General features: G+C 73.1%; 64 protein-coding genes (1 of these 64 cut by a window edge). 30 read left to right on the top strand and 34 right to left on the bottom strand.

Annotated elements, in window-relative coordinates; genetic code table 11:
• The 5 genes from GCL84_RS04410 to GCL84_RS04390 form a co-directional block, all read right to left on the bottom strand.
• Positions 1-689: the start of an aldehyde dehydrogenase family protein gene (locus GCL84_RS04410; protein ID WP_156754042.1), read on the bottom strand. 745 nt of this gene lie to the left of the window's left edge; only the first 689 of its 1,434 coding nucleotides appear in the window; its start codon is at positions 687-689; its stop codon lies beyond the left edge, outside the window.
• Between the two features lies 1 nt (position 690).
• A complete protein-coding gene (deoC, locus tag GCL84_RS04405) occupies positions 691-1,668 on the bottom strand; it encodes a deoxyribose-phosphate aldolase (RefSeq protein ID WP_156754041.1) in 978 nt (325 codons plus the stop codon).
• 155 nt (positions 1,669-1,823) lie between these two features.
• Positions 1,824-2,837 carry an alpha/beta fold hydrolase gene (locus tag GCL84_RS04400; protein ID WP_156754040.1) on the bottom strand — a complete coding sequence of 338 codons (1,014 nt, stop codon included), beginning with the start codon at positions 2,835-2,837 and terminating at the stop codon, positions 1,824-1,826.
• A gap of 81 nt (positions 2,838-2,918) precedes the next feature.
• The gene (locus tag GCL84_RS04395; protein WP_156754039.1) at positions 2,919-3,713 is read right to left on the bottom strand and encodes a hypothetical protein; all 795 of its coding nucleotides are present in this window, start codon (positions 3,711-3,713) and stop codon (positions 2,919-2,921) included.
• A gap of 95 nt (positions 3,714-3,808) precedes the next feature.
• Positions 3,809-4,483 carry a DUF1707 SHOCT-like domain-containing protein gene (locus GCL84_RS04390; RefSeq protein ID WP_156754038.1) on the bottom strand — a complete coding sequence of 225 codons (675 nt, stop codon included), beginning with the start codon at positions 4,481-4,483 and terminating at the stop codon, positions 3,809-3,811.
• A gap of 73 nt (positions 4,484-4,556) precedes the next feature.
• Between GCL84_RS04390 and upp the strand changes: the two genes are divergently transcribed.
• Positions 4,557-5,180 (top strand): uracil phosphoribosyltransferase, encoded by a 624-nt coding sequence (gene upp, locus GCL84_RS04385; RefSeq protein ID WP_156754037.1) that lies wholly within the window; start codon positions 4,557-4,559, stop codon positions 5,178-5,180.
• Here the strand turns inward: upp and GCL84_RS04380 are convergent.
• Complete coding sequence (locus tag GCL84_RS04380) at positions 5,177-5,923, bottom strand: arginase family protein (RefSeq protein ID WP_197523014.1); 747 nt, start codon at positions 5,921-5,923, stop codon at positions 5,177-5,179. The genes upp and GCL84_RS04380 overlap by 4 nt on opposite strands.
• 1 nt (position 5,924) lies before the next feature.
• Positions 5,925-6,521 carry a TetR/AcrR family transcriptional regulator gene (locus GCL84_RS04375; RefSeq protein WP_156754036.1) on the bottom strand — a complete coding sequence of 199 codons (597 nt, stop codon included), beginning with the start codon at positions 6,519-6,521 and terminating at the stop codon, positions 5,925-5,927.
• Between the two features lie 69 nt (positions 6,522-6,590).
• On the opposite strand from GCL84_RS04375, the gene GCL84_RS04370 reads away from it, so the two are divergent.
• From GCL84_RS04370 to GCL84_RS04355, 4 genes are all read left to right on the top strand, one after another.
• Positions 6,591-6,797: a ribbon-helix-helix protein, CopG family gene (locus tag GCL84_RS04370; RefSeq protein WP_156754035.1), complete on the top strand. Its 207-nt coding sequence runs from the start codon at positions 6,591-6,593 to the stop codon at positions 6,795-6,797.
• Positions 6,798-6,819: 22 nt separating this feature from the next.
• Positions 6,820-7,203 (top strand): type II toxin-antitoxin system death-on-curing family toxin, encoded by a 384-nt coding sequence (locus GCL84_RS04365; protein WP_156754034.1) that lies wholly within the window; start codon positions 6,820-6,822, stop codon positions 7,201-7,203.
• A gap of 107 nt (positions 7,204-7,310) precedes the next feature.
• Complete coding sequence (locus GCL84_RS30555; protein ID WP_156754033.1) at positions 7,311-7,991, top strand: DddA-like double-stranded DNA deaminase toxin; 681 nt, start codon at positions 7,311-7,313, stop codon at positions 7,989-7,991.
• Positions 7,988-8,482 (top strand): Imm1 family immunity protein, encoded by a 495-nt coding sequence (locus GCL84_RS04355; RefSeq protein ID WP_156754032.1) that lies wholly within the window; start codon positions 7,988-7,990, stop codon positions 8,480-8,482. Before GCL84_RS30555 ends, GCL84_RS04355 begins: the two co-directional genes overlap by 4 nt.
• Here the strand turns inward: GCL84_RS04355 and GCL84_RS04350 are convergent.
• Complete coding sequence (locus tag GCL84_RS04350) at positions 8,479-8,649, bottom strand: DUF397 domain-containing protein (protein ID WP_156754031.1); 171 nt, start codon at positions 8,647-8,649, stop codon at positions 8,479-8,481. The two genes, GCL84_RS04355 and GCL84_RS04350, sit on opposite strands and share 4 nt — an antisense overlap.
• Positions 8,646-9,530 (bottom strand): helix-turn-helix domain-containing protein, encoded by an 885-nt coding sequence (locus GCL84_RS04345; RefSeq protein ID WP_197523013.1) that lies wholly within the window; start codon positions 9,528-9,530, stop codon positions 8,646-8,648. The genes GCL84_RS04350 and GCL84_RS04345 overlap by 4 nt, the downstream gene beginning before the upstream one ends.
• A gap of 199 nt (positions 9,531-9,729) precedes the next feature.
• Here GCL84_RS04345 and GCL84_RS04340 point away from each other — a divergent pair, with 199 nt between their 5' ends.
• From GCL84_RS04340 to GCL84_RS04325, 4 genes are all read left to right on the top strand, one after another.
• Positions 9,730-9,936: a hypothetical protein gene (locus GCL84_RS04340; protein WP_156754030.1), complete on the top strand. Its 207-nt coding sequence runs from the start codon at positions 9,730-9,732 to the stop codon at positions 9,934-9,936.
• 34 nt (positions 9,937-9,970) lie between these two features.
• The gene (locus tag GCL84_RS04335; protein WP_156754029.1) at positions 9,971-10,360 is read left to right on the top strand and encodes a MerR family transcriptional regulator; all 390 of its coding nucleotides are present in this window, start codon (positions 9,971-9,973) and stop codon (positions 10,358-10,360) included.
• Positions 10,357-11,343, top strand: coding sequence for an aldo/keto reductase (locus tag GCL84_RS04330; protein ID WP_156754028.1), 987 nt, complete (start codon positions 10,357-10,359; stop codon positions 11,341-11,343). Before GCL84_RS04335 ends, GCL84_RS04330 begins: the two co-directional genes overlap by 4 nt.
• Before the next feature lie 85 nt (positions 11,344-11,428).
• Positions 11,429-12,352: an aldo/keto reductase gene (locus GCL84_RS04325; protein WP_156754090.1), complete on the top strand. Its 924-nt coding sequence runs from the start codon at positions 11,429-11,431 to the stop codon at positions 12,350-12,352.
• Between the two features lie 42 nt (positions 12,353-12,394).
• Here the strand turns inward: GCL84_RS04325 and GCL84_RS04320 are convergent, their stop codons facing one another.
• From GCL84_RS04320 to GCL84_RS04310, 3 genes are all read right to left on the bottom strand, one after another.
• Positions 12,395-12,964 carry a DUF3558 domain-containing protein gene (locus GCL84_RS04320; RefSeq protein ID WP_235925993.1) on the bottom strand — a complete coding sequence of 190 codons (570 nt, stop codon included), beginning with the start codon at positions 12,962-12,964 and terminating at the stop codon, positions 12,395-12,397.
• Between the two features lie 2 nt (positions 12,965-12,966).
• Positions 12,967-13,350 carry a hypothetical protein gene (locus tag GCL84_RS04315; RefSeq protein WP_156754026.1) on the bottom strand — a complete coding sequence of 128 codons (384 nt, stop codon included), beginning with the start codon at positions 13,348-13,350 and terminating at the stop codon, positions 12,967-12,969.
• 100 nt (positions 13,351-13,450) lie between these two features.
• Positions 13,451-15,196 (bottom strand): glycerol-3-phosphate dehydrogenase/oxidase, encoded by a 1,746-nt coding sequence (locus tag GCL84_RS04310; RefSeq protein WP_156754025.1) that lies wholly within the window; start codon positions 15,194-15,196, stop codon positions 13,451-13,453.
• Positions 15,197-15,365: 169 nt separating this feature from the next.
• Here GCL84_RS04310 and GCL84_RS04305 point away from each other — a divergent pair, with 169 nt between their 5' ends.
• Both GCL84_RS04305 and glpK read left to right on the top strand, forming a co-directional pair.
• Entirely contained in the window at positions 15,366-16,103 is a 738-nt protein-coding gene (locus GCL84_RS04305; RefSeq protein ID WP_268891323.1) for an MIP/aquaporin family protein, read from the top strand.
• A 17-nt stretch (positions 16,104-16,120) separates the two neighbouring features.
• The gene (glpK, locus tag GCL84_RS04300) at positions 16,121-17,635 is read left to right on the top strand and encodes a glycerol kinase GlpK (RefSeq protein ID WP_156754023.1); all 1,515 of its coding nucleotides are present in this window, start codon (positions 16,121-16,123) and stop codon (positions 17,633-17,635) included.
• 72 nt (positions 17,636-17,707) lie between these two features.
• On the opposite strand, the gene GCL84_RS30550 is transcribed toward glpK, so the two are convergent.
• The 3 genes from GCL84_RS30550 to GCL84_RS04295 form a co-directional block, all read right to left on the bottom strand.
• A complete protein-coding gene (locus GCL84_RS30550; RefSeq protein WP_268891322.1) occupies positions 17,708-17,830 on the bottom strand; it encodes a hypothetical protein in 123 nt (40 codons plus the stop codon).
• A 530-nt stretch (positions 17,831-18,360) separates the two neighbouring features.
• Positions 18,361-18,495, bottom strand: a complete 135-nt coding sequence (locus GCL84_RS30545; protein WP_268891321.1) for a hypothetical protein — start codon at positions 18,493-18,495, stop codon at positions 18,361-18,363.
• A 247-nt stretch (positions 18,496-18,742) separates the two neighbouring features.
• Positions 18,743-20,143: an NAD(P)H-quinone dehydrogenase gene (locus GCL84_RS04295; protein WP_156754022.1), complete on the bottom strand. Its 1,401-nt coding sequence runs from the start codon at positions 20,141-20,143 to the stop codon at positions 18,743-18,745.
• Positions 20,144-20,310: 167 nt separating this feature from the next.
• Between GCL84_RS04295 and GCL84_RS04290 the strand changes: the two genes are divergently transcribed.
• A complete protein-coding gene (locus GCL84_RS04290) occupies positions 20,311-20,772 on the top strand; it encodes a gamma-glutamylcyclotransferase family protein (protein ID WP_156754021.1) in 462 nt (153 codons plus the stop codon).
• Positions 20,773-20,817: 45 nt separating this feature from the next.
• Positions 20,818-21,348, top strand: coding sequence for an AMIN-like domain-containing (lipo)protein (locus GCL84_RS04285; RefSeq protein ID WP_156754020.1), 531 nt, complete (start codon positions 20,818-20,820; stop codon positions 21,346-21,348).
• On the opposite strand, the gene GCL84_RS04280 is transcribed toward GCL84_RS04285, so the two are convergent.
• From GCL84_RS04280 to GCL84_RS04260, 5 genes are all read right to left on the bottom strand, one after another.
• The gene (locus GCL84_RS04280; RefSeq protein WP_156754019.1) at positions 21,349-22,656 is read right to left on the bottom strand and encodes an amidohydrolase; all 1,308 of its coding nucleotides are present in this window, start codon (positions 22,654-22,656) and stop codon (positions 21,349-21,351) included.
• A 224-nt stretch (positions 22,657-22,880) separates the two neighbouring features.
• Positions 22,881-23,147, bottom strand: coding sequence for a hypothetical protein (locus GCL84_RS04275; RefSeq protein WP_156754018.1), 267 nt, complete (start codon positions 23,145-23,147; stop codon positions 22,881-22,883).
• 45 nt (positions 23,148-23,192) lie between these two features.
• Positions 23,193-24,191, bottom strand: coding sequence for a methylmalonyl Co-A mutase-associated GTPase MeaB (gene meaB, locus GCL84_RS04270; protein ID WP_156754017.1), 999 nt, complete (start codon positions 24,189-24,191; stop codon positions 23,193-23,195).
• Entirely contained in the window at positions 24,184-26,367 is a 2,184-nt protein-coding gene (scpA, locus tag GCL84_RS04265; protein ID WP_156754016.1) for a methylmalonyl-CoA mutase, read from the bottom strand. Before scpA ends, meaB begins: the two co-directional genes overlap by 8 nt.
• Positions 26,364-28,247 carry a methylmalonyl-CoA mutase family protein gene (locus GCL84_RS04260; protein WP_156754015.1) on the bottom strand — a complete coding sequence of 628 codons (1,884 nt, stop codon included), beginning with the start codon at positions 28,245-28,247 and terminating at the stop codon, positions 26,364-26,366. Before GCL84_RS04260 ends, scpA begins: the two co-directional genes overlap by 4 nt.
• A 239-nt stretch (positions 28,248-28,486) precedes the next feature.
• Here GCL84_RS04260 and GCL84_RS04255 point away from each other — a divergent pair, with 239 nt between their 5' ends.
• A complete protein-coding gene (locus tag GCL84_RS04255) occupies positions 28,487-30,049 on the top strand; it encodes a serine/threonine-protein kinase (RefSeq protein WP_156754089.1) in 1,563 nt (520 codons plus the stop codon).
• A gap of 1 nt (position 30,050) precedes the next feature.
• Here GCL84_RS04255 and GCL84_RS04250 read toward each other — a convergent pair whose 3' ends face one another.
• Positions 30,051-30,698, bottom strand: a complete 648-nt coding sequence (locus GCL84_RS04250) for a MerR family transcriptional regulator (protein WP_156754014.1) — start codon at positions 30,696-30,698, stop codon at positions 30,051-30,053.
• An 84-nt stretch (positions 30,699-30,782) separates the two neighbouring features.
• Between GCL84_RS04250 and GCL84_RS04245 the strand changes: the two genes are divergently transcribed.
• The 8 genes from GCL84_RS04245 (at position 30,783) to GCL84_RS04210 (ending at position 35,694) form a co-directional block, all read left to right on the top strand.
• On the top strand, positions 30,783-31,673 hold the full coding sequence (locus GCL84_RS04245; RefSeq protein WP_235925987.1) for a hypothetical protein: 891 nt from the start codon (positions 30,783-30,785) through the stop codon (positions 31,671-31,673).
• Entirely contained in the window at positions 31,670-31,807 is a 138-nt protein-coding gene (locus tag GCL84_RS04240; RefSeq protein ID WP_156754013.1) for a hypothetical protein, read from the top strand. The genes GCL84_RS04245 and GCL84_RS04240 overlap by 4 nt, the downstream gene beginning before the upstream one ends.
• 85 nt (positions 31,808-31,892) lie before the next feature.
• Complete coding sequence (locus tag GCL84_RS04235) at positions 31,893-32,048, top strand: hypothetical protein (RefSeq protein ID WP_156754012.1); 156 nt, start codon at positions 31,893-31,895, stop codon at positions 32,046-32,048.
• Positions 32,045-32,470 carry an ABA4-like family protein gene (locus tag GCL84_RS04230; RefSeq protein ID WP_156754011.1) on the top strand — a complete coding sequence of 142 codons (426 nt, stop codon included), beginning with the start codon at positions 32,045-32,047 and terminating at the stop codon, positions 32,468-32,470. Before GCL84_RS04235 ends, GCL84_RS04230 begins: the two co-directional genes overlap by 4 nt.
• 11 nt (positions 32,471-32,481) lie before the next feature.
• The gene (locus GCL84_RS04225; protein WP_156754010.1) at positions 32,482-33,288 is read left to right on the top strand and encodes a purine-nucleoside phosphorylase; all 807 of its coding nucleotides are present in this window, start codon (positions 32,482-32,484) and stop codon (positions 33,286-33,288) included.
• On the top strand, positions 33,285-34,934 hold the full coding sequence (locus GCL84_RS04220; RefSeq protein WP_197523011.1) for a phospho-sugar mutase: 1,650 nt from the start codon (positions 33,285-33,287) through the stop codon (positions 34,932-34,934). The genes GCL84_RS04225 and GCL84_RS04220 overlap by 4 nt, the downstream gene beginning before the upstream one ends.
• Positions 34,935-35,000: 66 nt before the next feature.
• Entirely contained in the window at positions 35,001-35,153 is a 153-nt protein-coding gene (locus GCL84_RS04215) for a hypothetical protein (protein WP_156754009.1), read from the top strand.
• A gap of 88 nt (positions 35,154-35,241) precedes the next feature.
• Positions 35,242-35,694: a flavodoxin family protein gene (locus tag GCL84_RS04210; RefSeq protein ID WP_156754008.1), complete on the top strand. Its 453-nt coding sequence runs from the start codon at positions 35,242-35,244 to the stop codon at positions 35,692-35,694.
• A gap of 205 nt (positions 35,695-35,899) precedes the next feature.
• Here GCL84_RS04210 and GCL84_RS04205 read toward each other — a convergent pair whose 3' ends face one another.
• From GCL84_RS04205 to GCL84_RS04175, 7 genes are all read right to left on the bottom strand, one after another.
• A complete protein-coding gene (locus GCL84_RS04205) occupies positions 35,900-36,610 on the bottom strand; it encodes an ESX secretion-associated protein EspG (protein ID WP_235925986.1) in 711 nt (236 codons plus the stop codon).
• Between the two features lie 65 nt (positions 36,611-36,675).
• Positions 36,676-38,028, bottom strand: a complete 1,353-nt coding sequence (locus tag GCL84_RS04200) for a PPE domain-containing protein (protein WP_156754007.1) — start codon at positions 38,026-38,028, stop codon at positions 36,676-36,678.
• A 52-nt stretch (positions 38,029-38,080) separates the two neighbouring features.
• Positions 38,081-38,455: a transcriptional regulator gene (locus GCL84_RS04195; RefSeq protein ID WP_156754006.1), complete on the bottom strand. Its 375-nt coding sequence runs from the start codon at positions 38,453-38,455 to the stop codon at positions 38,081-38,083.
• A 166-nt stretch (positions 38,456-38,621) separates the two neighbouring features.
• Positions 38,622-39,137: a GNAT family N-acetyltransferase gene (locus tag GCL84_RS04190; protein ID WP_156754005.1), complete on the bottom strand. Its 516-nt coding sequence runs from the start codon at positions 39,135-39,137 to the stop codon at positions 38,622-38,624.
• A 10-nt stretch (positions 39,138-39,147) separates the two neighbouring features.
• A complete protein-coding gene (locus tag GCL84_RS04185; protein WP_328618756.1) occupies positions 39,148-39,522 on the bottom strand; it encodes a DUF1707 SHOCT-like domain-containing protein in 375 nt (124 codons plus the stop codon).
• Positions 39,523-39,538: 16 nt separating this feature from the next.
• Positions 39,539-40,003, bottom strand: a complete 465-nt coding sequence (locus tag GCL84_RS04180) for a DUF1707 SHOCT-like domain-containing protein (protein WP_156754004.1) — start codon at positions 40,001-40,003, stop codon at positions 39,539-39,541.
• Positions 40,004-40,025: 22 nt separating this feature from the next.
• The gene (locus tag GCL84_RS04175; protein WP_156754003.1) at positions 40,026-41,801 is read right to left on the bottom strand and encodes an acetyl/propionyl/methylcrotonyl-CoA carboxylase subunit alpha; all 1,776 of its coding nucleotides are present in this window, start codon (positions 41,799-41,801) and stop codon (positions 40,026-40,028) included.
• Between the two features lie 127 nt (positions 41,802-41,928).
• On the opposite strand from GCL84_RS04175, the gene GCL84_RS04170 reads away from it, so the two are divergent.
• Positions 41,929-42,627 (top strand): hypothetical protein, encoded by a 699-nt coding sequence (locus tag GCL84_RS04170; protein ID WP_156754002.1) that lies wholly within the window; start codon positions 41,929-41,931, stop codon positions 42,625-42,627.
• On the opposite strand, the gene GCL84_RS04165 is transcribed toward GCL84_RS04170, so the two are convergent.
• From GCL84_RS04165 to GCL84_RS04140, 6 genes are all read right to left on the bottom strand, one after another.
• Positions 42,624-42,899: a hypothetical protein gene (locus GCL84_RS04165; RefSeq protein WP_156754001.1), complete on the bottom strand. Its 276-nt coding sequence runs from the start codon at positions 42,897-42,899 to the stop codon at positions 42,624-42,626. The genes GCL84_RS04170 and GCL84_RS04165 overlap by 4 nt on opposite strands.
• Before the next feature lie 49 nt (positions 42,900-42,948).
• Positions 42,949-43,575, bottom strand: coding sequence for a Maf family protein (locus GCL84_RS04160; RefSeq protein WP_156754000.1), 627 nt, complete (start codon positions 43,573-43,575; stop codon positions 42,949-42,951).
• Positions 43,576-43,597: 22 nt separating this feature from the next.
• Entirely contained in the window at positions 43,598-45,406 is a 1,809-nt protein-coding gene (locus GCL84_RS04155; RefSeq protein WP_156753999.1) for a Xaa-Pro dipeptidyl-peptidase, read from the bottom strand.
• A 10-nt stretch (positions 45,407-45,416) separates the two neighbouring features.
• A complete protein-coding gene (locus GCL84_RS04150) occupies positions 45,417-47,024 on the bottom strand; it encodes an MFS transporter (RefSeq protein WP_156753998.1) in 1,608 nt (535 codons plus the stop codon).
• Positions 47,025-47,157: 133 nt separating this feature from the next.
• On the bottom strand, positions 47,158-47,394 hold the full coding sequence (locus tag GCL84_RS04145) for an acyl-CoA carboxylase subunit epsilon (protein ID WP_156753997.1): 237 nt from the start codon (positions 47,392-47,394) through the stop codon (positions 47,158-47,160).
• Between the two features lie 10 nt (positions 47,395-47,404).
• Complete coding sequence (locus tag GCL84_RS04140) at positions 47,405-49,042, bottom strand: acyl-CoA carboxylase subunit beta (RefSeq protein WP_156753996.1); 1,638 nt, start codon at positions 49,040-49,042, stop codon at positions 47,405-47,407.
• 193 nt (positions 49,043-49,235) lie between these two features.
• Between GCL84_RS04140 and GCL84_RS04135 the strand changes: the two genes are divergently transcribed.
• The 7 genes from GCL84_RS04135 to GCL84_RS04105 all read left to right on the top strand — a co-directional run.
• A complete protein-coding gene (locus GCL84_RS04135; protein WP_156753995.1) occupies positions 49,236-50,042 on the top strand; it encodes a biotin--[acetyl-CoA-carboxylase] ligase in 807 nt (268 codons plus the stop codon).
• Between the two features lie 73 nt (positions 50,043-50,115).
• A complete protein-coding gene (locus GCL84_RS04130) occupies positions 50,116-50,685 on the top strand; it encodes a PH domain-containing protein (RefSeq protein ID WP_235925985.1) in 570 nt (189 codons plus the stop codon).
• A gap of 3 nt (positions 50,686-50,688) precedes the next feature.
• Entirely contained in the window at positions 50,689-51,630 is a 942-nt protein-coding gene (locus GCL84_RS04125; protein ID WP_156753993.1) for a hydroxymethylglutaryl-CoA lyase, read from the top strand.
• Complete coding sequence (locus GCL84_RS04120; protein ID WP_156753992.1) at positions 51,630-52,247, top strand: adenosylcobinamide amidohydrolase; 618 nt, start codon at positions 51,630-51,632, stop codon at positions 52,245-52,247. The genes GCL84_RS04125 and GCL84_RS04120 overlap by 1 nt, the downstream gene beginning before the upstream one ends.
• A 121-nt stretch (positions 52,248-52,368) precedes the next feature.
• Positions 52,369-52,812, top strand: a complete 444-nt coding sequence (locus GCL84_RS04115; RefSeq protein ID WP_156753991.1) for a YbaB/EbfC family nucleoid-associated protein — start codon at positions 52,369-52,371, stop codon at positions 52,810-52,812.
• Positions 52,812-53,138, top strand: coding sequence for a WXG100 family type VII secretion target (locus GCL84_RS04110; protein WP_156753990.1), 327 nt, complete (start codon positions 52,812-52,814; stop codon positions 53,136-53,138). Before GCL84_RS04115 ends, GCL84_RS04110 begins: the two co-directional genes overlap by 1 nt.
• 12 nt (positions 53,139-53,150) lie before the next feature.
• Positions 53,151-54,493 (top strand): WXG100-like domain-containing protein (locus tag GCL84_RS04105; RefSeq protein ID WP_456236891.1); only part of this gene is annotated, 1,343 nt, incomplete at its 3' end.

Here is a 54,493-nt window from a genome sequence, read left to right as displayed (position 1 = left end):
TTGCGCACGCCGGGGTGCCCGACCACGGCCGCGCCCACCTCGCCCGCGCCGGGCAGGATGTTGACCACACCTGGCGGCAGCTCGGCCTGCTGGATGATCTCGGCCAGCACCAGCGCGGTCAGCGGGGTCGTCTCGGCGGGCTTGAGCACGACGGTGTTGCCGCAGGCCAGCGCGGGGGCGATCTTCCACGCGGCCATCAGCAGCGGGAAGTTCCACGGGATGACCTGCCCCGCCACGCCCAGCGGCCGGGGGTCGGGCCCGTAGCCCGCGTGGTCGAGCTTGTCGGCCCAGCCCGCGTGGTAGAAGAAGTGCGCCGAGGCAGTCGGGACGTCGACGTCGCGCGATTCCCTGATCGGCTTGCCGTTGTCCAGCGACTCCAGCACGGCCAGCTCGCGGGCGCGCTCGGCGATCAGCCGCGCGACGCGGAAGATGTACTTGGCCCGCTCGGCGCCGGGCATCCGGCCCCAGACCTTGTCCTGCGCCCGCTGCGCGGCCTTCACGGCCTTGTCGACGTCGGCGGAGCCGGCCGTGGAGACCTCCGCGAGCACCTCCTCGGTGGCCGGGTTGATCGACTTGAGCGGCTCGCCGCCGCCCTCGACGAACTCGCCGTCGAGGAACATGCGGTAGTTGGGCTTGAGGTTGGCGATGGCCCGCGATTCCGGCGCGGGCGCGTACTCCCAGGAGGGCATCTCAATCCACCGTCACGTAGTCGGGGCCGCTGTAGTGGCCCTGGAGCTGGGTCCGCCGCTGCATGAGCAGGTCGTTGAGCAGGCTGGACGCGCCGAAGCGGAACAGGCGCGGGTCGAGCCACCGCTCGCCCGCGACCTCGCGCACGGCCACCAGGTACCGGATGGCGTCCTTGGTCGTGCGGATGCCGCCCGCGGGCTTGACCCCGCGCAGCTCGCCGGTGGTGGCGTGCCAGTCGTGCACCGCCTGCAGCATCACGTGGGTCACCGGCAGCGTCGCGGCGGGGGACACCTTGCCGGTGGAGGTCTTGATGAAGTCGCCGCCCGCGAGCAGCCCCAGCCAGGACGCGCGGCGCACGTTGTCGTAGGTGGCCAGCTCGCCGGTCTCCAGGATGACCTTGAGGTGCGCGTCGCCGCAGGCCGCCTTCACCTGCTGGATCTCGTCGAAGACCTGCCCGTAGCGGCCGGAGAGGAACGCGCCCCGGTCGATCACCATGTCGATCTCGGTCGCCCCCGCCTCGACGGCGTAGGCGGTGTCGGCCAGCTTGACCGCCAGGCTCGAGCGCCCGGAGGGGAACGCCGTGGCCACGCTGGCCACGCCGACCCCGGTGCCCGCCAGCTCGGCCACCGCGGTGGCCGCCATGTCCGGGTACACGCAGATCGCCGCGACCCTGGGCACCTCGGGCGCGTCCGGGTCGGGCCTGCGGCCCTTGGCGCACAGCGACCGCACCTTGCCCGCGGTGTCGGCGCCCTCGAGGGTTGTCAGGTCGACCATCGAGATAGCCATGTCGATGGCCCACAGCTTGCTGGCCTTCTTGATGCTGCGGGTCGCCAGACCGGCGGCGCGCTGCTCCACCCCGACCGCGTCCACCCCGGGCAGGCCGTGCAGGAACCGGCGCAGGGAGGTCTCGTCCCGCACCGCGTCGGCGAACGCGGGCGGTGGCCCGGTGTCCGCCGCTGGCGACGTCTTCGTCTCTGGCATGGGCCTGAGTTTAGGGCCAGGGGCCGACTTCGCGGCCCGGTCGCGCCCCGCCTGTGGACAACTCAGGGGACCAGGACGACTCGACGAGCCAGTGGGCCGCCCCGGCCTGCCAGCTCCCGTGCCCGCCGGACCCCAACCCGCGGGCTCCTCAGCCGCTAAGAGCCGGACGACACCGTGGCGCGGTCGATGCGGGCGACGGTGACCGGGTCGGCGGCGCGCTCGGGTTCACGGCCGCCGCGCAGGATCGCCCGCCACACCTGGGGGTCGTACTCGGCGGGGGCGGTCTCGCGGATGAACGAGGTCAGCACCGAGATGAACTTGGCGGGCTCGCTCTGGTGCGGGAAGTGCCCGGAGCGGTCGAAGACCTCCAGGACGCTGCCGGGCATCGCCTCGTGGGCGAGCCGCGCGTGCGCGGAGGGGACGATGCGGTCCCGCGTGCCCCACATGAGCATCGTGGGGATGCCCCTGGTCAGGTAGCAGCGGTCGAGCATGGTGACCACCTGGCCGCGCAGATCGACCACGGAGCGCAGGGTGCGCAGGAACGCGGTCCTGGCCCGCGGGTCGCGCAGCGCCGCGTAGCGCTCCAGCGCGTAGGTCAGGTCCGGGCCGAAGTCGAGGCCGGTGCGCCGCAGCAGCGGCATCATCCCGGCGACGAGCGCGCGGACCGGCGCGGCGGCGATGAACGGCATGGCCAGCTCCGCCCCGGGCATCGCCGCGACGCGCAGCGCCGGGTGCACCTCGCGGCCCACGCCACCGCTGCTGACCAGCACGAGCCGTTCGCAGCGCTCGGGGAACTGGTAGGCGAACTGCATCGCGACCCCGCCGCCGAGGGAGTGGCCGACGACGGTCACGCGGTCCACGTCCAGCACGCTGAGCAGGTCGCGCATCCCGCACGCGTACGCCCCCGCGGCGTAGTCGGCGCGCGGCTTGTCGGACTTGCCGTGCCCGAGCAGGTCCGGGGCGATGACGGTGTGGTCGCGCGCGAGCGTGGACAGCACGCGCAGCCACGTGCCGGAGTTGTCGCTGATCCCGTGCACGAGCAGGACCGCGGGACCGCTGCCCGCCATCCGGAACGCGCGCTTGTAGCCGTGGATCGTGCGGAACCGCAGACCGACGTGGTCGAGTTCGTGGGAGCTGGACCGGGGGACCACGCTCAGGCCTTCGCTCATCCGCCCATTGGGCGCTCCCGGTGTTGTGCCGCCGTCACCACCGCGTTGCGGCTGGGTTGCCGGTTCTATTCCACTGTGGACCTAGTCGGTGACCTGGGGGAGCTTCAGCTCGATCCGGACGCCGTCGTGGGTGCGCCTGGTCACCGCGCAGCAGGCCACCTCGACGCCGGTGGCCAGCAGCGCCCGCACCGGCTGCTCGTAGCGCAGGCTCATGGCGTAGGTCAACTGACCGACCCGCTGCCCGCCGATCCGCACCTCGATGGCGCTCTCGCCCTGGTAGCGGCCGCTGGTGATGCCGCAGAAGCCCAGGGTCACCAGCACGTCCCTGCTGCTCTGCCCCGCGACGGGCGCGTGTGCGGCGAGCGTGTCCTGGTGCTCTTCCTCGCGGGTGGCCGAGCAGGTCCGCTCATCCCAGAGCTGCACGCGAGAGCTCGTCGCGTAGGCGACCATCGGGTCCCGCTCGCCGGTGAACACCTCGAGGTCACGCGGGGGCGACAGCAGCAGGTAGACCCCGTACGGGGCGTCGCCGCCGCCGGTGATGCGGGCCGGGCAGGTGCCGACCTGGCCGCGCTCGCCGATCCTGGTCAGCACCGGCTGGTACTCGCGGCCGATCTCGCCGGGCAGCGTGCCCGCGGTGACGTTGCGCCCGTCGATCAGCACGTCCACCCGGACCGCGCCCCGGTTGTCGGGCACCAGCGCCGCCGTGGCGTGCAGGTGATCGCCCGCGGCCTGGCCGACCGCGGCGGCCAACAACCCGTTCTGGTGCGCGCCCGCGGCGAGCACCGGGACCCGCCCGTGGTCGGGCAGCGAGACCCGGTCACCCGGGATGGGCGCGCAGGGGCGCGCCGACGAGCGCTTGCGGTGGAACGGCCACATAGCGGGGCACCTCCGGCGGGGACGGACGCGTCGCCCCCCTATCGGTGTGATGGGTGGCGCTGTAACACCGCGCGTCGGACAAGAGATGCGGCTCACTACTCGATCTGGTCGCGTTCGCGCTTGCGCTTGCGCTTCTTGGGTGGGCGCACCTCGACCCCGCCCATGATGGCGAAGCCGGTGATCCGCACGACCGGCGCCCCGGGCGGCCCGATCTGGTTGGAGACCTTGCGGCCCTCGAAGCCGCCCATGAGCCCGGACCCGGTCACGTACACGGTGATGTCCGGCGGGACGGTGATCTCCACGCCGCCCATCAGGGCGAACGCCTGGATCACGGTCTCCTCCTCCTCGAACCGCGCCTGCGTCAGGTCGAGTTCCACCCCGCCCATCACCGCGACTGCGTTGAACGTCGGCGGCACCGTCCACACCCCGGAGCGCTCGGCGCCGGACATGACCGCGAACGCGCCGTTGCTGGTGCCCCGGCCCCCGATCATCGACGTGGACTGGTGCGGTGCGGGCGTCGTGCCGGGCAGGTGCGGCACGGGCGGGTTCTGCGGGACCTGCACGAGCTCCTGGCCGGGCAGGTCGCGCAGCACCGGCTGCAACTCGCCGAAGGTCTTGGCGGCGTAGACGACGTCCAGCCGCTCTTCCATCTCGGTGACAGTCAATCGGCCATCGGCCATCGCGTCGTGCAAGACCTTGGCATAGCGCTCACGGTCGGTGTTGGAGGCGCGCATCTCCTCCGGACCCGGGCTGCTGGGCTGCTCGCTCACACGTGCGAGGGTAGCGGTTCCCGTGCTCAGTAGTAGAGGGGTTCTGCCCGGTCAACCGCTACGGTGTCGCCCCATGGACGTCCTGACCGTGGACCACCCCCTGGCCAAAGCCCGCCTCACCGTCATGCGGGACGCGCGAACCGACTCGGCCACCTTCCGCGCGGCGCTGCAAGAGCTCACCGTCATGCTCACCTACGAGGCCATGCGCGGCGCCGAGGTCCGCACCGAGCGCATCCACACGCCGGTCGCCCGCACCGACGGGCACTGGCTGGCCAACCCGCCGCTGCTCGTGCCGGTCCTGCGGGCGGGCCTGGGCATGGCCGACCAGGCGCACAAGCTCATCCCGGACGCCCAGATGGGCTTCGTCGGCCTGGCCCGCGACGAGGAGACCCTGCAGCCCACGCCGTACATGGAGTCGCTGCCGGAGTCCCTGGCCGGTCGCCCGGTGTTCGTGCTGGACCCGATGCTGGCCACGGGCGGCTCGATGGTCTACACGATCAAGCTGCTGGTGGAGCGCGGCGCCTCCGACGTGACCGCCATCTGCGTGCTGGCCGCCCCGGAGGGCATCGAGGCGCTGTCCAAGGCAGGCCTGCCGGTGCGCTTGGTGACGTCGAGCGTCGACGAGCGCCTGAACGACTCGGGCTTCATCGTCCCCGGCCTCGGCGACGCGGGCGACCGCCAGTACGGGGCTGTCTAGCCGGTCAGGGCGAGGAGGTCGCCGAGCAGGCGGGCCCGGCGGTCTCGCTCCTGCTCGTCGCGGGCCGGGCGCCAGGGGCAGGCGATGTCCACGGCGACCACCCGGCCGGTGGTCAGCACCCGCCGCGCCGCGTCGAGCACGTCGCGCTGGGCGGGGCCGTTCGGAGCGGGGAAGCGCATGCCCGGCTGCTCGTCGGCGTCGATCACGTCCACGTCGACGTGCAGCACCAGCGGGCCCTCGGGCAGCAGTTCGGCGCTGAGCGCGGTGACGGGGTGGCGCCGCAGGTCGCTGGTGGACAGGTAGCGCACCTCGGCGGGGTCGAGGTCCCGCGCGTCGACCAGCACCGCCTGGCGCTCGGTCAGCGGGCGGAGCCCGAGCGGGGTGGCGAACCGCTCCGCGTGCGCGCCCATCGCCAGCCGCAGCGCCATGCCGCCGAGGTAGCCCGAGGTCGAGGTCTCGAGGGTGTGCACGTCGCCATGCGCGTCGAACCAGACCACCGAGGGGTCCAGCCCAGCGCGCTGCGCGCCCGTGATCGTCGCGTTCGCGACCAGGCAGTCACCGGACACCACCACGGGGGTCTCCCCGATCCGGGCGGCGACCCGGTCGGCGACCGCGTCCGCCAGCGCGACCAGGCGGGTCCAGGTGTCGCCGTCGGGCAACGCGGGCTCGACGGTCTCGGCCGTCAGCGGGATGTCGCCGTCGGGCAGGCGTTCGTCCTGGTGGTACGGCACGAGGATGGTCACGTCAGCCCCGCTTGCTCCAGCCCTCGGTGTTGACGCGGACGGCGAGCTCGTAGGTGCGGGCGCTGTCGAGGTCCGGGGGCAGGGTGCCGCCGAGCTCCAGCGACACCAGGCCGTGGACGATGCCCCAGCAGGCCATGGCCATGTCCTCGGGGCGGTCGGCCTTGAACAGGCCGGTGTCGATGCCGTTGGTGATCACCTCGAGCAGCGGGGCCAGGGCGGCCAGGGCCTCGGCGGTGGCCTCCGCGTCCGGTTCGAAACCGGGGATCACGCCGCCGAACATGACGCCGTAGAGGTGCGGGTCGGCCAGGGCGCTCTCCCGGTAGGCGGTGCCCAGGCGGTTGAGCGCGCCCATCGGGTCGCCGGTGACGTCGACGGCGCGCAGGCGGGTGCCCAGTCTGCGGAACGCCTCCACGTACAACTCGCGCACCAGCGCGGGTTTGCCGCCGAACAGCGAGTAGACGGCGGTCGTCGAGGTGTCGGCGTCGGCGGCGAGGCGGCGCAGGCTCAGCGCGGAGGCGCCCTCGCGGGACAACAGCTCTCCGGCGCGGTCGAGCAGGCGGACCCGGAGGGCGTCGTCATGGGTTTTCGGGCGGGGCACGGACGGCAGCGTACCCGGCCGGATGCCGAGCGCACGTCGCGTTGGTATCACGGTGGTACCGTGGTGGTCATGGCGATGACTCTGCGGTTGAACGACGAGGAGAACGCGCGACTGGACGCCCTCGCGGCGGCCGAGGGGCGTTCCAAGCAGGAAGTGCTGCGGCTGGCCCTGGCCGACCGGTGGGCGCGGCTGAACAAGGAGGAGCAACTCACCGAGGTCCTCGGCCGGGTGCTCCCGCGCTACCGCGGCCTGCTCGACCGGATGGGCCCGGCCTGAGCCCGTCTGTGATCATTCCCGGGTGACCGCCTACCTCGACGCGGGCGACCTGCTGGTGCTGGCCACCGCCGCCACCGGCGGCGACCTCGTCGTGCGCGACCTCGGCCTCCTGGACTCCGCCGCCCACCGCCCCCACGCCACCGTCCTCGGCGTCGAGGCCTACGACACCCTGTGGCTCAAGGCCGCCGCCCTCCTGGACTCCATCGTGCGCACCCGCCCCCTCGCCGAGGGCAACTGGCGGCTGGCGTGGATCGCCGCCGTGACCATGTGCGACATCAACGGGTGGTGGCTGGACGCGGACGACGATGACGCGTTGGAGATGGTTCGCGAGGTTGGGCGTGGGGCTGTTGAGGTGCCGAAGCTGGCGGAGCGGTTGGAGGCTTGGGCGCTGCCCAAGACGGAGTAGGACTGTCAGACCGCTCGGTTAACGTCGAGGCTGTGTCGGTTTCTGGGCTTCTTGCTGCGTTGCGGCAGGCATTGGACGGGTTGGCCGCTGCCCGGCGGGGTTTGCTCGTGGCCAACACTGAGCTGCTGGCTGCCGTGGGGCAGTACGGGCGGCTGGTTGGGGCGTCCGCGGATGTGGAGGTTCGGGGGGCTGTTGCGCGGGTGGTGGCGTCGCAGCAGGTGTTGCGGGAGGTGCGGGAGGTGCTGGCGCGGGTTGAGGGTGAGGTGCGGGCTTATGCGGCTCGGGTGGAGGGGGTGCCTGCGTCGGGGGCGGTGGATCGGCGGGCGGATGTGGTGAGTCGGTATGGGGACCGGTATCCGGCTGAGGCTTCGCCGTATGAGCAGGACTTGCCGCCTCGGGTGATCAAGGGAATTAAGAATGCGCCGATGACCGGGTATGCGGAGATTGGTGGGCGGAACTGTGGCAAGTTCACCGCCGCTCGCGGGGATTGGCTCGCGGAGGAGACGAAAGCTGTCCTGGTGGAGATTGGCATGTGCGATGAGGCCGATTACCTCGGGAATCACGTGGAGATGAAGGTGGTGACGATGATGCGCAAGACGGGATCGACATCCGGACAGGTGGTGATCAACCACGCGCCGTGCGGATCAGAGTTGTCTGACAGGCAGCGGTTCGCCTGCCATCGTGTGCTTCCGGAGTACCTTCCCGGAGGCAGTTCACTGACTGTGCTGGGAACTGATGCTCGGGGCTACGCATTCCGGTTCACCTACCGGGGAAGGGCGAAGCGATGACCAAGAACCAGCCGGTTGAGATGGATGCGTTCTCCGTGGTCGACGATGACTGCTCGACGGTGGTCGAGGATCTGCGGGCGAGGAACGATGGGACCTTCGTCAAGGGGTGGTTCATCAACACCGACGTCTACGCGGACCCGGACGGGCGCGGGATGCGCACGTTGAAGCTGGCGTTGTGTGGTGAGGATGGGTACCTGCAGTGGCTCGGACGGGACGACTCCGACTTGGTGCCCGAAGGCGGGGGTGCTGACGATTGGGTGGAGGCGACGCAGTACAGCGGCCATCCCACGTTCTTGCCGCCGGGGTCGAAGGTGTCGGCGGAGGTGGCGTTGGCGGTTGTGGCGGAGTTCGTGGAGACGCGGGAGTTGCCCACTTGTGTTCGGTGGGTGGAGTTCGTTGAGCCGCCGTTCGTGCATGACGAGTCGAAGGAGGACCCGGGGGCTCGGGAGGCTCGGTTGTGGCTGATGGAGTTGGGGTTGTGGGACCGCTAGCGGGTGCGGGTGAGGAAGTCGGTCCAGGTGCTGGTGGGAAAGGTGAGGACCGGGCCGGTGGCGTTCTTGGAGTCGCGGGCGGCGGTGCGGTCGCCGATGATCGCGAGTTCGACGCAGTTGCCCTGGTCGTCGCTGTGGCTGCTCTTGCGCCAGCGTGTCTGGTTCATCGATCCATCTCCCGTGCCGCTGCCTCGATGTAGGTCAGTGAGTCCGTCTGGCTCAGGCAGTGCTCCCACAAATCAGCGAAGGCGAGTTCGTGGCGCTCGACCTCAGCAGGCTTGTCGAGGAACAGAGACCCGGTGTAGCCATCTGCGTAGACCGTGGTGGGCTCGCTGGGCTGACCCTTGCTCGTGGTCGGGAACTCTAGCAGGACGAAACTTCCAGACAGCACGCCCAGATTGAGGCCCGCGCGGAAGGGGACGACCCGGATCGTCACGTTCGCCCGGCTGCCCACGGTGATCAACTCGCGGAGTTGTTCGACCATCACCTCCGGACCGCCAATGGGGCGTTTGAGGATGGTCTCGCTCAGCACGATCTGGAGGTCCACCGGCCTGGTGCTGCGGGTGTAGAGCGCCTTGCGGGCCATCCGGATCTGGACGCGCCGGTTGATCTCCTCGGGGGCGGCGCCGCGCTTGCCGCCACCCATGATCGCCCGAGCGTAGCGCTCGGTTTGCAGGAGTCCTGGAACCAGGTCGGACTCGTACGAGCGCACTCGTGCCGCAGCTTCCTCCAGGCCCAAGTAGATCGAGAAGCCCTCCGGCAGGACGTCGTTGTCGGCCATCCACCAGCCCTTGGCCTTGGTCTCCTTGGCGAGGGCCTTCAACATCTCCGTCTGGTCCACCGGTGCGTCGTAGAGCCTGCACATGGCCTCCACGTCCAGACTGCGCAGGGAGGTCTGGCCGGTCTCGATGCGCCACATCTTGGCCTCGGACCACTCCAGCTCCACGGCGGCGACTTTGAGCGTCAGCCGGGCCCGGTTGCGGAGGTCCCGCAGGTACCGGCCGAGTTGGCGGCGGGGGACGGTCGAGCCGGTCGTTCCTTCGAGCACCCGGGGGCCTTTCACTCCGTGGGGGCCTCGTCACCCCGGGTGCAAGGTTCCTGGTGTTCGGCTCGCAAGGCAAATCCTGTTTCTTGAAAATCATGGCGAAACACCCGTGTGCAAGGTTGCAGGGCCTGCGAGCTGGTGTTGGGCTTGCTGTGATCGACCGAATCCTTTCGGTCACTGAGACAGTGGGGAGGGCCCGGGGATGCTGGGTTCGGACATGACCATCGGCGGCTGGGCGCACATCGACGACGGGTGCCCGATCGAGGTCAGCGCGGGTGACGACGGCGTCGAGGTGGCGTTCGGGATGCGGCCGGGGCGGTTCGAGATGGTGTTCTCCGTCGAGGCGCTGGCGCGGTTCGCCGAGCAGGCGGGGGTGGTGTTGGCGCGGGCGCGCGGGGTTTCGGGTTGACCTGGAGTGCACTCCAGCTCCTACGGTCGACACCGTGACCTACGCGATCGCCGAGGCGGCCCACCGCAGTGGGCTGTCGATCGACACTCTCAGGTACTACGAGCGGATTGAGCTGATCGACCCGCCTGCCCGCGACTCCGGGGGCAGGCGGGCCTACACCGACGAGGACCTGGCTTGGCTGGGCTTCCTCACCCGGCTGCGCACCACCGGCATGCCGATCAAGCTCATGCGCGAGTACGCCAGGCTGCGCCACCAGGGCGCGGCCACGGCGGCCCCGCGCAAGCGCATCCTCGAGCGGCACCGCGCCGACGTCCAGGCCAGGCTGGCCGACTTGCGGTCCTGCCTGGACGTGCTGGACTACAAGATCGACAACTACGAGCGCATGTGCTCGGACGTGCCAGGAATCCAGGAGGCGACCGCATGAGCGTTCCCACCCGCCGCCTCGGCGGCCTGACGGTCAGCGCGCAGGGCCTGGGCTGCATGGGCATGAGCCACGGCTACGGCACCGGTCACGACGAGGCCGAGTCCGTCGCCACCATCCACGCCGCGCTCGACGCGGGCGTGACGCTGCTCGACACCGCCGACGTCTACGGCGGCGGCGCCAACGAGGAGCTGGTGGGCCGGGCTGTCCGGGGCCGGCGCGACGGGGTGGTGCTGGCCACGAAGTTCGGCATCGTGTCCGCCGACGTGGTCAACGGCTTCGTCGTGCGCGGCGACCGCGACTACGTTCGCGCCTCGTGCGAGGCGTCGCTGCGCAGGCTCGGCGTCGACCACATCGACCTCTACTACCAGCACCGGGTCGACCCCGGCGTGCCGATCGAGGACACGATCGGGGCGATGGCCGAGCTGGTCGCCGAGGGCAAGGTCCGGCACATCGGCATGTCCGAGGCCGGGGCCGCCACCATCGCCCGCGCCGCCGCCGTGCACCCGATCGCCGCGCTGCAGAGCGAGTGGTCGCTGTGGACGCGCGACATCGAGGACGAGGTGCTGCCCACCTGCCGCGCCCACGGCATCGGCGTCGTGCCGTTCTCCCCGCTGGGCCGCGGCTTCCTCACCGGCCGGATCGCCAAGCCCGAGTACGCCGACGGCGACATGCGCGCGGGCATGGAGCGGTTCACCGGCGAGAACTTCGACCGCAACCTGTCCATCGTCCAGGCCGTGCAGACCCTGGCCGCGGCGCGCGGCGTCACCGCCGGGCAGTTGGCGCTGGCGTGGGTGCAGTCGCGCGGCGAGGACGTGGTGCCGATCCCGGGCACGAAGCGCCGCACCTACCTCGCGGAGAACGTCGCCGCCGCCACGCTCGACCTCTCCGCGGACGACCTGGCCGCCATCGAGGCCGCCGCCCCCGCCGACGGCTTCTCCGGCGCGCGCTACAACGCCGCCATGCAGCGCGCCGTCGGCCTCTGACCACCAGGAAGGACCTGTTGCAGTGAACGCACTCCCCACCCGGCACCTCGGCGCCCTGGCCACCAGCGCCCAGGGCCTGGGTTGCATGGGCATGAGCGAGTTCTACGGAAAGGGCGACGAGGCGGAGTCCACCGCCACCATCCACGCCGCCCTCGACGCCGGGGTCACCCTGCTCGACACCGCCGACATGTACGGCCCGCACACCAACGAGGTCCTGGTCGGCAAGGCCATCCGCGACCGCCGCGACCAGGTCGTGCTGGCCACCAAGTTCGGCGTCGTCCGCGACCCCGACGACCCCACCCAGCGCGGCATCCGCGGCGACGCCGAGTACGTCCGCACCTCCTGCGAGGCGTCGCTGCGCAGGCTCGGCGTCGACCACATCGACCTCTACTACCAGCACCGCGTCGACCCCGAAGTGCCGATCGAGGACACCGTCGGTGCGATGGCCGAGCTGGTCGCCGCGGGCAAGGTCCGCCACCTCGGCCTCTCGGAGGCGGGCCCGGACACCATCCGCCGCGCCGCCGCCGTGCACCCGATCGCCGCCCTGCAGACCGAGTGGTCCCTGTGGTCGCGCGACCTCGAGACCGACATCGTCCCCACCTGCCGCTCCCTCGGCATCGGCGTCGTCGCCTACTCCCCCCTCGGCCGCGGTTTCCTGACCGGCCGTTTCACTACCCCGGACGACTTCGCCGATGGTGATTTCCGCGGCGCGCAGCCCCGCTTCAACGGCGACAACCTGCGCCGCAACCAGGCGATCGTGACGGCTTTGCGGGAGCTGGCCTCGGCGCGCGGGGTCACGCCGGGGCAGTTGGCGCTGGCCTGGGTGCAGTCGCGTGGCGAGGACGTGGTGCCGATCCCGGGCACGAAGCGCCGCACCTACCTGGCGGAGAACATCGCCGCGGCCACGCTGGAGCTGTCGGCTGAGGAGTTGGCCGAGATCGAGGCGGCGGTGCCGGAGGCCGCGGGGACGCGGTACCCGGAGGCGGCCATGAAGCAGCTCGGCATCTAGTTGTTCGCTGCACCCGCCTTGGACCAGGGCGGGTGCAGCGGGTCAGGGCAGCTCAGGTTCGACCAGGTTGGCCCACTTCTCAACCCAGGACCACATCTGCTCGGCGGGCACACGGCCGCCGCCTCCGATGAACTCCACGTCGACCCGGGACGACGGCGTCACTTCGAGGGAGACGGCGTAGACGCTCCCTGCGGCACCGGTAGATCTCACCGCTCGCCTGCCGCCGATGGTCGTTTCGGTCTTTCCTTCGCTGGAGTCGACCTTGTCCACGCTCAGCTTCGGGTAGACGACCGCGCCGAACAGGAAATGTCCGTCGAGCCCGGACGGCTTGGCTTCCCACTCGCACCCTTTGCCGGAGGGCAACTCGTCTGCCGTTCCAGAGTTGGAGATGCCCAGTTCGGCACGCGCTGTCGGGGTCATCAGGCCACAGGGGTCAAGCGCGGCAAGATCATTGCTGTCGTCGGTCTCCGAGGTGGTGGGTGCCGACCTGCTGCTTGTCCCACCGGTGGTGACCCCCGGTTCGGCCGTGGGCGTCCCTGGCGTCGTGGTGGAGCACCCAGCCAAGGCGATCGCCGCCGCCACGGCCGCGATTGCCCGCCGCCCCTGACCCATCGTCACGTCAACCTGCCTGCGATGACCGCGTCGGTGTCCTGGTACTGCGCCATGGCGGTGATGATTGCCTCCCGCGCTACCGTCAGGCTCTCGTTGAGCGCCGTGAGCTGGGTGAGAAACCCCTGGGCGTCGGTGGCCACGTCCACCATGAAGGGCTTGACCACCAAGGCGGCGTGGCTGGACCCCAGCGGGGGCTCCTGCTCAAGACGCCTCAGTTTAAGCAGATTCGAGTCGAGCCAGCTCTGCAGTTTGTCGATGGCGCTGATGAGCGCTTGTCCTCCGGACTCGTTGACAGCGAATTGCCCTGCGGCAGCGGCACTTGCGAAGCTTGCCATCGATGCGCCGATCGCCCCCAGTGGGGCACCGTCGCCCTCGTCAATGTACATCGCGCACTCCCCAGAACGGATGTGTACAGGCAGTGACGACAGCGCAGGCCAAAGCGACATGTACCGGGTTGTGAAACAGCAGCGGCTGGTGTCCTGGGGATCAGGTGATGGGCTCGAGCAGGTAGGGGCGGGCTTCCGGGGCGGCGGAGCGGGTGGCGTCGGCGGCTTCGTCGGCGGGGAGGGATTGGGAGTCGCGTTCGGCTTGGACTCGGGCCTGGTAGACCTCGACCTCGTGGTCGATGGTCTTGGCGTCCCAGTCGAGGACGGGGGCCATGAGTTCGGCGACCTGCCTGGCGCAGTCCTGGCCGCGGTGGGGGTACTCGATGGAGATGCGGGTGCGGCGGGCCAGGACGTCCTCGAGGTGCAGGGCGCCCTCGTGGGTGACGGCGTAGACGATCTCGGCTTTGAGGTAGTCGGGGGCGGCGTCGACGGGCTTGAGCAGGTCTGGGTCGTCGACGTCGAGGACCTCGTGGATCAGGGAGCCGTAGCGGTCGAGCAGGTGGCGGATGCGGTACGGGTGCACGCCGTGCCGGGTGGCCAGCAGGTCGGTCTGGTTGACCAGGGCGTGGTAGCCGTCGGCGCCCACGAGGGGGACCTGGGCGGTGGTCGAGGGGCGGGTGCGGCCGGGCAGGTCGACCGCGGCGGCGTCCACGGCGTCGGCGGCCATGACCCGGTAGGTCGTGTACTTGCCGCCCGCGATGGCGACGAGGCCGGGGGCGACCCGGGCGACGGCGTGCTCGCGCGAGAGCTTGGAGCTCTCCTCGCTCTCGCCCGCCAGCAGCGGCCGCAGCCCGGCGTAGACGCCCTCGATGTCGTCGTGGGTCAGCGGGGTCGCCAGGACCGTGTTGACCTGGTCGAGGATGTAGTCGATGTCCTTGCGGGTCGCCGCCGGGTGCGCCAGGTCCAGGTTCCAGTCGGTGTCGGTGGTGCCCACGATCCAGTGGTTGCGCCAGGGGATGACGAACAGCACCGACTTCTCCGTGCGCAGGATCAGCCCGGTGTCCTCGGCCACGATGCGGTCGCGGGGGACGACGATGTGCACGCCCTTGCTCGCCCGGACGCGGAAGCGGCCGCGCGAGCCGGACGCCTTCTGCAGCTCGTCGGTCCACACGCCGGTGCAGTTGATGACGACCTCGGCGCGCACGTCGGCCAGCTCGCCGGTCTCCACGTCGCGCACCCGCACCCCGGACACCCGGTCCGCCTCGTGCAGGAAGTCCACGACCTGGGTCGACGTGCGCACGACCGCGCCGTAGTGCGCGGCGGTGCGCGCCACGGTCATGGTGTGCCGGGCGTCGTCGGCCTGCGCGTCGTAGTAGCGGATGCCGCCGATGAGCGCGTCGCGGCGCAGGGCGGGCATCAGGCGCAGCGCCCCCGACCTGGTCAGGTGCCGCTGGCCGGGCACCGAGCGGGCGCCGCCCATCGAGTCGTAGAGGAATATCCCGGCCGCGGTGTAGGGGCGCTCCCACACCCGGTTGCGCAGCGGGTAGAGGAAGCTCACCGGCTTCACCAGGTGCGGGGCGAGGCGGGTCAGCATCAGCTCCCGCTCCCGCAAGGCCTCCCTGACCAGCCCGAACTCGAGCTGCTCCAGGTAGCGCAAGCCGCCGTGGAACAGCTTGCTCGATCGGCTGGAAGTCCCCGAGGCCAGGTCGCGCGCCTCGACGACGGCCACCCTCAGACCCCGGGTGGCGGCGTCGAGCGCGGCTCCCGCGCCCACGACACCACCGCCGATGACCACGACGTCGAAGGTCTCCGACCCCAGCCGCCGCCAGGCCGCGTCCCGCGCGTGCGGGCCGAGCGTGCCGTCGGTCGGGTCCGGTGTGGATCGGCTGGTCGGGTTGCTCGCCATGGGACCAACGCTACCGGCGACACGCGCACCCCGCGCGAATCAGCGGGCGTCCGGTCGATGGACAGCGTCACATGTCAGCGGTAGCGTCCGGAACCACTCTGGGGCAGGCAGCGCGACCTCCCGACCGGGTAGCGCACGTGGGCCGCCCGCGTCGAGGGGAGACCGGTCCGTGGGCTTCTGGGAGATCGTCCTCTGGGAATTGATGGGGACGGCCGCGCTGACGCTGCTGGGCTGCGGCGTCGTCGCCAACACGGTGCTGCGCAAGTCGCTCGGGTTCCAGGGCGGCTGGCTGCTGGTCAACATGGGCTGGGGCATCGCGGTCTTCGTCGGCGCCAGCATCGCCGCGCCCACCGGGGCGCACCTCAACCCGGCCGTCACGATCGGCCTGTTCACCGCGGGCGACCTGGACTTCGCCAAGGTCCCGGCCTACCTGCTCGGCGAGTTGGTCGGCGCGTTCATCGGCGCCGTGCTGTGCTGGGCGACGTACAAGCTGCAGTTCGACGAGCACGACCAGCCGGAGGGCACCCTGGGCATCTTCGCCACCGGCCCCACCGTGCGGAACCTGCCGTGGAACGTGCTGACCGAGGTCATCGGCACCTTCGTGCTGGTGCTGTGGATCCTGCTCAGCCCCGGCGCCAAGTCCGGCGAGGGCGTGCCCGACTTCGGCAACGCCGCGCTGGGCTACGCCGCGGTGATGTTCGTCGTCATCGGCATCGGCAACTCGCTCGGCGGGCCCACCGGCTACGCCATCAACCCCGCCCGCGACCTGGGCCCGCGCCTGGCCTACGCGATCCTGCCGATCAAGGGCAAGGGTGGCGCGGACTGGGGGTACTCGTGGGTGCCCGTCGTCGGCCCCCTGGTCGGCGCCGTGCTGGCCGGCTTGCTCGCGCAGATCCTCCCCTCCTGAAAGGCTGACCAGAGAAGATGACCAAGTACGTCGCGGCGATCGACCAGGGCACCACCTCGACCCGCTGCATGATCTTCAGTCACGCGGGCCAGGTGGTCGCGGTCGACCAGCGCGAGCACGAGCAGATCTTCCCCAGGGCGGGCTGGGTGGAGCACAACCCGGCCGAGGTGTGGGAGAACGCCCGCGCCGTCGCGGCGGGCGCGCTGGCCAAGGGCGACCTGACCTCGGCCGACATCGTCGCCGTCGGCATCACCAACCAGCGCGAGACCGCGGTGGTGTGGGACAAGAAGACCGGCGAGGCCGTCTACAACGCCATCGTCTGGCAGGACACCCGCACCGACCGGATCGCCACCGAGCTGGGCAACCTCGGCGGCGGCCAGGAGCGCTACCGGGCCAAGACCGGCCTGCCGCTGGCCACCTACTTCTCCGGCCCGAAGGTCAAGTGGATCCTGGACAACGTCGAGGGCGCGCGGGCCAGGGCCGAGGCGGGCGACCTGCTGTTCGGCAACATGGACACCTGGCTGCTGTGGAACATGACCGGCGGGGTCGACGGCGGCGTGCACGTCACCGACCCGACCAACGCCTCCCGCACCCTGCTCATGGACCTGTCCACCCTGACCTGGGACGCGGACATCGCGGGCGAGATGGGCATCCCGCTGTCGATGCTGCCGGAGATCCGCTCGTCCTCGGAGGAGTACGGCAAGGTCCGCGAGCGCGGCGCGCTGGCGGGCGTGCCCATCGCGGGCATCCTCGGCGACCAGCAGGCGGCCACCTTCGGCCAGGCCTGCCTGTCCCCCGGCGAGGCCAAGAACACCTACGGCACCGGCAACTTCGTGCTGCTCAACACCGGCACCGAGCAGGTCATGAGCGAGAACGGCCTGCTCACCACGGTCTGCTACAAGATCGGCGACAACGCCCCGGTCTACGCCCTCGAGGGCTCCATCGCCGTGACCGGCTCCCTGGTCCAGTGGATCAGGGACAACCTCGGCATGATCAGCTCAGCGGCCGAGATCGAGTCCGACGCCCGCTCCGTCGAGGACAACGGCGGCTGCTACTTCGTCCCCGCCTTCTCCGGGCTGTTCGCCCCCTACTGGCGCTCCGACGCCCGCGGCGCGATCGTCGGCCTCACCCGGTTCGTCAACAAGGGCCACCTGGCCCGCGCGGTCCTGGAGGCCACGGCCTTCCAGTCGCGCGAGGTCATCGAGGCCATGAACGCCGACTCCGGCGTCCCCCTCAAGTCCCTCAAGGTCGACGGCGGCATGGTCGTCAACGAACTGCTGATGCAGTTCCAGGCCGACATCCTCGGCGTCCCGGTGATCCGCCCGGTGGTCGCGGAGACCACGGCGCTGGGCGCGGCGTACGCGGCCGGGCTGGCGGTCGGGTTCTGGGAGGGCGAGGACGACATCCGGCGCAACTGGGCGCAGGACAAGGAGTGGACCCCCTCGATGGACGAGGACGCCCGCGAGAAGTCCTACCGCAGGTGGAAGAAGGCCGTCACCCGCACCTTCGACTGGGTCGAGGACGACGACTGACCCGCCCCCACACCGGCAGCGGGCGGGCCGGGAGGCGGGGCGAAACCCTGGTGCCGCAGCGGCTGTGGCCGGTCAGAACATACCGCTGAAGAGCCCCAGGAACAGCAGGGTGAAGACGACGCCCACCGTGCCTGCCCCGATCGCCGCACCTGCGAGGCCGATGCCGTCAGCGCGTCCGGCGAGGGCCTTGGACATGGCCGCCACGGGGTGGATGGGGCTGCTGCGGGTTCACCTGGTCACTGCCTGTTCGTCTCCGGTGGGGTCGTCGTGCCGGGGCGCTGGATCAGCCGAACCAACGCTGCCAAGCCCTGAGCACGAGGAAGGTCCAGAGCGCTGGCGTGCCCACCGTGGCGATGATTCCGCAGACGACACCGCCCCTGGCTGTGGCGAGCGCCTTGGCGGACAGCACCCAGCCGGTGATGCCGGGACCAGACCCGGTCCAGGGGTGGGGGCCAACAGGATGCCGACCACGGACGTCACGAGACCGTCGACGGCCAAACCGTTCTGGCGCAACGGGAACCCGTACCCCGGCCCGGGTGCGAAGCCCTGCGCGGGCGGGAGACCCTAGCCGCGGGCAGGCTGGTGGCCGTGCGGCTGCGGCGGACCTACCGCGCGACTAGCCGTGGCCGTTGAGACACAGTGCGGAACGTCAGCCGAGGGACTTTCCCCACAGGGGCAGGCCTCGAACCGACCGCGCCGGGTCGCGGCCCTGGTGCGGAGTGGTCTCAGCGGAGGCTGAGGGCCACCAGGGTCCTGGCCCTGGGGACCTGGCCGATGCCCCCGCAGCGGCGGCAGAAGTCGCGGCGGTTGGGGGCGAGGCCGGAACCGAGGCAGTCGGGGCACTCGTTGTGAGCGGGCATGGCTGTCCTCCGTGGGTCCTGTGGCGCAACAGGAGCCACCATGAGTACCTGTTCTGTCCCTGAATAACCAGACTAGCTGATCTCTTTCACCCATTGTTGCTAAAAATAGCAACAATCAGCGACGACGCGTCGACCAGGGGTTATCGCTTAGCTGAAGAACACGACGATGGACTGGCCCGTCTCGGCCCTAGCGCGAACGCGGGGTCGAGGCGGACGTAGCAAGGCGATGACCCCCGCGGTCCCGCTCTCAGTCCAGGTCGTCGTGGCGCATGAGCCTGCGGCCCGCCTCGGTGATGGAGCCCGACAGCGACGGGTAGACCGAGAAGGTCAGCGCCAGGTCGTCGACCGTGAGCTGGTTCTGCACGGCCAGCGCGATCGGCAGGATCAGCTCGCTGGCGCGGGGGGCGACGATCACGCCGCCGATGACCACGCCGGTGGCCGGGCGGCAGAACAGCTTGACGAAGCCGCGGCGCAGGCCCTCCATCTTGGCGCGGGCGTTGGTGGCCAGCGGCAGCATGATGGTGCGCGCGGGGACCTCGCCGGAGTCGATGGCCTGCTGGTTGATGCCGACCGTGGCGATCTCCGGGTGGGTGAACACGTTCGCGGCGACCGTCTTGAGCTTGATCGGGGCCACGCCCTCGCCCAGCGCGTGCCACATCGCGATCCGGCCCTGCATGGCCGCCACGGACGCCAGCATCAGCACGCCGGTCACATCGCCCGCCGCGTAGACGCCCGAGACGCCGGTGCGGGAGACGCGGTCGACCGACAGGAAGCCGCCCGCGCCGGGGGTGATGCCGAGCTTGTCCAGGCCGAGGTCCTTGGTGTTGGGCACCGAGCCGACCGTCATCAGCGCGTGGCTGGCGCGGACGGTCTCCCCGCCCTTGAGGTGCACGGTGACGCCGGTGGAGTCGCGGTCGATCTTCTCCGCGCGGGCGTGCTTGACCAGCGTGGTGCCGCGCTCGGAGAACACGCTCTCCAGCACCGCGGCGGCGTCGGCGTCCTCGTGCGGCAGCACGCGGTCGCGGCTGGAGATCACGGTGACCTTCACGCCCATCTCGATGAACGACGACGCGAACTCCGCCCCGGTCACCCCGGAGCCGACCACCACCAGGTGCTCGGGCAGCTCGTCGAGGTCGTAGATCTGGCGCCAGTCCAGCACCCGCTCGCCGTCGGGCTCGGCGCCGGGGATGACCCGCGGCGTCGCGCCGGTCGCGATCAGCACCACGTCGGCGTCGACGACCTCCTCGCCGTCGCGGCCGCTGATGGCGACCCGGTGGCTGGCCATGCCGGTGCGCGGGTCGTCGAAGCGGGCGGTGCCGTGCACGACCCGCACGCCCTCGCGCTGCACCCGGTTGCGCACGTCCGCCGACTGGGCCAGCGCGAGCCCCTTGACCCGCCCCCGCACGATCGGCAGGTGCACGGTCGAGTCGACGTCGTCGACCCCGATGCCCAGCTCGTCGGCGCCGCGGAATGCCAGCCGCGCGCTCGCCGAGGCGATGAAGGTCTTCGAGGGCACGCAGTCGTAGAGCACGCAGGCCCCACCGAGCCCGTCGCGCTCCACCACGGTCACGTCGGCCCCGTGCTGGGCCGCGACGAGCGCGGCCTCGTAGCCCGCGGGTCCCCCGCCCATGATCACGATTCGGGTCACTAGGCCCTCCTGTACCACCTGCGGTCCCGCGGTAGCGGGAAAACCGCCCTTGACGTCCGGGAACACCCTATGCGGCTGCCGCCCGCCACCCGCCGCCCGGTCCATCCGGGAGGTGATCCCCCGCGCGGCTGCCTGGCGCGACGCCCAACCATGGCTAGGCTGTCGGCGTGCCGCTCTACGCCGCCTACGGGTCGAACATGGACCCGGGCCAGATGATGGAACGCGCCCCTCACTCGCCACTGGCGGGGACCGGGTGGTTGGTCGGCTGGCGGCTCACGTTCGGCGGTGAGGACCTCGGCTGGGAAGGCGCGCTGGCCAGCATCGTCGAGGACCCGGACTCCCAGGTGTTCGTCGTCCTCTACGACGTCACCGACGAGGACGAGAAGGACCTCGACCGCTGGGAGGGCTCCGAACTGGGGATGCTCACCAAGATCCGGCTGCGCGTGCAGACGCTGGAGGGCTCGGTCGTGGCCTGGTTCTACGTGCTGGTCGCCTACGAGGGCGGGCTGCCCTCGGCCCGGTACCTGGGGGTGGTCGCCGACGCGGCGGAGGCCGCGGGCGCGCCCGCGGACTACGTCAACGACCTGCGCACCCGGCCCTGCGGGGGAATCGGCCCAGCCACCGCCTGAGCGCAACCCGTGGCGCGCGTCACACGTCTCCCCAGTATGAGACCCATGACCCGCCTGGCCGCGATCGCGGCCCTCCTGATCCCGTTCGCCGCCGCCCCCGCGGCCGCCGCAGCGCCCGCGCAGGCGTGCGCGGTCACCTGGGGGTCGCAGCCCAAGAACGCCGCGTCCACCGCCAGCGGCCACGTCGCAGGCGTCCGCGGCGCGCCCGGCTCCTGCTACGACCGCCTGGTCGTCGACCTCGGTTCCGCGAGCGGCGACGGCTACCGCGTCGAGTACGTGCCCGCGCTGACCGAGGACGCCACCGGCGACCCCGTGCCCCTGCGCGGCGGCGCCGTCCTCCGCGTGATCGCCGAATCCCCGGCCTATGACGACGCGGGCAACCCCACCTTCATCCCGGGCGATCGCGCCGAGCTGGTGGACGTGACCGGCTGGCAGACCCTTCGCCAGGTCTCCTGGGCCGGTTCCTTCGAGGGCCAGACGACCATCGGCGTCGGCACCCGGGCCCGCCTGCCCTTCCGCGCCTTCACCCTGACCGCCCCGCCCCGCCTCGTGGTGGACGTCGCCCACCAGTGGTGATCAGGTGGTCAGCGCGGTCATCGCGGTGGCGGCCATGACCCGGATGCCGGTCAGCAGGGCCCGCTCGTCGGCCTGGAAGGTCGGCCGGTGCAGGTCTCGCATCGGGCCTTGTCCCGGCCAGACGCCCAGGCGCATGAAGGAGCCGGGGACGTTCTCGAGGTACCAGCCGAAGTCCTCGCCGCCGCTGGACTGCTTGGTCTCGGTCAGGGCCTCGGCGCCCAGGGCGGCGACGACCGCCGTGTTGAGCAGGTCGGTGCTCTCCGGGTCGTTGAGGACCGGGGGGACGCCGCGGCGGTGGTGCAGGTCGTAGCCCACGCCGGTGGGCAGCAGCAGGGACTTGACCAGGTCGGCGACCAGGGGTTCCAGCTCGGCCCAGACGGCGTGGTCGCCGGTGCGCAGGGTGCCGCGCAGCAGGCCGTCCTGGGGGACGGCGTTGGGGGCCTCGCCCGCGTGGACCGCGCCCCACACCAGCACCGTGCCCGACCGGGGGTCGACGCGGCGGGAGAGCAGGGCGGGCAGGCCGGTGATGACCGTGCCGAGGGCGTGCACCAGGTCGGCGGTCAGGTGCGGGCGGGAGGTGTGGCCGCCGGGGGAGGTCAGGCGCAGCTCCAGCAGGTCGGCGGCCGAGGTGATGGCGCCGACCCGGGTGCCGACCTTGCCGACCTCCAGCCGGGGGTCGCAGTGCAGGCCGAAGATCCGGTCGACGCCGCGCAGACCGCCCGCCTCGATGACCTCCAGGGCGCCGCCGGGCATGACCTCCTCGGCGTGCTGGAAGATCAGCCGGACCCGGCCGGGCAGCGGCGGGCCCGAGGCCAGGGCCAGGCCGGTGGCCAGCAGGATCGCCGTGTGCGCGTCGTGGCCGCAGGCGTGGCAGGCGCCGCTGCCCGCCGCGGCGTGCGGCAGGTCGGTGGCCTCGGTCATCGGCAGCGCGTCCATGTCGGCGCGCAGCGCCACGCAGCGCTCGCCGGAGCCGATGTCGCAGATCAGGCCGGTGCCGCCGGGCAGCACGCTGGGTTGCAGGCCGAAGGACTTGAGCAGGCCGGTGAGCAGCTCGGTGGTGGCGAACTCCTGCCGCGACAGCTCCGGGTTGGCGTGCAGGTGCCGGTACCAGGCGAGCACGTCCACGGCGTTGGCCTTGATCCAGTGGTCCAGCCACGCCGGGCCGCGGCCCGCTCCGAGATCCTCCACGGGTGGCATCCTGACGCCAGCGGGGGAGATCAGCACACCGGGCCCGGCAGCGGCGTGCAGTGCGTCACGGCCGGAGTCGGGGTCGCCTGGGCGGTCGGGGCGCGAGTCGAGCACGGTCACGCGACCCCTCCGGTGGCGTCCTGGCTGGTCAGGGCCTTGGGCATGGGATTTCTCCCGGCTGCGGTGTCCATCGCCCCGAATCCTGCCGCATCCCCGCCCGCGGTAAACCGGCTCACCGGCGGTGAGCGGCCCGGCGGTCACCCGCTGCGTTAAGCGGGCGCCCGCGTTCGGCCAGGCCGAAACGAATGATCAAGACGACCGGTGCGAGCCCTGAGCCGAACTGCTCAGCCGCCCTTCTTCTTCGCTCGTGCCCGATTGCCGTAGATGACGACGCCGAGCAGGACGAGCGCGATCGCGCCGATGACCAGGTTGTTGCGCGACCTCGCCGCGTCCGCCTCGTCCGGGTTGTCGATCGTCGGCCCGGCCGGGGCCGTCGTGGCGGGCGGGGCGGGCTGCGCCGCGGCGGCGGAAGCCGCGAGCGGCGTGCCGACCAGCAACGCGCCGAGCAGCACGAGCGCAGCGAGGGATGACCGGATCGCGCGGACCGGCATTGGCCTGCCCTCCAGGGGTCGGGAGCGGAAAGGTCAACACCCAGGTTAGTCGGAGCGGTCACGCTCCGCGAAGGCCGAAAGGATCTTCTGCGCGGCCAGCGCCGCCGTCAGCTCCCCGCCGCGGACCCGCCGTTCGAGCTCCGGGGCGATCCTGCGCACGTCCGGGTGGTCGCGCAGCCGCGCCAGCAGCGAGTCGTGGACCATCGACCAGGTCCACTCGACCTGCTGGGTGCGCCGCTTCTCCGCCAGCTCGCCGGACCCGTCGAGGGTCTTGTGGTGCTGCTCGACCTGCTCCCAGAGCGTGTCGAGGCCCATGTTCTCCTGCCCGGAGCAGGTCAGCACCGGCGGCTGCCAGGAGGCGTCCGGGTCGCGCATCAGCCGCAGCGCCCCGGCCAGCTCCCTGGCGGCCTTCTGCGCCTCGCGGGCGTGGTCGCCGTCGGCCTTGTTGACCGCGATGACGTCGGCCAGCTCCAGCACGCCCTTCTTGATCCCCTGGAGCTGGTCGCCGGTGCGGGCCAGGGTGAGGAACAGGAAGCAGTCGACCATGTTCGCGACCGCGGTCTCGGACTGGCCGACGCCGACGGTCTCCACCAGCACGGTGTCGAACCCGGCCGCCTCCATCAGCACGATGGTCTCCCTGGTCGCCTGCGCGACGCCGCCGAGGGTCCCCGACGTGGGGGAGGGGCGGATGTAGGCCGACGGGTCGACCGCGAGCCGCTGCATCCGGGTCTTGTCGCCCAGGATGCTGCCGCGGGTGCGGGTCGAGGACGGGTCGACGGCCAGCACCGCGACCCGGCGCCCCGCCCCGGTCAGGTTGGTGCCCAGCGCGTCGATGAAGGTCGACTTGCCGACCCCGGGCACGCCGGTGATGCCGACCCGGTGCGCGCCGCCCGCGTGCGGGAGCAGTTCGACGAGCATCTCCTGGGCGGCGGCCCGGTGGTCGGCGCGCCGCGACTCGACCAGGGTGATGGCCCGCGACAGCAGGCCGCGGTCCCCGGCCAGGACGCCCTTGACCAGGGCTGGGACATCGAGTGCCTTACCCAAGCTCGTACCCGTGCTGGGCGGCCAGCTTCTTGAGCAGCTCGGCCGCGGCGTCGGCGATGACCGTCCCCGGCGGGAAGATGGCCGCCGCGCCCGCCGCCCGCAGCTCGTCGAAGTCCTGCGGCGGGATGACGCCGCCGACCACGATCATGATGTCCTCGCGGCCGAGCGAGGCCAGCTCCTCGCGCAGCGCGGGCACCAGCGTCAGGTGCCCGGCGGCCAGCGAGTTCACCCCGACGATGTGCACGTCGGCCTCGACGGCCTGGCGCGCGACCTCGCCCGGGGTGGAGAACAGCGGGCCCACGTCGACGTCGAAGCCGAGGTCGGCGAAGGCGGTGGCGATCACCTTCTGGCCGCGGTCGTGCCCGTCCTGGCCCATCTTGGCGACCAGGATGCGCGGGCGGCGGCCGTCCTCCTCGGCGAAGGCGTCCACGACCGCGCGCGCGGAGTCCACGTTGGACACGCCTGCTCCCACCTCGTCCCGGTAGACGCCGGAGATCGTGCGGATCTGCGCGGCGTGGCGGCCCCAGACCTTGTCCAGCGCGTCGGAGATCTCCCCGACGGTCGCCTTGGCCCTGGCCGCGTCGATCGCCAGCTCCAACAGGTTGCCGCCCGCGTCGGCGGCGCGGGTCAGCGCGTCCAGCCGCGACTGGACCTCGTGGCCGTCGCGCTCCTCGCGCAGCCTGCGCAGCTTCTCGAGCTGCTGGGCGCGCACGCCCGCGTTGTCGATCTTGAGGACGTCGAGCTGCTCCTCGTCGCTGACCCGGTACTTGTTGACCCCGATCACCGGCTGGCGACCGGAGTCGATGCGGGCCTGGGTGCGGGCCGCGGCCTCCTCGATGCGCAGCTTGGGGATGCCCGCGTCGATCGCCTGCGCCATGCCGCCCGCGGCCTCGACCTCGCTGATGTGCCCCCACGCCTTGCGGGCGAGGTCGTAGGTCAGCTTCTCCACGAAGGAGCTGCCGCCCCACGGGTCGATCACGCGCGTGGTGCCCGACTCCTGCTGCAGCAGCAACTGGGTGTTGCGGGCGATGCGGGCGGAGAAGTCGGTGGGCAGCGCCAGGGCCTCGTCGAGGGCGTTGGTGTGCAGCGACTGGGTGTGCCCCTGGGTCGCGGCCATCGCCTCGACGCAGGTGCGGATGACGTTGTTGTAGACGTCCTGGGCGGTCAGCGACCAGCCCGAGGTCTGGCAGTGCGTGCGCAGGCTCAGCGACTTGGTCGACTTCGGCTCGAACTGCTTGACCAGCTTGGCCCACAGCAGCCGGGCCGCGCGCATCTTCGCGACCTCCATGAAGAAGTTCATGCCGATCGCCCAGAAGAAGCTCAGCCGCGGCGCGAACCTGTCCACGTCCAGCCCGGCCCCGCGACCGGCCCGGATGTACTCCACGCCGTCGGCGAGGGTGTAGGCCAGCTCCAGGTCGGCGGTCGCCCCGGCCTCCTGCATGTGGTAGCCGGAGATCGAGATGGAGTTGTACTTCGGCATGTTCTGCGAGGTGAACGCGAAGATGTCGGAGATGATCCGCATCGACGGCCGGGGCGGGTAGATGTAGGTGTTGCGGACCATGAACTCCTTGAGGATGTCGTTCTGGATGGTCCCCGCGAGCTTGTCCGGCGCCACCCCCTGCTCCTCGGCCGCGACGACGTAGAGCGCCAGCACCGGCAGCACCGCGCCGTTCATCGTCATCGACACCGACATCTTGTCCAGCGGGATGCCGTCGAAGAGCTGGCGCATGTCGTAGATGGAGTCGATCGCCACGCCCGCCATGCCCACGTCACCGGCCACGCGCGGGTGGTCGGAGTCGTAGCCGCGGTGGGTGGCCAGGTCGAACGCGACCGACAGGCCCTTCTGCCCGGCGGCGAGGTTGCGCCGGTAGAACGCGTTGGACTCCTCCGCGGTGGAGAAGCCCGCGTACTGGCGGATGGTCCACGGCTGGTTGACGTACATGGTCGGGTACGGCCCGCGCAGGTACGGGGTGATGCCGGGGAAGGTGCGCAGGAAGTCCAGGCCCTCGGTGTCCTCGGCGGTGTAGACCGGCTTGACGCCGATGCCCTCCGGGGTCTCCCAGCTCAGCGCGTCGGCGCCCTTGCCGGTGGACTCGTTGAGCGCCTTCTGCCAGTCCGAGGACGACGCGGTGGTCGGCTCGCCGAGCTCGATGTTCGAGAAATCGGGGATGCTCATGCGGTGACTCCCAGCGTCTCCAGCGTGCTGCGCAGGACCGACAGCGCGTCGCAGCCGGTGAACAGGAACTCGTCCACACCGGACCGCACGTGCTCGTCGCTCGGCTTGCCCGCCAGCAGCAGCCTGGCCGAGGTGGACTTGAGCGCCGCGGCGACCGGTTCGGCCAGCTCGGCGTAGGTCTTGTCGGAGCCGCACAGGCAGGCGACGGTGGCGCCGCTGTCGGCGAAGCGGGCGGCGGCGGTCTCCGCGTCGGAGATCACTCCGCCGTCGACGGTCTCGATCCCGCCCGCCTGGAGCAGGTTGGCGGCGAACCCGGCGCGCGCGTTGTGCGAGGCGACCGGGCCGAGCGTGGCGAGGAAGACCCTGGGGCGCGACCCGGTCTCGGCCAGGACCCGGTCGGAGCGGTCGCGCAGCTCCTCGAAGGCCTCGGCGTAGCGCACCACCGGCAGCCCGCCGCCGAGCTCGACCGCCTCGCGCTCGCGGACGACCGGCTGCTCGGCGAGGTTCGGGAACTCGCTGACCCCGGTGATGGCGTCGGCGCGGGTGGCGATGTTGGCGCTGCGCGCGGCCCAGGTGCCCGCGATCCGGTCGCCGACCAGGCCCGAGTCCAGCGCGGCCACGATCCCGCCGCCGCGCTCGATCTCGGTGAACCAGTCCCACGCGGCCTTGGCCAGCTCGTCGGAGAGCCGCTCGACGTACCAGGAGCCGCCCGCCGGGTCGATGACACCGGCCAGTTTGGACTCCTCGATCAGCACCGACTGGGTGTTGCGGGCGATGCGCCGGGCGAAGCCGTCCGGCAGGCCCAGCGCGTCGTCGAAGGGCAGCACCGTGACCGCGTCCGCGCCGCCGACGCCCGCGCCGAAGCAGGCGAGCGTGGTGCGCAGCATGTTCACCCACGGGTCGCGCTGGGTCATCATCGCCGGGCTGGTCACCGCGTGCTGGCGCTGCGCGGCCGCCTTGCCGGTGATGCCGCTGACCTGGGCCACGCGCGCCCACAGCCGCCGCGCCGCGCGCAGCTTGGCGATGGTGAGGAACTGGTCGGCGGTCGCGGCGAGGCGGAACTCCAGCCGGGCCGCGGCCGCGTCGGCGTCGAGGCCCGCCTCGGTCAGCGCGCGCAGGTAGGCCACCCCGGAGGCCAGCGCGGCGCCCAGCTCCTCCGCGTCGGACCCGCCCGCGTTGTGGAACGGCGTGCCGTCGACGGTGATCGCCCGCAGGCCGGGGTGCCTGCCGAGGCCGCCCACCAGCTCGACGGCCGCGCCGAGCAGCTCGGCGCCGGAGCCGGTGCGCGCGTGCAGGCCGATCGGGTCGGCGCCCAGGTTGCCCCTGACCTCGCTGGCCGGGACACCCTTGTCGTCGTGCACCCGCAGCAGCTCGTCGGCGGCCGCGCGGAACTCCGCGCCCGCCTCCAGGGTGACCGGCGCGAGGTCTGTGTAGACCTCGGCGAGGACGTCGCCGAGCGAGGGGATCGGCAGCCCGGAGCCGCCGACCACCAGCCACAGCGACGAGACGCCGTTCTCCAGGTCGGTCAGCGCGGCCTTGGCGGTCGCGACCGGGTCCGGGGCGGCGTGGCGCTGGCGCACGTCCCAGCCCGCGGCCACGTTCCCCTCGGGGCGACCGCCCCGGGTGAACGGGGGCAGGCCGGGGAAGCCCGCGTCCGGGTAGGTGTCGTCGGCGGTGTAGAGCGGGAGCACCGCCACGCCGTCGTAGGTGCGCGAGGCCAGCAGTTGCTCCACCTCGCCCTCGTGCCCTTCGGGCAGCGAGCCCGACTTGCGGAGCACGCCCGCGACCAGGTCCTGCCACTGCTCGCGCGCGGCGTCGGCGAACTCGCCCGCGAGGGTCAGCTCATCCGGCTCCACCTTCGGTGCCGAGGGGGGTGTCATGCCCGGCAATGCTACGGAAACCCAGGGTCAACACCAGATCGCCGCGCTGTGAAACTGGTCGCGGTTGACAAAGCCCAGGTGTGGTGCGGTTCGTGAGCGGGACTTTGTCACCCGCGCGCACTTAACACCCGCTCACCACCCCTGTGCGGGAGAATGCGGGGGTGTCCACAGACGGCGATGCGGAGCAGCGGCTGGTCGCCGGCCGCTACCGGCTGCGCGTCCTGCTCGGACAGGGCTCGATGGGCACGGTCTGGGCCGCCTACGACGAGTTCCTGCGCCGCAACGTCGCGGTGAAGCAGGTCCGGCTGCCCCCCGGCATCCCCGAGCGCGACGCCGACGAGCTGCGCGAGCGGACCCTGCGCGAGGCCCGCGCGATCGCTGTGGTGTCGCACCCGAACGTGGTCACCCTGCACGACGTGGCCCGGGAGGACGACGAGCCGTTCGTGGTCATGGAGCTGATGCCCTCGGTCAGCCTGGCCGAGCTGCTGCGCGACCACGGCGCGCTGAGCACCGCCCAGGCCGCCGTGGTCACCGACGCCGTCGCCGCCGCGCTGGGCGCCGCGCACGCCGCCGGGATCACCCACCGCGACGTCAAGCCGGGCAACGTCCTGGTCGGACCGGACGGCCGGGTCAAGCTGACCGACTTCGGCATCGCCCGCAACGTCTCCGAGCGCACCCTCACCCAGACCGGGATGATGCTCGGCTCGCCCGCCTACATCGCCCCCGAGATCGCCTCCGGCGGCGAGGTCACCCCCGCCGCCGACCTGTGGGGCCTGGGCGCGACGCTGTTCGCCGCCGTCGAGGGCCGCCCGCCGTACGACCCCGAGGGGCAGGTCGTGGCGACGCTGTCGGCCGTCGTCGACGGGGCGGTGCCGCGGCCGTCGACGACCGGGCCGCTGCGCGAGGTCATCACCGGGCTGATGGTCAAGGACCCGGCGGGCAGGCTCGCGCTGTCCTCGGTGCGCGAGCTGCTGCACCCCCTGTTGCCCGGGCCCGCCGTCAACCCCTTCGCCGAGCTGGCCATCGAGGTCTCCGACGTCGAGCGGCCCACCGTGCAGACCACGCCCGTCCCGCCGCCCGCCCTCGGCGAGCAGAGCGCGCCGCTGGCCGCCGCGCCGGGGCCGCTGCCGTTCGAGCCGCCGCGGGACCGGGGCCGGGGCGTGTCTGCCTCGGTGGCGCTCGGGGTGGTCGCGGTGCTGCTGTTCGTCGTCGCCGCCGCGGGCGGGTTCGCGCTGTCGCGGCTGGTCGGCGGGGCCCCGGTGCTGCCGCCCGAGCGCGTGGCCGCGACGGAGCCGCCGACGGTCCCGGTGCGCGAGCTGGTCCCCAAGCAGGCCGACGCCTCGCCGCTGAGCCACGTCACCGGGGCCGCGTTCACCCTGCCGGTGCCCGAGGACTGGGTGAAGTTCGTGGAGCAGCGCCAGGAGCTGCGGTTCCCGCCCAGCACGCGGGTGCACTGGGTGTCGCCGGACGGCACGGCCCAGGTCTCGGTCGAGCGGTTCCCCGGCTTCCACGCGCGCTTCGGGCTGCCGGACTACCTGGCGGCCCTGCCGCGCTCGCGGCCGAACTTCCAGCTCGTCGGCGACCCGCCCGCGGACCCGGCCGCCGCGGCCGCCGAGATCACCTTCCACACCGCGGAATCGGGCGCCGAGCAGCAGCCGGTCAACCGCTCGACCTTCGCCAACCTGCTGCGCGTCGACGAGGACCTGTGGGTGGTGGCGGTGACGGTGCCGATCGAGGAGGAGGACACGGGCAGGCGCACCCTGTTCGCCCGGATCGCCCCGGGCTTCGCGATCACCGGCTGAGTCAGCCCGGCTTGGCGCCCGCCTTCTCGCCGTAGCGGTTGATGGACTCGCTGACCTGGGCCATCCGCCGCAGCGCGGCCAGCATCGAGTCGCCGAGGACGGTGCCCACGGCGACGCCCTCGGCGGCGTCGTCGAGCGAGGGGGACCGGTCGATGTAGTCCAGGTCCGCCTTCGCGACCTCGCCCGCGGCGCGCGCGTAGCGGGGGAGCAGGTCGGCCATGCCGGGGTGGCCCAGGTCGTCGGCCGTGGCCAGGACCGCCGCCAGCGCCTGGGCCGCGGGGTGGTCGCTGGGGCAGGACCAGCCCAGGTCGTCGAGCAGCCGGGTCACGGTGTCCTCGGCCGAGGAGCGGGTCGGGCCCTCGGTGGCCTCCGGGATCGGGAACATGGCGAGCTGCACCGTCGACAGCGTCCAGGTGAGGTCCGGCTGCGGGGCGTCGACGGTGCCCAGCACGTCCCGCACCCCCGCGATCGATAGCCCGCCGACCTCGACGAGCGCGCGCACCAGCCGCAGGCGGTGCTGGTGCTTCTCGCTGTAATCGGCCTGGTTGGGGCTGGTCCGCTCACCGGGCGGCAGCACGCCTTCGCGCAGGTAGTACTTGATCGTCGCCACGGCGACCCCGCTGCGCTTGCTCAACTCCGCGATCCGCACCCGCGCCTCCCTTGACAACCGCAGTCTAGCTACGGATAGTGGAGAGTGTCGCTATCCATACTGTTCGATCGAGGGGGTGCGGGGGTGGAGATCTCCGCGGTGGGGTGGAAGACGTGGCACCGGCCGCTGCTGGCGTTCACGGCCGCGATGGCGGTGCTGGCCGTCGTCGCGGCGGTGGGGCTGGTGGTGGACGACCGGGTGCTGCTCGGCGCGCCGGTCTGGCTCAAGCCGCTGAAGTTCGCGGTGTCGTTCCTCGCCTACGGGCTGACCTGGGCGTGGCTGCTGTCGCTGCACCCGTCGCCGCCCCGGTCGCTGCGGGTGGCGGGGACCGTGGTGGTCGGCGCGTCGGTGATCGAGATGGTGATCATCACGGCGGCTGCCGCGCGCGGGGTCGGCAGCCACTTCAACATGTCGACGCCGCTGGCCGCCGCGTTGTTCGGCGTCATGGGCCTGAGCGTGGTCGTGCTGTGGGTGGGCACGCTGCTCATGGCCGTGGCGGTCGGGGCGCGGCGGGTGGCCTCGGGGGCCGACCTGCTCGCGCTGCGCCTGGGCATGGCGCTGTCGCTGGTCGGCATGCTCGTCGGGGCGCTGATGCTGGTGCAGCCGTCGGGGGTCGTCGGGGTGTCCGGGGCGCACACCGTCGGGATGGTCGACGGCGGCCCGGGGATGCTGCTGACGGGGTGGAGCACGGTGGCGGGCGACCTGCGGGTCGGGCACTTCGTGGGGATGCACGCGTTGCAGGTGTTGCCGCTGGTGGCCTTCCTGACCAGGCGCAAGGCCGAGTCGGTGCGGACGCGGCTGGTGTCGGCGGCGGGGGTCGCCCACCTCGGGGTGACGCTGGTGGTGATGTGGCAGGCGCTGCGGGGGCAGTCGGTGGTGGAGCCGGACCCGCTGACGATCGGGGGCCTGGTGGCGGTGCTGGCTGTCGCCGGGGTCGTCGGGGCGCGGTCGAGCCGGGAGGTGGTGGCGGCATGACCGCGCTGTCGGTCGACCGGGTGCTGGCCGGGGCTGTGATCGGTGGCTTGGTGTGGCCGGCGCTGGGAGGGGCGGTGGTGCTGGCTGCCGTCCGGGTCGGCTGTCTGCGGCTGCGTCGGGAGGTGGCGGTATGACCTCGTTGTTGTTGGAGCGGTCGTTTCGGGTGGTGCCGGCTGTCGCCGGGGTTGTTGGAGCGCGATCGAGTCGGGAGGTGGTGGCATGACCCCGCTGTCGTTTGACCGGTTGTCCTGGGTGGTGCCGGTTGGGGTTGTGTTCGGCGGCCTGGTGTCGCTGACCTTGGAGGGGGTGGTGGCGGTGCTGGCTGCCGTTCGGGTCGGCTGCTGGTGGCTGCGTCGGGGGGTGGCGGCGGCGTGACCTCGTTGCTGTTCGACCTCTCGTTCTACGCGGCCGCGCCGTTCTGGTTGCTGATGATCGCGGTGCCGCTGTGGCCGTGGACGCGGCGGGTCGTCGCCTCGCCGTGGGTGGTCGCACCGGTGGTGGTGGTCTGGCTGGTGCTGGCCGCGCCCGTGTTCGGCGACCTGGTGTCGCTGGTGCTTCAGCCGACGCTGGAGGGGGCGGTGGCCTTCGTGCGGGACGAGCGGGGGCTGGCGGCGCTGTGGGCGCAGATCATCGCCTGGGACCTGTTCATCGGGCGCTGGGTGTACCTGGACTCGCGGGAGCGCGACATCCACCCGCTGGTCATGGCCCCGGTGCTGGTGCTGATGATCCTGCTCTCCCCGATCGGGCTCCCGCTGTACCTGGTGTTGCGCAAGGGGGTGACCCGGCGGTCCGCGTAGGCTCCGCTGGCGTGAGTGACTTCGATGCTGACCCGCAGTCCTTCGCCGACCAGGCCGCCGCCGTGCTGGCCGAGCGCACCGGGGTGGACGGCCACGACCTGGCCGTCGTCCTGGGGTCCGGCTGGCGCCCCGCCGCCGACGGTCTCGGCGAGGCCGACACCGTGGTGCCGATGGCCGAACTCCCCGGGTTCCTGCTGCCCGAGGCGGTGGGGCACGGGGGCACGATCCGCTCCCTCACCGTGGGGGACAAGAAGGTCCTGGTCCTGTTGGGGCGCACCCACGGCTACGAGGGGCACGGGGTGGCCCGGTCGGTGCACGCGGTGCGGACCGCGGCCGCGGCCGGGGTGCGGTCGGTGCTGCTGACCAACGCCGCCGGGTGCCTCAAGGAGGGGGTCGCGGTCGGGCAGCCGGTGCTGATCAGCGACCACCTCAACCTGACCGCCGCGTCGCCGCTGGTCGGCGCGAACTTCGTCGACCTGACCGACCTGTACTCGCCCCGGCTGCGGGCGCTGGCCCAGGAGATCGACCCGACGCTCGTCGAGGGTGTCTACGCCGGACTGCCCGGTCCGCACTTCGAGACGCCCGCGGAGATCAGGATGCTGCGGGTGATGGGCGCCGACCTGGTCGGCATGTCGACCGTGCACGAGGCGATCGCGGCGCGGGCGGCGGGGGTCGAGGTGTTCGGGTTGTCGCTGGTGACGAACCTGGCCGCCGGGATCACCGGGGAGCCGCTCGACCACGAGGAGGTCCTCGAGGCCGGGCAGGCCGCCGCGACCCGGATGGGCGGGCTGCTGCGCGAGCTGGTCTCCCGCTCGTGACGGGCCCGTCCGTGCTCAAGCCCGCGCTGCGCGACGCCGCCTACCGGTGGATCGCCGACGACCCCGACCCGGACGGGCGCGCCGAGCTGCAGGGCGTGCTGGCGCGCGCCATGGGCGGGCACCCGGCGGCGGTCGACGAGCTGGCCGACCGGATGTCCGGGCCGCTGACCTTCGGCACCGCCGGGCTGCGCGGGCCGGTGCGCGCCGGGCCGAACGGGATGAACCGCGCCGTCGTCATCCGCACGACGGCGGGGCTCGCCGCCTGGCTCTCCGCCACCGGCCACGGCGGTGGGACCGTCGTGGTGGGACGGGACGCGCGGCACGGCTCGGAGGCGTTCCACGCCGACGCCGCCGGGGTCCTCGCCGCCGCCGGGTTCACCGTGCTGGTGCTGCCCGCGCCGCTGCCGACACCGGTGCTGGCCTTCGCCGTGCGGGCGCTCGGCGCGGACGCGGGGGTGCAGATCACCGCGTCCCACAACCCCCCGGAGGACAACGGGTACAAGGTCTACCTGGACGCGGGCGCGCAGCTCGTCCCGCCCGCCGACCGGGAGATCGAGGCGGCCATCGCAAGCGCGCCCGCCGCGGTGTCGGTGCCGCGCTCGCCGGGGTGGACTGTCCTCGACACCGCCGAGGCCGACTACATCGCCGCCGCCGCCCGCCTGCCCCGGGGCACGGCGCGCACCCTGCGCGTGGCCGCCACGGCGCTGCACGGCGTCGGCGCGCAGACCCTCACCGCGGCGCTGGCCGCCGCCGGGTTCACCGACGTTACCCTGGTCGAGGAGCAGGCCAGGCCCGACCCGGACTTCCCCACCGTGCGCTTCCCGAACCCGGAGGAGCCCGGCGCCGCCGACCTGCTGCTGGCCAAGGCCGCCGAGATCGACGCCGACCTGGCCGTGGCACTGGACCCCGACGCCGACCGCTGCGCCCTCGGCGCCCGCTTCCCCGACGGCTGGCGCATGCTGACCGGCGACGAGGCGGGCAGCCTCCTGGGCGAGCACGTCCTCGCCACCACCCCCGGCCCGGACCGCTTGGTGGCCAACACCATCGTGTCCTCGTCGATGCTCGAGGCCATCGCCGCCGCCCACGGCGCCCGCCACGACGCCACCCTCACCGGCTTCAAGTGGCTGGTGCGCGCGGGCGACGGCCACGGCACCGGCCTGGTGTTCGCCTACGAGGAGGCCCTGGGCCTCTGCGTCGACCCCACCACCGTCCGCGACAAGGACGGCATCTCCGCCGCCGTCCTCGCCTGCGACCTGGCCGCCACCCGCAAGGCCGGGGGCACCGACCTGCCCGCGGCCCTGGACGCCCTCGCGGTCGCTCACGGCGTGCACCTGACCAAGCAGATCTCCCTGCGCGTCACCGACCTGAGCCGCATCGCGACCCTCATGTCCACCCTCCGCGCCACCCCGCCCACCACCCTCGCGGGCACCCCGGTGACCCCCGAGGACCTAGCCCCCCGAGCCGACGTCCTCCGCTACACCGGCGACGGCCTCCGCGTGATCGTCCGTCCTTCCGGCACCGAGCCCAAGCTCAAGGCCTACCTCGAGGTCGTCACCCCGGTCACCGCAGACCTCCCCACAGCCCACACCACCGCCCAGTCCCGCCTGACCACCCTCACCGAGGACGTCAACGCCCTCCTCGCCTAGCCCCCCGCTCGCCTGGCGGGCACATCGTTCGCGCGGTTGGCGGCGTCGAGGGGACACGGCGTCCTCATGAAGGTCGAACTGGTCACCGTCGACGGCCACCTCGCGGGCTTCGCGGTGATCGGGGGCGACGTCGACGACGCCGGATCGTGGAACGTCGCCGAGTTCTCCGTCGCCCGCCACCACCGCCGTCGAGGCGCGGGCGGCGACTCCGCTGAGTAGGTCCGGACAACCCGGGTGCCGCCTGGCTTCGCACGCGACCCGGCGGTCCTGCTTGCTTGGGCGCGCTGACGACGGCAGCCTGGACCCCGTGCCCAGGTTGCTGATCGTCCACCACACGCCGTCCCCTGCCTGCCAAGCCCTCTTCGAGGCGGTCCTCGATGGCGCCGGCGACCCGGAACTGTCCGAGGTGGAGGTCGTCCGCCGGGCGGCGCTGTCCGCGACGGCGTCCGACGTGCTGGCCGCTGATGGGATCATCCTGGGGACGCCCGCGAACATCGGGTACATCTCCGGGGCGCTCAAGCACTTCTTCGACACCGTCTACTACCCCGTGCTGGACCAGGCGGCCGGGTTGCCGTTCGGCGCCTACGTCCACGGCAACCAGGGCGCGGAGGGCGCGGTCAGGGCCATCGCCACCATCACCAAGGGGCTGGGGTGGGAGGCCGTCGCCGAAACCGTTGTCGTGCACGGGGAGGTCGACAAAGGAGCTCGGGAGCGGTGCTGGGAGTTGGGGGCCGCGGTGGGTGCGAACCTGCTGTCCTGAGCGGGTGCGCGGGAATCCACAGTAACCGTCCGAATGGGAGTCGACACGCTCTGACATAGTGCCTGACTAGGCGAAACAGCCATGGGCGCGGGAGCGATGCGCCGTTCGACGGGCAATCCGTCAGGCGCCCCGGTGCCCCCCGGGGAACAGCCGGTGCCCCTTCGCGGTGATGCCCCCACCGCGAAGGGCGCCCAGCCCCCGCCGGTCAGGCGGGAAGCACGGTGACGACCGAGTGCAGCAGGTGCAGCAGGGTCCTCGGGGTCGCGGGGGCGATCGTGGTCCAGGCGACGCCGTCCGGGGCGGGGCGCTGGGTCTGGAAGTAGCGGCCTGCCTCCGTGTCGAAGTAGCTCAGCACGCCGGGGGTGCGCTTGCGGGCGCCCCACTTGTCGCGGGCGGCGGTGCCGAGGTGGCCGTGGCCGAGGACTGGGCCGATCATCTCACCCAGGAGGTCGGCGTCGGTTGACCGGATGCCTCTGGCGCGCGAAGTTTTGGCGAACTCGGGCTCCGGGGCGCTCGATGCGGCGCGGAAGTCCTCCGTCGGCAGGGTGACCGACAGACCGGGGCCCGCGCCCAGCGGGGGCACCGTGGACAGCACGTGCCGGGCCAGGCCGGTGGCGTCGGCCTCCCGCGGGGACACCACGCCGTCGCGCAGGACGGCCAGGACCGCGTCGTCGCCGGTGGCGGCGGCCAGGGCGCGGACCTCGCCGCCGTGCCAGAGGCGGGCGTCGACCTCGTGGTCGGGGCGGGCCCGCAGGCCCAGCAGCCGGACGGCGCGCGGGTCGGGGGCGACCGGGCGGCCCAGGCCGCGGCGTTCGACGTCGGTGCGGCCGGGGGAGGGGACCCGCAGCACCAGCGGCAGCGGGTCCACCCCCAGGTGCTCGGCGAGCACGTCGAACTCGAGGGTCGAGAGGGACACCGGCCCGGGGCCCCGCAGGTCGGGGCACAGGGCAGGCGGGTTCGGGTCGGTCGGCGCGGGCAGGGTCAGCCCCCGATGACGCCCGGCGGGAGGCGGTGGTCCTCGCCGTCGATGTCCACCGACTCGCTGAACGGCTGCTCGGTCTGGGCCAGGTCGCGCCTGCGCCCGCCCACCTGGCGGCCGCCGCTCGCGGAGCCGGGGCCGCCGTTGTTGGCCACCGAGTCCCCGCCGTCGCCGAACCACTGGCTGCCGCCGATGGCCTCCGGGCCGAACCGGCGCGGCGCCAGCTTGTGGTCCGCGCCGCCGCCCGCGCCCATGCCGCCGCCCATCGGGGCGCCCGCCGCGCCCATGCCCGCCTGCGCGCCGTTGGCGGTCGCCGGGGCGGGCCCGAAGCCCTCCGTGCCGAACGCGCCCGCGCCCGCGAAGGTGCCCAGGATGGGCTTGCGGCCCGCGCCGTCGGCACCGCCGCTGCTGGTCAGGGGCTGGTTGCCGCTGCCCGCGCGGATGCCATCGCGCTCGCGGCGCGATTGCGACGGGTGCTGCCGAGTGCTCCCGGACGGCGTGCCGAACGTGGTGTCGGTCGGGGTCGTCCCGGCCATGGCGCCGGGGCTCAGCGGCCGCGACGCCACGGGGGTGTGCTGCGGGGTGTGCGAAGCACCGGACGAGCCGGTGCTGTGGCCGCCGCCGACAACGCCGACACCGCCTTGGCCGCCGTGCCAGCCACCGCCGTGCCAACCGCCGTTGTGCTGGGGGCGGTGCGGCTGGTGGTCGTGCTGTCCGCCGACCTGGATGTGGCCGGTGAACGAGTTGGCGTGCGTGCTGCCCTGCACGCCCTCACCGCGCCTGCCGCGTCCGGTCTCGACCTGCATGACCACCGGGGACGCGGTGAAGCCGACCACGGTGGACAGGTTCGTGGTGGTGTTGAGCTCGTAGGCGGCCATGACCTCGAAGGCCTTCTGCTCGCCCGCCGACACCGCGGCCTCGATCGGCTCGGCGTCGTTCTGCACCGCCGCCACCGTCGCCGCGGGCGGGACCAGCGGGTCCGGCTGCTGGCTCGGGGCGTCCTCCGGGGCGGGCATCTCCGCGCGCGCCTTGGCGATGTGGTCGGCCTGGTTCTCCACGACCACGCGCATGCCCTGCGCCTCGGTGGCGCTCTCGGTCGCCCACGCCGCCAGCGGGGCCAGCCGGTCGTAGGCGACGCCCGCGGCCGGACCCGTCCACTGCTCGGAGGTCGCGCCGAGGCGGGCGGCCAGGTCCTGGCCGATCTCGGTCAGCGCCGCGTTCAGCGCCGCCCAGCGCCGCGACGGGTCGGCGGAGGCCTGCGCGCCGGGGCCCTCGTGCAGCATCTGGTACAGCTCTTTGTGGGTGAAGCCGCGCCAGCGCTTCACCTCGTCGGTGATCTCGGCCTGCTCGGTCATACCTGTGTCCCCTTGCCCCTGGTCGACTCAGGACTGGCGCCGGACTGGGCGCTCAGTCCGCGCCCTTCTGCGTGACGGTCGCGGAGTTGTCGTCCTCCAGCAGCCGGTACCCCTCGGTGATCTTGTCCAGGCTGTGCACCGCCGTGCTGAGCTGCTCGCGGAACCCCCGCAGCGCCAGCAGCGCGGCCTTCTCCTGGTCGTCGGCGGTCAGACCGTTGACCGCCCTGGCCGCGTCGAGGCTGACCGGGTCGTTGGCCCACTGCTCCACGCGCAGGCCCAGATCGTCCAGCCGCAGCTCCGCGTCCAGGCGGGACAGCGCGTCGGCGAAGGCCGTCCGCAGGGCGGGGACCGCCTCCGGTGCGACGTTCAGCACGTCGAGCGGGCCGGGGAGCGACCCCTGCGACCCGCCGTTGTTGCCTGGTGCCACGGCTCCTCCTGGTCACTACCTGTGGTGTGACAACTCTAGCGAGTGTGCAACCTCGGATACGACTGTTCTCGTGCCATGTCATAGACGTGCAGCACGCGGTAGCCGTTCCGCAACCCGGCGGTTTCCCACCGTCGCGCTCAGTACAACGTCCGGCACCAGCGGTTGGTCACGCCTCGTCGCGCAGGACGAGCTCGCGCAGCTCGTCGCTGCCGCAGGCGTACTCGAAGCCCAGCTTGTCGGCCACCCGCGCGGACGGCGCGTTCCCCGGGTGGTGGCGGTACCAGATCTCGCGCAGCCCCAGCGCGCCGAAGCCGAACCGCAGCACCGCGCCCAGCGCTTCGGTGATCATCCCACCGCCCCGGTGCTCCGGCCGCGCCCAGCAGCCCGCCTCGGCGATCCCGGCCCCGACGTCGAGGTTCTTGAGCATGACCTCGCCCAGCAGCTCGCCGGTCGTCGGCTCGGCGATCGCCCAGGACATGCCGGTGTCCTCGGCCCAGCCCCTGGTCCGCAGCGCCACGTAGGCGTCGGCCTCGGCCAGCGTCGACACCGACACGTGCGAGACCCACCGCGCCAGCTCGGCGTCGGCGAAACCCGCCAGCAGCGCGGGTCGGTCGTCCATCAGGCGGTCCGCCCGCAGCGCGCGCAGGTAGTACCTGCCTACGTTGATCTCCACCGGTTCCACGTGGTCAACGCTAGCGCCGGCGGCGCGCGGTGAAGTAGAGAACCGCCGGGATGGCCAGCAGCGGCAGGGCCAGGCCGCGGGTCAGCACCAGCAGCACGAGCGCCACGACCAGGGCGAGCACCACGGGCGGCGTCAGCCACGGCGCCGGGGCGGCGACCTGGCGGGGCTGCGGCGGGGCGGGCGCGGTGGCGAACGAGGGGCGGGGCGGGGGCAGGTCGTCGAACAGGGCGGCCAGCTCGCCGCGGGTGCGGGCGGCGGCCACCCGGGCGGTGCGCTCGCCGTACTCCTCGATGTCGAGCCTGCCCGCGGACATGTGCTCGCCCAGGGCGCGCAGCGCGGCCTCCCGCTCGGCGTCGCCGACGCGCATCCGGGATTCGTCGCCCACCCCACGATCGTACGGGTCAGGAGGAGCGGCGCTTGAGGCCCTCGGCCAGCACACCGGCCGCGATGGTCACCAGGACCGCGACCACGATCGTCCACCACAGCCCGGTGAAAACGGTCAGCACGACCGCCCCCGGGACGCCCAGCAGCAGGACCAGCCCGGCCAGCAGGTTGAGCGCCTCGCTCGCGGGCGTCGCCTCCAGCCCCGGGGCCGGTGGCGCCTTCCTGCCCACGACCGGGCCCACCGAGGTGCGCAGGGCGCGCAGCGGGCTCACCGCGGCGCTCATGTCCGGGTGCGGGGCGGGCAGGTCGGTGAACAGCGACTCGATCTCCGTGCGCGTGTGCGCGGCGGTCGCGCGCACGCGGCGGAACTCGTACTCGGCGAGGTCCAGCCGCCCGGTTGACAGGTGTGTCTCGAGCAGCCGGACCGCCTCGTCGCGTTCACCGGCACTGACCCGGATGTCCGGGCCACGACTCTCGGCCATGGCCCGGATCGTATTCCGAGCTTCAGTCCTTGATCTCGCAGATGACCGAGCCCGTGGTGACCGTCTCGCCCTGGGCCACGCCCAGGCCGGTGACGGTGCCCGCCTTGTGCGCGGTCACCGGGTTCTCCATCTTCATGGCCTCGAGCACCACGACCAGGTCGCCCGCCTCGACGGTCTGCCCGTCCTCGACCGCGATCTTGACGATGGTGCCCTGCATCGGCGCCGCCACCGCGTCGCCGGAGGCCGCCGCGCCGCCCTTGCCGCCCGCGCGCTTGCGCGGCTTGGCCTTGGCCGCCGCGCCGCCACCGCCGGTGCCCAGGGCCAGGTTGCCCGGCAGCGACACCTCCAGGCGGCGCCCGCCGACCTCGACGACGACGTTCTGGCGGGGCTCGTCCTCGCTCGCGTCCGCACCGCCGGTGAACGGCTCGATGGTGTTGTCGAACTCGGTCTCGATCCAGCGCGTGTGGACGGTGAACTTCTCGCCGTCGCCCAGGAACGCCGGGTCGCGCACGATCGCCCGGTGGAACGGGGTCACGGTGGCCATGCCCTCGACCACCAGCTCGTCGAGCGCGCGGCGGGAGCGGGCGATGGCCTGGTCGCGGTCGGCGCCGGTGACGATGACCTTGGCCAGCAGCGAGTCGAACTGGCCGCCGATGACGGTGCCGGACTCCACACCGGAGTCCACGCGCACGCCGGGGCCGTCCGGGGCGACCCAGCGGGTCACGGTGCCGGGGGCGGGCAGGAAGCCGCGACCGGCGTCCTCGCCGTTGATCCGGAACTCGATCGAGTGGCCGCGCGGGGCCGGGTCCTCGGTGGAGCGCAGCTCCTCGCCAGCGGCGATGCGGAACTGCTCCAGCACCAGGTCGACGCCCGCGGTCTCCTCGGAGACCGGGTGCTCGACCTGCAGGCGGGTGTTGACCTCGAGGAAGGAGATCGCGCCGTTGGCGCCGACGAGGTACTCGACGGTGCCCGCGCCGGAGTACCCGGCCTCCTTGCAGATGGCCTTGGCCGAGGAGTGGATCTGGGCGCGCTGCTCGTCGGTGAGGAACGGCGCGGGGGCCTCCTCGACCAGCTTCTGGTGGCGGCGCTGCAGCGAGCAGTCGCGGGTGCCCACGACGACGACGTTGCCGTGCTTGTCGGCCAGCACCTGGGCCTCGACGTGGCGCGGCTTGTCCAGGTAGAGCTCCACGAAGCACTCGCCGCGGCCGAAGGCGGTGACCGCCTCGCGCACCGCGGAGTCGAACAGCTCCGGGATCTCCTCGATGGTGCGGGCGACCTTGAGGCCGCGGCCGCCGCCGCCGAAGGCGGCCTTGATGGCCACCGGCAGGCCGTGCTCCTGGGCGAAGGCGACGATCTCGTCCGCGCCGCCCACCGGCTCCTTGGTGCCGGGCACCAGCGGGGCGCCCGCGCGCATGGCGATGTGCCGCGCGGTGACCTTGTCGCCCAGGTCGCGGATGGCCTGCGGGTCCGGGCCGACCCAGTTCAGCCCGGCGTCGATGACGGCCTGGGCGAAATCGGCGTTCTCGGACAGGAACCCGTAGCCGGGGTGCACCGCGTCGGCGCCGGAGCGCTTGGCCGCGTCCAGCACCTTGTCGATGTTCAGGTAGCTCTCGCCGGGGGTGGCGCCACCCAGGGCGAACGCCTCGTCGGCCAACCGGACGAACAGCGCGTCCCGGTCCGGGTCCGCGTACACCGCGACACTGGCGAGGCCGGCGTCCTGGCAGGCACGGATGACCCGCACGGCGATCTCACCCCGGTTGGCGATGAGGACCTTGCTCAACGCCTTCGACTCGGACACGCCGTTCCTCCTTGGCTCGCACGGGCTGCTGGCAGTTTACGGATCGGCCGCGTTCGCGGAACCGAGACAACCCCCACAATGGCGGATAATGGGCCGCCAGGGCGCTTTTTGCTGCGGAGGTGACAACGTGTCGCGACCATTTGCCCCGCGGGGCCTGCTCCTGGTGGCGCTTTTGTGCGCGGTGGTCGCCGTCGGCGCGTTGGTGGGGGCCGCGGCCTTGCGCGATCGCGGTCCGGAGCCCGCTGACTCGGCGAGCGCGCCACCGGTCCCGCCGACCCCGGGCGTCGGCCAGGACGGCTGCCGCACCGGCGAGGCGTGCCAGCCGCTGGGCCGGGCCAGGGCGGGCAGCACCTACCTCGACCTGATCGGCGACCCCGGCGGCGCCTCCGGCCGGGTCCGCATCGGCGGCCCCACCACCAGCGAGATCATCGAGATCACCGTCGTGGACTCCGGCGTCACCCTCGGCCCGGACTCGCTGGTCTGCGGCGGGGACGCCTTCTTCACCGCCTGCCTGGTGCGCGGCACCGGCCCGGACGGCGTGGCGGGCCAGGTCATCTCCGGCCGGTCGGGCAAGTGGAGCGCGGGCACCGTCGCCTTCCACTCCGACGCGGGCCTGCTGACCCTGGGCAACACCGACGTGGACTCGGCCCCCGAGGTGCTCGCCGCGACCCGCGTCCGGCCGGGCAGCGACCGCGTGCGATTGGTCGTCTACGACGTGGTCGGCGGCGACCCGGTGGGCTGCACGCGCGAGTACCCGGGAGTGCGGTCGCTTCCCGGGTACCCAGCGGTGTCGATCACCAAGGCGGCGCTGCGGCCGTGCGCCTAGACCGGCTCGCGCTCCTCGGCGGACGTCTCCGCCCCGTCGCGCACGAGGCCCCCGCCGCGGGCGACCGGGACCGGGACGGTGACCTGACCGGCGGCGTTGGTCGCGGTGCGGGCCATGTCCAGGATCGGGTCGATGCCGTGGACGATCGCCACGCCTGCCGCGACGCCCTCGGGCGCCAGGCCGATCGTGGACCGGGGCAGCGTGGTGAACCAGCCGGGGGCGCCCGCCGTGGCGAAGGCGCCGAACACGGCCGCGATGTCCGCGTGCTGCACGGGCTCAACGAGGTGCCGACCAGGCCAGCGACGTCTGCCGGTGCCCCTCTCAGTTTGTGGAACGCCAGAGCCGAGTCACACTGACACCCACCCGGACCAGCAGCGATCGCGTCAGCGGCAGGCTGATCCCCACCACGCTCGACGGGTCGCCCTCGATCCGGGTGACGAACCACCCGCCGAGCGCGTCGAGGGTGAACGCGCCCGCCACCTGCAACGGCTCGCCGGTGGCGACGTAGGCGTCGAGCTCCTCGGGCGCCGGGTCGGCGAAGTGCACCCGGGTCGTCTCCGCCGCCGAGGCGGTCGCCACGACCTCGCCGCCCGCGAGGCGGACCACGCTGTGCCCGGTGAGCAGGTCGCCGTGGCCGCCCGCCATGGCCCGCCACCGCCGCAGGGCCTGCTCGGCGGTCCGCGGCTTGCCGACCATCTCCCCGTCGATGTGCAGCATCGAGTCGCAGCCGACCACCACGCAGTCGGGGTGCTCGGTGGCGACGTCGGCCAGCACCGCCCGCGCCTTGGCCTCGGCCAGCGCCACCACGAGCTGCTCGGGGGCGGGGTCGGTGAGCGCGGCGGCGACCGCGTCCTCGTCCACGCCGGACACCCGGACGACGGGGTCGACCCCGGCCGCCTTGAGGACGCTGAGCCGGGCGGGGGACTGGGAAGCGAGGACCAGGCGCACGGCGGCAGGCTATCCGCTCGGCTCAGCCGAGGCCCGGCACGGTGACGCTGGTCTTGGCCAGGTCCAGCACCAGCGTCGGGTTGGCGCCCGCCGGGGTGATGTGCGGCGCGTCCGTGCTGCCGATGACCAGGGCCAGCCGGTGGCCCGCCGGGAGCGTGTGGTCGGTCGCGGCCAGCTCGAAGCTGATCGTGTACGGGGTCCCGGGGGTCAGCTCGTCGCGGATCCCCAGGCCCGCGTGGTGGCCGAGGTCCGCCCAGCCCCGGGCGATGACCGTCTGCGGCGCCGTCGTCGTGGTGGTCCCGGTGTCCAGGTAGCAGGAGCTGTCGTCCGGGGTGCTGGGGCCCCAGCAGGAGCGGGTGGGCAGGTTGGTGATGCCCTCGCCCGCCCGGGTCGTGGTGGGGCCGAGGTCGACGAGCAGGGCGGTCAGGCGCGCCGCGGACTGGTCGGGGGTGGCGGTGATGGTGACCGAGGGGGTGCCGGAGACGCGGGTCTCGGCGGGCAGGGCCGCCGACTGGTAGAGGACGCGGGCGGGGGAGGCGCTGTCCGGGGCGGTGATCCAGGTGTCGGAGGCCGAGCGGTCGTCGGTGAGGGCGGCCGTCGCGCCCGCCGGGGGCGCGGTGGTCGTGAGCGCGCCGACGCCCGCCGTGGGCCCGGGGGTGGGGCGCAGCGTGGTCGAGGTGCGGCCGACCGGCCACGCCGGGTCGTCGCGCCAGGTGTCGGGGGCGACCTCGACGGTGGCGCGCGGCTCGCGGTCGACGCCGTTGTCGAGGTCGAGCAGGTAGTGGTCGAACCAGCGGTGCAGGGCCTCGACCCAGGCGCGGCGGCGGAGGTCGAACGGGTCGACGTGGCCTGCCTGCGACAGCCAGACCTTGCGCTCGACCGAGGCGGGCAGCGCCGACCACCACCGGCCGAAGTGCTGGGACTTGACGTTGAGGTCGTTGAGGCCGTGGACCGCGAAGACGCTGGCCTTCACGTTCGCGGCCGAGGCCCGGTAGTCGCGGGCGCGCCACATCGCGGTCAGGTCGCCGCTGTCCGGGGCGCCCGCGACGAGTCCGGCCTCGACCGGCGCGCAGCCCGCGGCGGCCCCGGGGTTCTCCACCACCGCGGCCAGGTCCGCCGGGGCGCCGGTCGTGAGGACCGCGCCGTTCGCGCGGTAGTAGTCGTACCAGGAGGAGATCGCCGCGATGGGCACGATCGTGCGCAGGCCCTCCACGCCGGTGGCCGCGACGCCGTTGGCGACCGTGCCGTCCCAGGACTTGCCGATCATGCCGACCGCGCCGGTGGCCCAGGACGCGCTGACCTCGCTGCCGCCCGCCGCCGCCGTGTACCCGGTCGCGCGGCCGTTGAGCCAGTCGACGACCGACTTGGCCGCGGCGACCTCCGCGGGCCCGCCGACGTCGACGCAGCCGGTGGAGCGGCCGGTGCCGGGCAGGTCGACCTGCGCCACCGCGTACCCGCGGGGGACGAAGTAGTTGTCCAGGTAGAGCGGGAAGGCCACCGGCCTGCCCGCGCTGTCGTAGGCCTTGCGATCGGCCTCGTTGCCCCGCCCCAGCGTCGCGTAGTACGGGCCGGCGTCCATGATCACCGGGACCCGGCCCGGCGCGTCGGCGGGCCGGATGATGTCGGCCGCGACCCGCACCCGGCGCCCGTCCGGAGCCGTCTGCCCGGTGTCGACCCACACCGTCTCGCGCACGGCGGACTCGTAGGAGTGCACCGGCTCCGTGCGCTGCACCGCGACCGGCCTGCCCGGCACCGGCGCGGCGGTGACCACCAGCCCCAGCCCCGTCGACGCGGCGACGGCCAGGACCAGCAGCGCGGCGCGGGCGGTCATGTCCATGGCGCTACGGAGCGACCGGCTCCGGCGGCAGCCCCCGGTGCTGCCCCGGCCCCTGGACCGGGGCCGGGGTCCGCAGGCCCGCCGCGCAGATGATCCCCAGCACCAGCACGACCACCGGGAGGACGAGGGTGGCGCGCGCCGCCGTGGTGAAGCCGAGGTGGAACGCGTCGGTCGCCAGCCCGCGCACGTGCTCGGCGATGCTGGGCGACCAGTCGGCCGGGACGTCCGGGCCCTCCCCGCCGAACTGGCTGGCGCTGTCGGCGGCCTCGGTGATCCGCCGCACGAACTCGTCGGCGTAGCGCGGCGGCAGCTTCCGGGCGTACTCCTCGGCCGCGCGCGGGATCGCCACCCCGAGCCCCACTTGCAGCAGCAGCCCCGTCGTCGCGCTCCCGAGCACCCCGCCGACCTGCCGGGAGGTGTTGAACACGCCCGACCCCGCGCCGACCAGGCCCGGCGGCAGCCCCGCCGTCGCGGTGGCCGTCAGCGGGGAGAACACCAGCCCGATCCCGATGCCCGCGACGACCAGCCCCGGCACCAGGTCGTCCGGGTCGGCCCCCGGCACGGCGAGCACCGCCAGCGCCGCGGTCCCCGCCGCCAGCCCGCTGAGCCCGGTGATGATCAGCGGCTTGGCCCCCACCCGGGCCACCACCCGGCTCGCGACGACCGCCGCCACCCCCGCCGCGAGGGCCATCGGCAGGCACAGCACCGCCGACTCCACCGCGTCCAACCCGAGCACCGTCTGCGAGTAGATCACCAGCGGCAGGAACATGCCCGTCGTGGCGAACCCCAGCGCCGCGTGCACCAGGTTCGCGAACCCGAAGTTGGGCACCCCGGCCAGCGCGGGCGGCACCAGCGGGTCGGGCCGGGGCCGCCGCTGCCACACCACGAACCCGCCGACCAGCAGCAGCCCGACCCCGATCACCGGCAGCACCCCGATCGGCCCGACGATCGTCCCCCACCGGTAGTGCTGCCCGTTCTGCAACCCGAACACCACCAGCCCCAGCCCACCCGCCGCCAGCGCCGCCCCCACCCCGTCGAACCGCACCCTCCCGCTGGGCCGCCAGTCCGGCAGCAGCACCACCGCCAGCACCAGCCCCACCAGCCCGATGGGCAGGTTCACCAGGAAGATCGCGGGCCACCCCACGTGCTCCACCAGCACCCCCCCGATCACCGGCCCCGCGATCGTCGCCACCCCCGCCACCCCGCCCCACACCGCGATCGGCGCCGTCCGCCGCTCAGCCGGGAACAACCCGCTGATGAACGCCAAGGTCTGCGGCGTCATCAACGCCGCCCCCAGCCCCTGCGCGGCCCGTGCCGCGATGAGCGAGCCGGCGGAGGTCGAGAGCCCGCACCACAGCGAGGCCCCCAGGAACACCACCAACCCGACGACCAACACCCGCTTGGGCCCGAACCGATCCCCCAACCGCCCCGTCACGAGCAGGGGGACGGTGTTCGCCAACAGGTAGACGCTGTTGACCCACACCACCTGGTTCAGCGTCGCGTCCAGGTCCTCCAACATCGCCGGGATGGCCACGGTGACGATGGTCGAGTCGAGCATGACCATGAAGAAACAAGCGCACAACGCGCTCAGCGCCACCCAGGGATTCCGCACCGGACCAGGGTAGATGCCCCACCACGACCCTCGAACCAGCGCGCCCACGCCAACGAGCCGCCCGAGCGAAGAAACCGTTCTCCGAGGAAGACACCCCCCGGCACGCTGTGCCGGGGGGTGTCTGAATAGCTGCTTACCTGCGGTGCGCCGAAGCCCGCCACGCGCCTGGCCCATGCCGGAGCCCGCCGCGCAGCTGCGCCTCCTTGTCGGCCCACCCCGACGGCTGCTCGGGGCTCGACTCCTCGCCACCGCCGCTGGCGGCGGCCGCCACCACCGCGCTGAGCGCGGCCAGCTCGACGTCGTCCGGGTTGCCCCGGACCACGGTGAGCAGCGGCTTGGGGGGCTGCTGGTCCTCGGGTGTCTCGCTCAAGACCTGCTCCTTACAGCGGGATGTTGCCGTGCTTCTTGGGCAGGGAGGTCTCGCGCTTGTCGCGGAGGATGCGCAGGGCCCTTGCGACGTTGCCGCGGGTGTGGGACGGGGGGATGACCGCGTCGACGTAGCCGCGTTCGGCCGCCTGGTAGGGGTTGAGGAGGGTGTCCTCGTACTCCTGGTCGAGCTTGGCGCGCAGGGCGTCGACGTCCTCGCCCGCGTCCATGGCGGTCTTGAGGGTCTTGCGGTGCAGGATGTTCGACGCGCCGGAGGCGCCCATGACGGCGATCTGGGCGGTGGGCCAGGCCAGGTTCACGTCGGCGCCGAGGTGCTTGGAGCCCATGACGTCGTAGGCGCCGCCGAAGGCCTTGCGGGTGATGACGGTGACCAGCGGGACCGTCGCCTCGGCGTAGGCGTAGATGAGCTTGGCACCGCGGCGGATGATGCCGCCGAACTCCTGGTCGGTGCCCGGCAGGAAGCCGGGGACGTCGACGAAGGTCAGCACCGGGATGTTGAACGCGTCGCAGGTGCGCACGAAGCGCGCGGCCTTCTCCGAGGCGTCGATGTCCAGGCAGCCCGCGAACTGGGTGGGCTGGTTGGCGACCACGCCGACGCTCTGGCCCTCGACCCGGCCGAAGCCGACGACGATGTTCGGCGCGAACAGCGGGTGCACCTCGAGGAACTCGCCGTCGTCGATGACGCGGTTGATGACCTCGTGCATGTCGTAGGGCTGGTTGGCCGAGTCCGGGATGATCGAGTCCAGCTCGGTGTCGGACTCCCCGACGCCCTCGGCGACCGAGCCGTCCTCGACGAACCCGGGGAACACCGGGGCCTCGGCCATGTTGTTCGACGGCAGGAAGGAGAGCAGCTCCTTGACGTAGCCGATCGCGTCGTCCTCGTCGTTGCCCATGTAGTGGGCGACGCCGGACTTGGTGTTGTGCGTGCGCGCCCCACCGAGCTCCTCCAGCGTCACCTCCTCGCCGGTGACGGTCTTGACCACGTCCGGGCCGGTGATGAACATCTGCGAGGTCTGGTCGACCATCACGATGAAGTCGGTCAGCGCCGGGGAGTACACGTGCCCGCCCGCGTTCGCGCCCATGATCAGCGAGATCTGCGGGACCACGCCGGAGGCCCTGACGTTGCGGGTGAAGATCTCGCCGTAGAGGCCGAGGGAGACCACGCCCTCCTGGATGCGCGCGCCGCCGCCCTCGTTGATGCCGACGATCGGGCGGCCGGTCTTGATCGCCAGGTCCATCACCTTGACGATCTTCTCGCCGTAGACCTGGCCGAGCGACCCGCCGAAGACGGTGACGTCCTGGGAGAACACGCAGACCGGGCGGCCGTCGACCGTGCCGTAGCCGGTCACCACGCCGTCGCCGTAGGGGCGGTTCCTCTCCAGGCCGAAGTTGGTCGACCGGTGCCGGGCCAGGGCGTCGAGCTCCACGAACGAGCCGGGGTCCAGCAGCAGGTCGATCCGCTCGCGGGCGGTCTTCTTGCCCTTGGCGTGCTGCTTGTCCACCGCGCGCGCGGACCCGGCGTGGATCGCCTCGTCGTCGCGCCGGTACAGGTCGGCCAGCTTGCCCGCGGTCGTGTGGAGGTCCGGCTCGACCTCGGGGGCCTGGCCGATCGGCTCGGTCGCGCTGCTCATGAGCCAGCACCATAGCGACCTGGGGCCGTTCGCAGCGGGTCGCGTTGGGCACATCACGGACTTGGCCGGGACCGGTCGCCGGTTCGGCTTGACCTCCAGCGCGGTGGAGGTCGCAGGCTGTGACCACGCCCCCGGGGGCGGTCTGTCCCGCTCCGACCTGCCCGGGCCCCGGGGGCGGCCCTACCCTGGTGCCATGTCCGCACTCGACGCCGAGGCGCTGCGCGCCGAGCTCGGGGGCCGGTACGCCGCGGTCGACGTCGTGGCGGCCACCGGGTCCACCAACGCCGACCTGGTCGCGGCCGCCGCGAGCGCTGCCGACCGCACCGTGCTCATCGCCGACGAGCAGACCGCCGGGCGCGGCCGCCGCGCCAGGACGTGGGTGTCGCCGCCGGGGTCCGGGCTCTACCTCAGCGTGCTGCTGCGCCCCGACGGCGTGCCGCTGGCCAGGTTCGGGTCGCTGGCGCTGGTCGCCGGGGTCGCGCTGGTGCGCACCGCCCGCGCCGCCGGGGTCGCGGCCAGCCTCAAGTGGCCCAACGACCTGCTGGCAGGCAGCTCGCTGGCCAAGTGCGCGGGCGTGCTCGCCGAGGTCGCCGACACCGGGCCGGACCCGGCGGTGGTGGTCGGCATCGGCCTCAACGTCGGCCCGCTGGGCACCGCCGTGCCCGCCGGGCCCGGCGGGCTGCCGCCGACGTCGCTGGCCCAGGAGGGCGGCGACGCCGACCGGGGCCGGGCGGCGGCGACCCTGCTCGCGGCCTTCGACGAGGCCGAGTCGGCCTGGCGCGGGTCCGGCGGCGACCTGGGGGCCGCGGGCCTGCTCGCGCAGTACCGGGGCGCCTGCTCGACGCTGGGCCAGCGGGTCCGGGTGGAGCTGCCGGACGGGACCGACCTGCACGGGCTGGCCGTCGACGTCGACGAGGCCGGGCAGTTGGTGCTCGACGTCGGCGGCGGCACGCGCACCCTGTCCGCGGGCGACGTCGTGCACGTGCGGCCGACGGGCTGAGAGCTTCCGCGCACGGCGGCGCCGACCGCGAGTACGGTTACCCGCGTCATCAGGGATGGTTCAGGAGGCGGACGTGGGGTACCCCGACGACTTGCTCAGCAGTGGCGAGACCGTCCTGCTGCACAAGCACTCGCACTGGAAGATGCTGCTCCTGCCGTACTTCGCCCTGCTGGTCATCCTGGGCGGCGGCGTCTGGCTGGCGGTCCTGGCCCAGGACCTGGACTGGGCGAACATCGCCTGGATCGCCATTGGCGCGGTCGGCCTGGCCCTGGTCGTCTGGCTGTTCCTGGTGCCGTTCGTGCGGTGGCGCACCACGCACTTCATCGTCACCACCGACCGCGTGATGATCCGCGAGGGCGTGGTCAAGCGCAACGGCGTCGACATCCCGCTGTCGCGGATCAGCAGCGTGCGCTTCGAGCACGGCATCGTCGACCGGATCGTCGGCTGCGGCACCCTGGTCATCGAGTCCAGCTCGCAGGAGCCGCTGGAGTTCGACGACGTGCCGCAGGTCGAGCGCGTGCACAGCACCATCTACAAGCAGATCAACGACAACCCGTACGACGACTACGACGACCAGCCCGCGGGCGCGGGCGACACCGCGCAGTTGCCCGCGCACGACCCGCGCGACCGCCGGGGACACTGACCCGTGGGCGCCAGGGACGTCGGCCTGCCCGACCGGGCGCGGGCCGAGGGCCTGCCGGACCGGGTGGCGATCTGGGAGGTCGGTGCCCGCGACGGCCTGCAGAACGAGCGGGCCGTCGTGCCCGTCGAGGTCAAGCTGGAGTTCCTCGACCGCCTCGCCGACGCGGGCCTGCAGACCCTGGAGGCGACCAGCTTCGTGCGCCCCGAGTGGGTGCCGCAGCTCGCCGACGCCGAGGAACTGCTGGCCGGGCTGGCGCGCCGCGACGGCGTCCGCTACCCGGTGCTGGTGCCCAACGAGCGCGGTCTGGACCGGGCGCTGGCCGCGGGCGTCGAGCACATCGCCGTGTTCGGCAGCGCCACCGAGACCTTCGCCAGGCGCAACCTCAACCGGTCGCTCGACGAGCAGTACGCGATGTTCGAGCCGGTCGTCACCCGCGCCCGCGCCGAGGGCCTGGACGTGCGGGCCTACGTGTCGATGTGCTTCGGCGACCCGTGGGAGGGCCCGGTGCCCGCCGCGCAGGTCGCCGCCGTCGGCGCCCGGCTGCTGGACATGGGCTGCTCGCAGCTCTCCCTGGGCGACACGATCGGCGTCGCCACCCCGGGGCAGGTGGAGGCGCTGGTGCGGGAGCTGGCGGTCCAGGGGGTCGAGCAGTCCGTGCTCGCGGTGCACTTCCACGACACCTACGGGCAGGCGCTGGCCAACACGCTCACCGCGCTGCGCCTGGGCATCACCACCGTCGACGCCAGCGCGGGCGGCCTGGGCGGCTGCCCCTACGCCGAGTCGGCCACCGGCAACCTCGCCACCGAGGACCTGGTCTGGATGCTCGAGGGCATGGGCGTCGAGACCGGGGTGGACCTGGACAAGCTGGTCGACACCAGCGCGTGGCTGGCCGGGCGGCTCGGCCGCCCCAGCCCGTCGAGGGTCGTGCGGGCGCTGCGCGGCTGATGCCGGAGCTGCACGCGGACCGCGACGGCCCGGTCCTGCTCTGGCGCCTCCCGCGACCGCTGCTCGCCATCGCCTCCGGCCCGCTCGGCGGCGGCATCGGCCTGCGCCACTGGGTCCTCAACGCGACCGTCCCCCTCAGCTACGACCGCGACGACCCCGGCGCCCACCTGGCCGAGATCGCCGCACGGCTCGGTCTGGCCGGTCCCGGTTGCGGTTTGCTGACCGGTGTCGACGTCCGGCTCGTCGCCCACCGCGCCGACAGCGGGGTCGAGGCGTGGGTGACCACCGGCATCGGCTCGGCGCCGACGTGGGCGGCCGCGCCCGCCGCGGCGGAGGCGCCCCGGGTCGGCACGATCAACGCCGTGTGCGCGCTCCCGGTCCGGCTGGCGGACGCCGCGCTGGTCAACGCCGTGGCCACCGTCGCGGAGGCCAAAGCCCAGGCGCTGCTGGAAAGGGGCGTCCCCGGGACCGGCACGTGCACCGACGCCACGGTGCTGCTCTGCCCGCCGGACGGGCCCGCCGAGGCCTACGGCGGGCCGCGCTCGACCGTCGGCGCGCCGCTCGCACGGGCCGCGCACGCCGCCGTCACCGCCGGGCTGCCTCGTTCGAGTGCTTGAGGCGCCGCTGCCCGGAGGGGAGAATCAGCGGCGACAAGATCGGCGGAACCAGCGGGCCCCACACCCCGTCCAAGCCGGGACCGGGGACCCTGCCGGTCCCGAACCCGCCCCGGAGGTGGCCGTGGCTGACCACGCAGCCCAGGTCGAGGAGCTGCTGGCCGACTACCGGCGCAGCCGCGAACAACTCGCGGACGTCCACCGCGCGCTCGCGGCCATCAGCGAGTCCGCCACCAGCCCGTGCGGCATGGTCACCGCCACCGTCTCCGCCCAGGGCGCGCTCACCGGCCTGGACATCGAGGACGGCGCGTACCGCCGCTACCGGCCCGCCGAACTGGCCCACGTCATCGTGCGCACCACCGCCGCGGCCGACGCGGTGGCCGCCCGCGCCGCCGGGCACGCCGTCGCCCCGGTCCTGCCCTCGGGCACCGACCCGGAGGCGCTGCTGCGCGGCACCGCCGACCTGGCCCCCGCCGAGATCGCGCCGCCGCGGGCGGCCGACCCCGACGACAGCTTCGAGCACCTGACCTGGCTCGAGTCCGACGCGCCGCCCCCGAGGAGGTCCTGATGCCCGCCCAGGGTCCCGGCTTCCAGGCCGACACCGACGCCCTCGCCGCGCGCGCGGGCCAGTTCGACGCCATCGCCGCCCGCGCCACGGCCATCCACCGCGACCTCGACGACGCGCTCACCGCGGCCGGGCCGTGCTGGGGCGCCGACGTCATCGGCGAGACCTTCGCCCGCGCCTACCTCGGCCCGGCCCAGGACACGCTCGGCTCGCTCGGGGCGCTGCCCGGTCTGCTCGGCGACGTCGGCGGCCGGTTCCTGTCCACCGCGCGCGCGTACGACGGCACCGACGCCGACAACGCACGCCCCTTCGGCACCACCGACGTCTAGGGGACCGGGGTCATGGGAATCGAGCTGCCCGCCGTGCTGGCAGGCCTGGCCGGGATCGTCGGCGTGGTCTGGCCCCAGGCCGACGAGGACGAGATGCGCGCCGCCGCCGGGGCCTGGCGCGACGCGGGCACGCGCGTCGGCGCGCTGTCCGGCGACGCGGACGGCGCCGCCCGCACCACCCTGTCGGCGTTCTCCGGCGAGGCTGGCGACGTGGCCGGGAAGCACTGGTCGGCGTTCGTCGCCCCGGACAGCGGCCACCTGACCGCCTCGGCCGCCCAGTGCCAGACCCACGCCGACCGGCTCGACCACGCCGCCGACCGGATCGGCGAGGCCAAGCTCGCCATCGTGCGCAGCCTGACCGAGCTGGCCAAGAACACCGACGCCGCGCACACGGCCGCCGCGGCGGGCGTGGTGGACGCGCTGCTCGGCCTGGCCACCGCCGAGCGCGGCACCGCGGCGAACATCGCCAACATCACCAGCACCCTGCTCAGCTCCATCGCGGGCGGCGACGGGGCGTACTCCAACGTCGTCAACGCCAACCCCGGCCACCACACCGGCGGGCAGGCGGGCTCCGGCCTGCCCGGTCTGGCCGACGGCCTGCTCGGCGGGCTGACCGGCGCCCCGCTGCTGGCCAACCTGGTCTCCGGGGTGCGCAACTCCGACCTCCCGCTCAGCGGGGCCGAGCAAGGCCCCGCACCGGGCGGGCTGGTGCCGAACCTGGCCGCCGGGGTGACGAACGCGCTGGGCGGCGGCGCGCACGGCCCGTCCGGCCTGGTGGGCGGGGTCCTCGACGCGGTGGGCGGGGTGGTCGACACCGTCGCCCAGACCGCCACCGGCGCGGTCTCCGCCGTCGTCGACACGGCCGCGGGCGTGGTCCACGGCGTGGCGGACGCGGTCAACCACGCCACCGGGGCGCAGCCGGGCCACGGCCTGCTCGACCCGGTCGCGGACATCGTCGACCACACCGCGGGGGCCGTGCACGACGTCACCGACCACGTGGCCCAGCAGCCGGTCCCGCAGCAGCCCGGCCCCGGTCACCCCACCCCCGATCAGCCCGGCGGGCCTGTCGTGGGTGGCGGCGGTCCGGTCGGTGGACCGCCGATCGTGGGCGACATCCCCGGCCACATCGCGAACGCGCCGACCCCGCCCACCGGCATCCCCGCCGTTGACGGCCTCCCGCTCCACAACGGCGTGCAGGCGGCCTCGGCCGCGGTGCTCGACGTCCCGGCCGCGGCTCCGTCAGCCGCCGCCCCGCCCGCGCCGTCGGCCGGGTCGGTGGGCGCGGCGCCCGGTGCGCAGGCCGGTGGCGCCCAGCTCGGTGGCGGGTCCTTCGCGGGCAACGGCCCGGTCGGCGG

Source organism: Actinokineospora pegani, assembly GCF_009745975.1.
Lineage (GTDB): Bacteria > Actinomycetota > Actinomycetes > Mycobacteriales > Pseudonocardiaceae > Actinokineospora > Actinokineospora pegani.
The sequence above is the reverse complement of the archived record's forward strand: the minus strand, read 5'-3'. Positions and strand labels throughout refer to the sequence as shown.

What these genes read in the sequence shown, in the direction of transcription:
- GCL84_RS04325 (WP_156754090.1), top strand. Translation starts at nt 11,429, where the DNA reads ATGGGCATGAGCGAGTTCTACGGAAAGGGCGACGAGGCGGAGTCCACC.
- GCL84_RS04395 (WP_156754039.1), bottom strand. Translation starts at nt 3,713, where the DNA reads ATGTGGCCGTTCCACCGCAAGCGCTCGTCGGCGCGCCCCTGCGCGCCC.
- GCL84_RS04400 (WP_156754040.1), bottom strand. Translation starts at nt 2,837, where the DNA reads ATGAGCGAAGGCCTGAGCGTGGTCCCCCGGTCCAGCTCCCACGAACTC.
- glpK (WP_156754023.1), top strand. Translation starts at nt 16,121, where the DNA reads ATGACCAAGTACGTCGCGGCGATCGACCAGGGCACCACCTCGACCCGC.
- GCL84_RS04180 (WP_156754004.1), bottom strand. Translation starts at nt 40,003, where the DNA reads ATGGCCGAGAGTCGTGGCCCGGACATCCGGGTCAGTGCCGGTGAACGC.
- GCL84_RS04310 (WP_156754025.1), bottom strand. Translation starts at nt 15,196, where the DNA reads ATGGCGAGCAACCCGACCAGCCGATCCACACCGGACCCGACCGACGGC.
- GCL84_RS04255 (WP_156754089.1), top strand. Translation starts at nt 28,487, where the DNA reads ATGGGCACGGTCTGGGCCGCCTACGACGAGTTCCTGCGCCGCAACGTC.
- GCL84_RS04155 (WP_156753999.1), bottom strand. Translation starts at nt 45,406, where the DNA reads ATGACCGCCCGCGCCGCGCTGCTGGTCCTGGCCGTCGCCGCGTCGACG.
- GCL84_RS04340 (WP_156754030.1), top strand. Translation starts at nt 9,730, where the DNA reads ATGCTGGGTTCGGACATGACCATCGGCGGCTGGGCGCACATCGACGAC.
- GCL84_RS04235 (WP_156754012.1), top strand. Translation starts at nt 31,893, where the DNA reads ATGACCCCGCTGTCGTTTGACCGGTTGTCCTGGGTGGTGCCGGTTGGG.
- GCL84_RS04260 (WP_156754015.1), bottom strand. Translation starts at nt 28,247, where the DNA reads ATGACACCCCCCTCGGCACCGAAGGTGGAGCCGGATGAGCTGACCCTC.
- GCL84_RS04330 (WP_156754028.1), top strand. Translation starts at nt 10,357, where the DNA reads ATGAGCGTTCCCACCCGCCGCCTCGGCGGCCTGACGGTCAGCGCGCAG.
- upp (WP_156754037.1), top strand. Translation starts at nt 4,557, where the DNA reads ATGGACGTCCTGACCGTGGACCACCCCCTGGCCAAAGCCCGCCTCACC.
- GCL84_RS04285 (WP_156754020.1), top strand. Translation starts at nt 20,818, where the DNA reads ATGACCCGCCTGGCCGCGATCGCGGCCCTCCTGATCCCGTTCGCCGCC.
- deoC (WP_156754041.1), bottom strand. Translation starts at nt 1,668, where the DNA reads ATGCCAGAGACGAAGACGTCGCCAGCGGCGGACACCGGGCCACCGCCC.
- GCL84_RS04355 (WP_156754032.1), top strand. Translation starts at nt 7,988, where the DNA reads ATGACCAAGAACCAGCCGGTTGAGATGGATGCGTTCTCCGTGGTCGAC.
- GCL84_RS04275 (WP_156754018.1), bottom strand. Translation starts at nt 23,147, where the DNA reads ATGCCGGTCCGCGCGATCCGGTCATCCCTCGCTGCGCTCGTGCTGCTC.
- GCL84_RS04350 (WP_156754031.1), bottom strand. Translation starts at nt 8,649, where the DNA reads ATGAACCAGACACGCTGGCGCAAGAGCAGCCACAGCGACGACCAGGGC.
- GCL84_RS04140 (WP_156753996.1), bottom strand. Translation starts at nt 49,042, where the DNA reads ATGAGCAGCGCGACCGAGCCGATCGGCCAGGCCCCCGAGGTCGAGCCG.
- scpA (WP_156754016.1), bottom strand. Translation starts at nt 26,367, where the DNA reads ATGAGCATCCCCGATTTCTCGAACATCGAGCTCGGCGAGCCGACCACC.
- GCL84_RS30550 (WP_268891322.1), bottom strand. Translation starts at nt 17,830, where the DNA reads ATGTCCAAGGCCCTCGCCGGACGCGCTGACGGCATCGGCCTCGCAGGT.
- GCL84_RS04240 (WP_156754013.1), top strand. Translation starts at nt 31,670, where the DNA reads ATGACCGCGCTGTCGGTCGACCGGGTGCTGGCCGGGGCTGTGATCGGT.
- GCL84_RS04215 (WP_156754009.1), top strand. Translation starts at nt 35,001, where the DNA reads ATGAAGGTCGAACTGGTCACCGTCGACGGCCACCTCGCGGGCTTCGCG.
- GCL84_RS04135 (WP_156753995.1), top strand. Translation starts at nt 49,236, where the DNA reads ATGTCCGCACTCGACGCCGAGGCGCTGCGCGCCGAGCTCGGGGGCCGG.
- GCL84_RS04370 (WP_156754035.1), top strand. Translation starts at nt 6,591, where the DNA reads ATGGCGATGACTCTGCGGTTGAACGACGAGGAGAACGCGCGACTGGAC.
- GCL84_RS04200 (WP_156754007.1), bottom strand. Translation starts at nt 38,028, where the DNA reads ATGACCGAGCAGGCCGAGATCACCGACGAGGTGAAGCGCTGGCGCGGC.
- GCL84_RS04315 (WP_156754026.1), bottom strand. Translation starts at nt 13,350, where the DNA reads ATGTACATTGACGAGGGCGACGGTGCCCCACTGGGGGCGATCGGCGCA.
- GCL84_RS04110 (WP_156753990.1), top strand. Translation starts at nt 52,812, where the DNA reads ATGCCCGCCCAGGGTCCCGGCTTCCAGGCCGACACCGACGCCCTCGCC.
- GCL84_RS30545 (WP_268891321.1), bottom strand. Translation starts at nt 18,495, where the DNA reads ATGCCCGCTCACAACGAGTGCCCCGACTGCCTCGGTTCCGGCCTCGCC.
- GCL84_RS04120 (WP_156753992.1), top strand. Translation starts at nt 51,630, where the DNA reads ATGCCGGAGCTGCACGCGGACCGCGACGGCCCGGTCCTGCTCTGGCGC.
- GCL84_RS04320 (WP_235925993.1), bottom strand. Translation starts at nt 12,964, where the DNA reads ATGGGTCAGGGGCGGCGGGCAATCGCGGCCGTGGCGGCGGCGATCGCC.